The sequence below is a fragment of the Herbaspirillum sp. Sphag64 genome (assembly GCF_014192645.1).
GTDB lineage: Bacteria > Pseudomonadota > Gammaproteobacteria > Burkholderiales > Burkholderiaceae_D > Herbaspirillum.
This window is the reverse complement of the sequence record NZ_JACHYE010000006.1, coordinates 1-57095: the sequence shown is the minus strand read 5'-3', so window position 1 is coordinate 57095 and position 57095 is coordinate 1. Positions and strand designations below refer to the sequence as shown.

Below are 57095 nucleotides of genomic sequence, written 5' to 3'. Positions count from 1 at the left end.
ACGGCGTGTCGACGACCTGGATATAGGCCACCATCTCGTCATGAATATTGCATCCCAATACCACGATCCCTGGCTTGTCAAACACGATCGGATTGCTGGGCACTCCGGCATAAAGCTTGAGCTCGAAGGTCTTAGGCGGTGAAAAGGAATATACCTGATGACGTACCTTATCGTGGTTGGGGAACGCAATCGCCGTACCTGTCTGAACTACCGTAACAAGAGGGTAAAAATGAATATTCTTTTGCTCGACTTCAGTCGGCTTCTGATTGCGCGGAACACTTTGACCGCCGACCGGCACTGCATAGACCACCGCGTTGGGCGCCGGCGCACCGGCGGCATCGAGCACTTGCACCGTTACCGAAGCAGCAGCGGCCTCACTACAAAAGGCCGTGCTTAGCAAACAAAGCGAGATCGCCTGCAACCACTGCAGCGCACGTCGTCGAATAGAAAAAATCAATGGAAAGATCATGGCAGCAAGGGAATGGACATGGCCAACTGGCCGTGCTCATTATGCAATTAAATTCGATCTTTGCGCAGTCAAATAGCCAATTACGGCTGGAACAATTTCTGATCTCACGCTTGCAGCGTTCAATCCAGGGGGCGCTACCAGCACCACTGCATTGATCAATGCCTTGAGCATACGCTGCACGACAAAGGCGGCCACATCGATATCCGGCGTCGTCAGACTGGCCTCATGCTTGCTCAGCACGGCCCGGATCGCCTCGAAGAAGCGCTGTCGTACTGGCATGGATATGGGTAAGTGAAAGCCAGGAAACTCTTCCTCGAGAATGCGATTCAACTCTGGCTCAACCAGATGAGCAGCCACCAACGCCTCAATCAAGGCTTCAAAGTCGCTGCGCAAACAACCGGAGGCATCCATTTTTGCCACAACATCTTCAAATAGTCCGAGCATGCGCCCGACATGACGCTCCCTTAGGGCAATAATCAAGGCATCCTTGTTCGGAAAATACTGATACAAAGAACCGACGCTGATTCCAGCGGCTTCAGCTACCAGGTTGGTATTCGTTTTGGCATAACCACGCTCGACCAGGACACGCGCCACCGCATCGAGAATGGTGTCCACCATGGCTTTGGAACGCGCCTGACGGGGCGCTTTACGAGGCTGCAATTTCATATTGAGGTCCGGGATAAGTCGTGTTTTTTGCAACGTGAGCTAATGTTCGTATATGCGAGTATAATCCAAAAAAATGAGTTTTTACTCGCCAGTACAGTACCGCACCACCAAGCACCTGCGCCCGGATTAGCCCGGGCGCGTTGCGTTGGTGCCGCGTCCTTGATGCCGATACAATTTTGTTTTGAATCGAACGTCATCGACTTTCTGCGTACTGGTAGACGCTCATGACAGTTCGTTTCAGCAAGAAGATCCTACCGAGGAGAAAAAAAGATGAAATCCCCCTCATCGCCAATGTTGCAGGTCATGCGACTGCGAGCGGTTGCCTGTTGCGCAATGATGATTGGCGTGCTCGGGCTCTCCGGCTGTGCCAGCTTTGATGGCATTCAAAGTGCACAGCATCTGAATCAACCAGATGACTACGCCACCCAACGCAGCCTTGCCCAAGGGACCGGCAGTGGCCAATGGCCGGACAGTAACTGGGTCGAGCAATTTGGCGATCCACAACTCAGCGCCTTGATCGCCGAGGCGTTGGCGAACAACCCGACGCTGGCGCAAGCCAAGGCTCGTCTGGATCAAGCCAGTGCGCTGGCCGAAAGCAAAGGCGCGCCGCTGTTACCAACAGTCAATGCCGAAGCCGGACTGACACGTAATCTGTTCCCTGCGACCACGATCTACCCTGCTCCCTACGGCGGCAGCTGGTACAACGAAAAGAGTGCCTTCCTGCAACTCAATTACGAACTTGACCTGTGGGGCAAGAACCACGCCGCGCTGGAGCAAGCCGTTTCGCAAGCCAAGGCTGCCGCTGCCAACGCGCAGGAAACAAGACTGGTACTGACCACCTCGATCGCCTCTGCTTACAACCAGCTGGCTACCCAGTATGCGTTGCATTCAGTACTGGAACGGACCCTGGCGCAACGCGAGTCGTTGCAAAAATTGACGGCTCAACGGGTGCACAGTGGTCTTGACACGCAAATCGAGCGCAGCCAGTCGCAAGGCAGCGTTGCTGATGCCCGCGCCCAACTGTTGCAAAGCGAAGGTCAGATCATCGTGACCCGCCAGCAGATCGGCACCTTACTCGGAAAGGGTCCAGATCGCGGATTGCAGATCGACGCCCCCCACCTGAACCTGCTCGCGACACCGAGTTTGCCTGCACAGCTGCCGCTGAACCTGCTGGGCCGTCGTCCTGATATCGTTGCCGCGCGCTGGCAAGTGGAAGCCGCCAACAAGGATATCGATGCTTCCAAGGCGCGCTTCTACCCAGACATTAATCTGTCGGCATCCGCCGGTTTCGACTCGCTGCTCAACGCCAACCCGTTCACGGCCGCCAGTAAGAGCATCAGCTTTGGCCCGGCCATCAGCCTGCCAATCTTTGAAGGTGGCGCGCTACGCGCCAATCTCAAAGGTGCTTATGCGTCCTACGATCTGGCAGTCGCGACCTACAATCAGACGCTCAATCAGGCGTTTGGCGATGTCGCCCAACAGCTCACCGGGATTCGCTCGATTGAGCAGCAGTTGCCGATCCGTCGTGATGCACTGGCCTCAACACAACGCGCCTACGATCTGGCCAAAGAGCGTTACCGTATCGGACTGACCACCCAACTGACCGTGCTCAATGCCGAGACCGCACTCCTGAACGAGCAGCAACAGCTGATCAACCTGGAAGCCAGCCGTCGCAACCAGCAAATCGGCTTGTTCAAAGCGCTCGGCGGTGGTTTTGATGCCGAGCAGCTAGGCCTGGCAGTTGCAGACCAAAAAACACAGGCCGCACAACCGCATTAACGCGGACGTTAACTTGAAACTGTTGTGAACCGTAGGGCGTGACCAGCTAGGTTGGCGCCCCAAGACAAAACAAAGCAATCTACGGAGTAATTCATGAGTGAAGCCCTTCCACAAAATGGCAACGGCAATGGCAACGGCGAACGTAATCGCAAGCTGCTGCTACTGACCCTGGCACTGTTCATCGTTGCCGTCGCGTGTATCCTGTACTGGTTCCTGTACGCCCGTTTTTATGAAGAAACCGATGACGCCTACGTCGCCGGCAATGTGATCCAGATCTCGTCTCAGGTCGGCGGTACCGTCAATGGCATCAAGGCCGACGATACCCAGATCGTCAAGGCAGGCCAGCCGCTGGTCACGCTCGATGCAGCCGATACCAAGATCGCTCTGGCCCAGGCTGAGGCAGCACTGGCACAAGCGGTTCGTCAGACCCATCAACTGTTCTTGAACAACGATACGCTGGACGCCAACGTCGCCGCGGCCGACATCAACCTGGCGCGTGCCCGTGACGATCTGCAACGCCGTCAGGCTGGCATCTCCTCCGGCGCAGTGTCGCAGGAAGACCTGGCGCATGCTCAGGACGCCGTCAAGAATGCCAGCAACAGTCTGGATCAGGCGCGTGCAGCATTGGCCGCCAATCATGCGCTGACCGATCACACCAGTGTGACCGAGCATCCGAATGTTCTGGCCGCAGCAACCCAGGTCCGTAACGCCTACCTTAACTACGCCCGTGTGAATATCGTGGCGCCGGTCTCCGGCTATGTATCCAAGCGCTCGGTACAGTTAGGCCAGCGTATCGCTGCAGGTAGTCCGCTGATGGCAATTGTCCCTCTGGAGCAGATCTGGATTGACGCCAACTTCAAAGAAGGCCAGCTCAAGCACATCCGTATCGGCCAACCGGTTGAAGTGATCGCCGACGTGTACGGCTCTGACGTTAAGTACAAAGGTACCGTAATCGGTTTCTCGGCCGGCACCGGTGGTGCGTTCTCGCTGCTGCCAGCCCAGAATGCTACCGGCAACTGGATCAAGGTAGTGCAGCGTGTACCAGTACGCGTGGCACTGGATCCTGAAGAAGTCAAGGCACATCCGCTGCGTATTGGCATGTCGACCACAGCCAACGTCAATATCCGTGGCGATGGGGCAGCACTTGACAGTGTGGCGACCAATTACCAGACCGATGTCTACAGCGACCTTGGCAAGCAGGCTGACGACATTGTTGCGCGTATCATCAGCGACAATGCCAGCGGCGCGCCACTGCCCGTCAAGAAGAATAAAGCCATCGTTATTCCCCATACCTGATACCTGAACGGACCTTCTTCATCCATGGCGAGCAGTCCTCAAACCTATACTCCACCGCCGCCGCTGAAAGGCGCGCAGCTGGTGCTGGGCACCTTGTCAGTATCGCTGGCGGTGTTCATGAACGTCCTCGATTCATCGATTGCCAACGTGGCGATTCCGACCATCTCTGGCAATCTGGGCGTGTCGATCGATGAAGGCACCTGGGTCATCACCTCCTTTGCCGCCGCCAACGCGATTTCGATCCCGTTGACCGGCTGGCTGACCCAACGCTTCGGCCAGGTACGCCTGTTCATCACCTCGGTGCTTCTGTTCGTAATCGCTTCGTGGTTGTGCGGTCTGGCACCGACACTGCCGATCCTGCTGGCGGCGCGGGTCATGCAAGGCCTGGTAGCAGGCCCGATGGTGCCGTTATCACAGTCGCTGCTGCTGGGGGCCTATCCCAAATCCAAAGCATCCTTTGCACTAGCGCTCTGGGGCATGACCGCTGTGGTAGCGCCGGTGGCCGGCCCGGCACTGGGTGGCTGGATTACCGATGCGTATACCTGGCCCTGGATTTTTTACATCAATGTGCCGGTTGGCTTGATCGCGGCGGGTCTCACACTGTCGATTTATCGTACCCGTGAATCCCCCACCCACAAGCTGCCCATCGACACCATTGGTCTGGCCTTGCTGGTGACCTGGGTCGCCGCGTTCCAGATCATGCTCGACAAGGGTAAGGATCTGGACTGGTTTGCCTCGCCCCTGATTCTGACGTTAGGTCTGGTGGCGTTGGTGGCATTTGCCTACTTCATCATCTGGGAGCTCACTACCGATCATCCGGTGATTGATTTGCGGCTGTTCGGCAGACGTAATTTTGCCGGCGGCACCATCGCTATCTCGATTGGTTATGGCGTGTTCTTCGGCAATCTGGTCTTGCTGCCGCAGTGGCTGCAACAGTATCTCGGCTACCGCTCGATCGATTCAGGTCTGTCGACGGCACCAATCGGTATCTTCGCCGTGATTCTGATGCCCTTCATCGGCAAGTTCCTGCCGCGTGTAGATGCACGGCGGGTTGCCACGGCGTCCTTCATCCTGTTCGCGATCGTGTTTTTCCTGCGTTCCCGTTACACCCTGGAGGTTGATCAATGGACGGTCATCATGCCAACCCTGATGCAAGGTATTCCGATGGCGATGTTCTTCGTGCCGCTGACCGTGCTGCTGCTGTCGGGCTTGCCGCCGGAGCGCATTCCTGCTGCGGCCGGCTTGTCGAGCTTTGTACGGGTGTTCTGTGGTGCGATCGGTACCTCGGTGGCAACCACGGCGTGGAACAACCGCACCATCGTGCACCACGCCCAGTTGACTGAACACGCCACGCCCTACAGTCCCGCATTGCAGCAAATGTATTCAACCATGCAAGGCACGCTGGGCATGACACAACAACAGGCAACCGGACTGATTGAGCGCAACCTCAATGCGCAGGCTGCCATGATCGGCATCAATGATATTTTCTGGATCTCCGGGGTAATTTTCCTGGTCATTATTCCCCTGATCTGGATCATCAAGCCAGTCAGGGGTGGTGCCGGCGCTGCCGAAGCCGCAGCAGCCCACTGAGTCGTACCAATCAACATCGCTTCAAAGCGCTCATTCCGGTTCCGGAAGAGCGCTTTTTTCTTTTTGGCGCCTTTTTTCATTGCTTGCTGCACGCATCGCCGAATGCATGTACATTTCCAACTTCATGCGGTGAGCGCATAAGTAAATTCTTAATATGTTGCACATCAGCAAACGACTAGCCCTAAAATAAGCGGCTGAATTCAATTATTCCAAGGAGTGTCCAATGGCATTGTCGATCAAGAAAACCCTGCTCAGTCTGGCCTTTACCGGCCTTGCTGCCACCGCAATACTGCCAATGACGGCTGTTTCCGCAGTTGCCGCCGATCTCAAGATCGGTCTGTTCGCCGACATTTCCACTCTGGATCCGCACTTCAACAACATCGCACCGAATATTTCGTTGTCTTCGCATCTGTTTGACGCGCTGGTCAATGTGGATCCAACCGGCAAGCTGATTCCCGGTCTGGCCACTTCCTGGAAGGCAATTGATCCGACCACCTGGGAGTTCAAGCTGCGCCACGGCGTCAAGTTCAGCGATGGCAGTGATTTCACTGCAGAAGACGTAGTCTTCTCGCTGGACCGCCCGGCTACACTGACCAATAGCCCTGGCCCGTTCACCAGCTACACCAAGCAGATCATTGCCAAAGAAATCGTTGATCCCTACACCGTGCGCCTGAAGACCGCAACACCATATGGCCCACTGGCACTGGACGTGAGCACCATCTTCATCGTCTCCAAGAAAGCTGCACAAAACGCCACCACCGAAGACTTCAACAGCGGTAAGGCTGTGGTCGGTACCGGTCCCTTCAAGTTCTCCAGCTTCAAACGCGGCGAGAGCGTTGAGCTGGTCCGCAATGACAATTACTGGGGTCCCAAGGCGGAATGGGACAAGGTCACCTTCCGTATCCTGACCTCGGACGGCGCACGTGTTGCCGCTTTGTTGGCCGGCGAAGTCGATGCTATCGACAGCCTGCCACCAGCCGATGTCCCCAAGCTCAAGACCAATCCAAAGTTCAACGTGGTCCAACGTACCTCGTGGCGCACACTGTTCTGGACGCTTGACCAGTCACGCGACAAGACCCCGGACATCACCGACAAGTCTGGCAAACCGCTTGACAAGAACCCGCTCAAGGATATCCGCGTACGTCAGGCTATCTCCAAAGCGATCAACCGTCAGGCTTTGACTGAGCGCACACTGGAAGGCCTCGGTACACCGGCGTCGAACATTGTTGCGCCTGGTATTCTCGGTTACGCCGACAATCTGAAGGTAGAAAAGTATGATCCGGAAGGTGCCAAGAAGCTGCTGGCTGCTGCCGGTTATCCGAATGGCTTCACACTGACATTACATGGTCCTAACAACCGTTACATCAATGATGAACGCGTGGTACAGACCGTCGCGCAATTCCTGAGCCGCGTTGGCATCCAGACCAAGGTTGAAACGCTGCCGTTGTCGGTCTACTTCGGCAAGGCACGTGCAGGTGAATACAGCGTGGCGCTGCTCGGCTGGGGCACATTAGCAGGCGACTTCGGTCTGCGTACACTGGTTGGCACACCTGACGCCAGCACCGGCTGGGGCTCGTGGAACTGGGGCAAGTACAGCAACCCGGCAGTCGACAAGCTGGTACAGGCTTCGCTGGCTTCCGTGGACGAGAAACAACGTCAGGATAACGCACAGCAAGCGGCTACCGTGGCGCTGCAGGATTACGCTGTGATCCCGCTGTATCACCAATATGCAACATGGGCTGTGCGCAAGGGTCTGAAGTACACCCCGCGCATTGACGAATTCACTTTCGCACACCAGTTCCATCCGCAATAAATCATTCCTGCCACGGCAGGTTAAAAGGTCCGTTCGCAGTTGCGACGGGCCTTTTTTTATTTTAGCGCTCTGATAAAGTAAGCAACCAGACATCCCCTCAACCAAACGTAACCACTATGACGACACTCTTGCGCTTTACTGCAGCTTCACTGTTGTGCCTGTCAACGACACTGGCCGCAACGCTATCTGCATCAGCCCAATCTACCCTGCCTCCGGGAGACACGGTTGAATTACCACTGCTGTCCGGATGGTTTGAAGGCAAGCTGGTGCGCTACGTCACTACGGATGCCTCAGACAAACAGGCCGCCGCTGACATGGGTGCCAACTATGTGCCTCGACTGGCCAATGCCCTGAACCGGCAACCGCAACCAGGCCAGCCCGGCTCGGTTGAACGAATCTACAAGATACTTAATTTTGCACAGGGAAGCGTGCTGCCGTCGCTGCCGTCGCCTGTCGGCGAAGACAACGCCAACATCAACTACTCGCCGCTATGGCAGGTTTATGCAGTGAGCTGGAATGCAGGAAAACAACCGCACTTGCTCAAGTCAGAAGAAGAAGTATTGGCCGCCGAAGAAGCCGGTGACGTACAAATTGACAAGACCCGTATCGTCGTCAATTGCCCGGTGGTGTTTACGGCTGCCGATGGCACGCTGCCCAACGTCAAGTTACATCTGGCTAATCCGGGCGCGGCAGCGAAATAAAGTTATCCCCGCTTGAGCGGCGCGTCGAGCCGCTCAATCTGGTACAGCTGCGGAAACAAGCGCATCCACAAGCCGATCACCAGCAAGGTGCCAATACCGCCGATCAGCACCGCTGGCACCGTGCCAAAGAGTGCCGCCGTGATGCCGGATTCAAACTCACCCAACTGGTTAGAGGTGCCGATAAACACAGAATTGACGGCGCTGACCCGACCACGCATCGCGTCCGGAGTTTCCAGCTGCACAAAGCTGGAACGCACGACCACACTGATCATGTCCGACGCGCCCAAAATTGCCAGCGCCGGCAGCGACAAAAACATGGTGCGCGACAGTCCAAACACAATCGTCGCCGCCCCGAAGATGGCGACCGCAATGAACATCGTGCGCCCCACTCGCCCTTTCAACGGATGGTGCGCCAGAAACAACGCCACCGACAATGCCCCCACCGCCGGTGCCGACCGAAGAAAGCCAAGACCGATTGAATTCGTATGCAAAATATCGTGTGCATAGACCGGCAACAACGCCGTTGCGCCACCTAGCAGCACCGCAAACAGATCTAGTGAAATCGCACCGAACATCGCCGGCTTGCTCCAGATGTAAGCCAGCCCCGCAAACACCGAGCGCAAAGTCGCCGGCTCGGATTGGCGCACTGGCTGATCCTGCGCTGCAGGTATCCAGGCCAATACCAAACTACACAACAAAAACAAGGCACAGCTACTCAGATACACCGTGGCCGGGCCAGCGACATACAAGAAGCCACCCAGTGCAGGACCAACAATAATCGCGACCTGCGTCGCCGATGCCGAGCCCGCCACTGCGCGCGGCAAGATCGTCGGCGGCACCAGGGTTGGCAACAACGCACTGAGCGTCGGCTTGCTGAACGCACGGCCAGCACCAATCAAAAATACCACGACAAAAATCACCTCTTTGCTGAGCCAGCCGCCAAGGCTTCCCGCCGCCAGAATCCCTGCCGCCAGCGCCTCGACGGCGACACTGATACGTGCCACCCGCCGGCGATCATAACGATCAGCAACGTGGCCGACCACAAACACCAGAAACAAAGATGGAATAAATTGCACCAGCCCGACAATCCCCAGATCAAAAGCACTGTGGGTCAATTGATACACCTGCCAGCCAACAGCGACGATCTGCATCTGCAATGCAATCGTTGAAGCAACACTGGCCAGCCAGAACAGTCGGAACGAAGGATGTTTTAACAGCGTTTTCGGTGCAATTGTTGCGGTCATTGTCTACAAAAATGGAGAAACTGCTGTCGCAGAAGAAAAGCGAGAACGGGACTGAAGAACAGAACAGCAGATGCTGCAGTAGTGCTCAGCGAGAAATAGCGTGCAGCGTTATACTACTGCACCAGACAACATCGCTGCAAGCCGCATGTAGTCTAGCTTTCAGATTATTTGTAACAACAAAGGATCACGCCATGCAATACCGTCCATTAGGCCGCACCAACATCAACGTCAGCGTTATCACACTCGGTACCATGACCTGGGGTGAACAAAATACCGAGGCCGAAGCACACTCCCAACTGGACCTCGCCGTTGAGCGCGGCATCAACCTGATCGATGTCGCCGAAATGTATCCGGTGCCACCCAAGCCCGAGACGCAAGGTCTGAGCGAACGCTACCTTGGCACCTGGCTCAAGAAGTCCGGCAAGCGTGATCAGTTGCTGATCGCCACCAAAGCCACCGGCCCCGCACGCAAACCACACAACCCGCGTCATATCCGCGGCGGCATCAATCATTTTGATCGCAAAGGTCTCAGCGATGCGCTGCATGGCAGCCTCGACCGACTGCAACTGGATTACGTTGACCTGTACCAATTGCACTGGCCAGACCGCAGCGTGAACAGCTTCGGCCAGCTCAACTACAACCACATCGACAATGAAGAAACGGTCGCTATTGAAGAAACATTGCGCGTCCTCTCCGAGTTCGTCAAAGCCGGCAAGATCCGCCATATTGGCTTATCCAACGAAACCTCCTGGGGCGTTGCGCAATTTTTGCGTGCAGCAGAAAAATTCGACCTGGAACGCGTCGTCACCATTCAGAATCCCTACAATCTGCTGAACCGTCTGTTTGAAATCAATCTGGCCGAATTTGCCCATCGCGAACAGGTTGGTCTGCTGGCCTATTCACCGTTGGCGTTCGGCGTGCTGTCCGGTAAATATCTGAACGGCGCACGGCCAGTCGCTGGCCGTCTAACATTGTTTGATCGCTTCGTCCGCTACAGCAATCCGCAAGTCGAAGCAGCCACCGCAGCCTATGTTGCACTGGCGCGCAAGTATCAGATTGATCCGGCACAACTGGCACTGGCCTATGTCAACAGCCGCCCGTTCGTCACCTCCAACATCATCGGCGCTACCACACTGGAACAGTTGCGCAGCAACATCGACAGCGTGTCCGTCGAGATTACACCAGAGATCATCGACGGCATCGAAGCAATCCACAAGACGCAGCCCAACCCGGCGCCCTGATCCGCTGTCGATAATAAAAACGTCCAGTCTCACTCCTGAAACTGGACGTTCTTTATCGTCATAATAGCTTACTGAAACGTCACTGAAATATCATCGACCCTGCAATCGCCAGCAGCGCCAGACAAAACAGTAACCGCAAGCGCCGCTCCGGCAAATGATGTGCCAAGGCCACGCCCCAGGAAATACTGATCACACCACCGGCTGCCATCGGCACCCCAACCACCCAGTCGACATGGCCTGCACTAGCATAGGTCCACAATGCCACCAATGTTCCCGGTGTCACCATGGCCAACCCCAAACCTTGCGCTGCCGTCTGTGTGACACCAAACAGGCTCACCAATGCTGGCACCGCCACCACTGCACCGCCGACGCTAAAGAGCCCTGCGCACAGGCCAGCGCCAAGCCCGACTAACGCAATATATCTTTCCGATACCAGCGCAGCAGAACGCGTAACAGAGGTCTTGCCGAGCAGCGTCCATAGGTAATACAGCGCCAATATCAGCATGAACAGCGCGAACGAGAACCGCAATGACTGCGCCCCCATCGCCGTCGCAAAGCGCGCCGCCACATAGGTCGTCAATACGGCCGGGATTGCCATCTTGAGCGCAAGCGCAATGGCAATCTGGTTGCGCTGCTGATACCGCCAAAAACCGATCATCACATTCGGCACGATCATCACCAGCGCAGTGCCCTGCGCCATCTGCTGATCCATCCCATACAGCAGGCCCAAGACCGGAATCGCTATCAAACCACCACCAATACCGAACAAGCCCCCCAGCACGCCCAGCAAACCGCCCAACAGGAAGTTGACGACAAATTCGAATAAAAGAGAATGCATCATGGTGTAAATTAGCTCAGTATCAAGATCAGTATCGGTGTCTGACAATACACCTCAACAACAACAATCTGCCCGGCCGGACAGATCGAACAAGGAGAACATTGTGAGTAGTGGTGCCGTCGTATTTTTGCTGGAAGCCGCCGTGGTTGCCATGGTGGCACTTGCCATCTACCTGATCCGAAGAAAATAGTGCTGTAAAACACAGCCCTGGCATGCCCACATGCGGCAGCCGGCAGTGTAGCAGCGCACTGCGGCGCGCAACAAGTTGCGATGTCGCCTGCATGAGAAATCCACAATCGCACTAAAGTGTTGAGTCAAATGCACAGTCATGTATAATGCCGGGCTTACGCTGGAAGGTTGGCAGAGCGGTTGAATGCACCAGTCTTGAAAACTGGCGAGGGCGTAAGCCCTTCGTGAGTTCGAATCTCACACCTTCCGCCATATGAACAAAGAGCCTTGAAGTCATTGAGATTTCAGGGCTTTTTTGTTTTTGGCGTGTCAAATCAATTTCACATCCGACTTCGAATGAAATGAATCAGGATATTGATTTTGGGAGAGGGGCACCATGAAAAAAATCCCCCGTCAACTATAATGAATCGGTTATCTCTCCCATCCCACCCACGTCAGGAATTTCTCATGAAGCTATTGTTTCGCGCAGTTGCTCTTGCTGCATTAGTCAATTTTGCTTTCGCCAGCCATGCCTGGGCACATGCCCATTTGAAATCGGCATCGCCAGCTGATCAATCCATCGTTGCCGCGCCAACTGAACTCGATCTTGAGTTTACGGAGGGATTGAATGAGGCGTTCAGTGGTGCCAAGCTGATCGGGCCTGACAAACAGGAAATCACACTGACCGGGAGCATGCTCAAGGATGCCGGAAAAGTATGGATGGCAACAGTGCCAGTGAAGTTGGCGGCGGGTGTCTATACGGTGCAATGGCATGCTCTGGCCGTCGATGGACACAAGACCAATGGCAGCTACAGCTTTACCGTCAAGCCTTGAATTCAGTTGACCTGGCGTTGCTGGGTTGCCGCTTTGTCTTTGATACCGCAGCGCTGTTCCTTTGGGGTGCTTCGGCATTTCTGTGCTTCCTGGTCCCCCCTGATCTGAAACAACCGATCAGGCAACAACTCACTCCACTCTGGACGCTGGCATGGCTCGGCATTGGTTTGGGTGTCGCTGCCTATCTTCCTTTGCAGACAGCACGCATTGGCGACGGCTGGCACGATGCGCTCAACGTTAATGTGCTCTACAGCGTCGCCACCGGTACCAGTGTCGGTGCGGCCTGGTGTTCCCAGGTGCTGTGTCTGGTAATGCTGGGACTGTTACGCATTCGCGCTCACGCATGGCGCCTGCACATTGATGTACTCACGAGTGCCTTGTTACTGCTGAGTCTGACGATGACCGGTCATGCGGTCATGGACGATGGCTGGCTACGTATCGCGCATCAGTGCAATGACGCATTGCATTTGTTAAGCTGCGGCGGCTGGGCCGGTGCATTGGTCGTTGTGCTGGCATTACTGCCGCGTATCACCAAAGCAGATTCATCGGCATCAGCACAACTGGCACTGCGTCGCTTTTCCAATGCCGGACATATTGCTGTGTTACTGGTGCTGGTCAGCGGCAGTGTCAGTACCTTTCTCATCGTTGGTAGCTGGCCGTTCAATTGGGCACTTGCTTACCAGCGTCTGCTGTGCATCAAAATAACGCTGGTTTTGCTGATGACTACGCTTGCCATCGTCAACCGCTACCTGCTTGTGCCACGCATGCAAGGTTCTGCTTGTGCACCACGCCTGTTCGTGTGGGCAACATTTGCAGAGATTGGACTGGCCTTGATCGTCATGCTGCAGGTTGCCTGCTTCGGTATGCTTGAGCCCGTGTAGGGATGATAGAAAAACGCGCATCATGCTCTCTCTCATTTAGTCCTGTTCCGGCACAACCTTGTTACGCGCACAAAAATGACCAGCCTTGTCGCCATTGCCGCTTGCGCAGCTGAAGTGCTTATACTATTCAAAGAATCCTGAACTTACGAAAAATTGTTTATGTCAACGCTTATTGAGTCTTTCGTCGCACATTTTGGCGAAATGGGTAGTCGCTGGGGTATTAATCGCACTGTGGGGCAAATTTATGCACTGCTATTCATCTCCGAGCAACCCTTGGATGCAGAAACCATTAGTGAAACGCTCTCGATCTCAAGGTCCAATGTCAGCATGAGTCTGAAAGAGCTTGAGAGCTGGCAGATTGTCCGTCTGGTCAGAGTGCCGGGCGAGCGCCGCGAGTATTACACTTCACTAGGCAGTGTCTGGGATATTTTCCAAGCCATCGCGGCGGAGCGCCGACGGCGCGAAATTGAACCTACGCTGTCGATGTTACGTCACTCCCTGATCACGGCCCCCGCCAGCGACGCCGAGATGTACGCGCAGAAGCGCATTCGTGAGATGCATGAATTGGCTGAACTGGCCAACAACTGGTTTGACGAATTACAAAGGTTATCGCCAGAGTCATTGATGCAGTTGATGCGCCTCGGGCGAAAAGTCAACAAGCTTCTGCTCATCAAAGATCGGGCGTTAGCAACGCTCACCGGTAAAGACGAATAACGTGGTTTGCATTAAACACTATCGATGACATGATTGTATTGCCTGTCATCGATAGTGCATCATGCGCCTCGCCTCATTGCATCCCGAGCGCATGCATCAACCAGCGCATTAATCCGGCAGCGACACCTAGTGCGGCAACACTGAAGAACCATATCAACACCATCCACCCAATGCGTTGCGACCACGTTCTGAGGCGTGACTGAGACCCGCTGTTCTTCTTAATGGTAGCCATCGCCGATTTTCACTTTCCCTCGGAATACGAAGTACGACCAGGCCGTATAGCCGAGAATGAATGGAATCATGAAGAGCGTGCCGACCAATGCAAAGCCCTGGCTTTGTGGTGGCGATGCTGCTACCCAGATCGAGATATGTGGTGGAATAATATTGGGCCAAATGCTGATCGCCAATCCGGTATAACCGATAAACACAATTCCTAAAGTTGACATAAACGATCCGTGATGAGGATTTTCACTACGAATGTTGTAACGCAGTCGCCAGATAAAAAATATCACCAGAACCGGCACAGGCACGAAGAAGTAAATATTTGGCGTACTAAACCAGCGACCAATCACACTCGGGTCAACCAGCGGCGTCCAGATGGTCACAACAATAATTGCTACCGCAAGCATCACCGTCAATGGTTTGGTCAGTCGTAACATACGCTCCTGCAACGCACCTTCCGTCTTGATGATCAGCCAGGTGCTGCCCAGCAAGGCATAGACAATCACCACGCCTAGTCCGCAAACGAGCGGGAACGGACGTATAAAATCCCAGGGGCTTCCGATGTATTCCAGACCCTGCATGGGGATGCCATCGATATAAGCCCCCAATGCAACGCCTTGAAAAAATGCCGCACAAATCGATCCGAGGATAAAAGCCTTATCCCAAAGGTGACGCTCATGGTCTCTCGCCTTAAACCGAAACTCAAAGGCGACACCGCGAAATATCAGGCCCAACAACATAAAGACCAACGGTAGATACAAGGCGGTCAGCAACACCGAATATGCCAGCGGGAACGCCGCCAACAAGCCTGCACCACCGAGCACCAGCCAGGTTTCATTACCATCCCAGACAGGGGCTACGGTATTCATCATGACATCGCGTTCATCACTGCTGATAACGAACGGAAACAGGATCCCGATACCGAGATCAAAGCCATCCATGACGATGTACATAAAGACGCCGAAAAAAATAATTACAGCCCAAATGACAGAAAGATCGATACCCATCTTGATTAACTCCAATGATCTGGGTTGTGAACAAATTCCAGGTTTTCATCCGTCGCGGACAAAGGTCGGCTAGCGGTGTGGCTTTGGCCAGGCCCACCGGAAGGATGTGGCTCTTCTTCATACGCCTGCGGGCCTTTGCGAATCAGGCGCAGCAAATAAGTAATACCAATCCCAAACACCGAAAAATAGACCGCAATGAACAAGCCCAGCGACAGCGCCAATGCAGTCGCCGGATGCGGCGAAACAGCATCGGCAGTGCGCAACAGACCATAGACAACCCACGGTTGACGTCCAATTTCTGTGGTGAACCAGCCGGCCAGAATCGCGATCAGGCCTGCCGGCCCCATCAACACGGTGGCACGTAACAACCATGTCGAGCGATACAGCGATCCACGATAGCGCGCCCACAACGCCCACAAGCCCAGGCCGATCATCGCCAAACCAAGACCGACCATAATGCGAAAACTAAAAAACAGGATCGTGGCATTGGGTCGGTCTTCTTTCGGGAACGACTTGAGGCCTGCAATCTGTCCGTCCAGACTATGCGTCAGAATCACGCTGCCAATGCGCGGAATCGCTATTTCGAAATGATTTTTTTCCTGTGCCATATCGGGAATCGCAAACACCAGAAGTGGCAATCCCTTCTCGGACGGATCATTGCTCCAGTGCCCCTCAAGTGCTGCGATCTTGGCCGGTTGGTATTTCAACGTATTGAGCCCATGGGCATCGCCAATCACAGCCTGGATCGGTGCCACAATGACCAGCATCCACAAGGCCATTGACAGCATTTTTCGTACTGCCGGGTTATCGTTCTTGCGCAGTAAATGCCATGCGCCACTGGCCGCGACAAGCAATGCCGTCGCCAGAAACGCGGCAACGCCCATATGCATGAGGCGGTAAGGAAAGGATGGATTGAAGATCACCGCCAGCCAATCGGTCGGCACGATCGTGCCATCGACGATGGCATAACCCTGAGGTGTTTGCATCCAGCTGTTGGAAGCCAGAATCCAGGTCGCTGAAATTAACGTGCCAAGGGCCACCATGCAGGTCGCAAAAAAATGTAGCCCACGGCCGACACGTCCCCAACCGAACAGCATCACACCAAGGAATCCTGCTTCCAGAAAAAAAGCGGTCAAGACTTCATACGTCAACAAGGGGCCGGTGACGCTGCCGGCGAACCTGGAAAAACCTCCCCAGTTAGTCCCAAACTCATAAGCCATCACCAGCCCTGAAACGACGCCCATGCCAAAATTGACGGAAAAAATCTTGATCCAGAAATGGTACAAGTCACGATAGACCTGCTTTCCCGTACGCAGCCAACGAAACTCCAGCACAGCGAGATAACTCGCCAGGCCGATCGTAATCGCTGGAAAAATAATATGAAATGACACCGTAAATCCAAATTGGATACGTGCCAATTCCATCGCGGTAAAGCCAAACATAATATGCCCCGAAAGAAACGAATGAACCTGTCATTGTTTAAGAAGTGCGCGAACGACCACTCTCCTGCAGCATGCTGGCTGCATAAGAACAGTGTTGTTGCACAAGATTGATACAGTGACGTACCCCAAAAGATCTAGCCGAAAATGGCTTTAACCTTAGGGCATGTTGAAGCCAGCAATGGCGGCGCACGCGTCAGGGGGCGCGCCCAAAACTCACTGGAACGGAGCGATGGCGTCACCCCGACCACGCTCGCCATCCACACTGCCAACGGTACCAAGGTGCTCAAGCATGCCGCTTGAGGTGGCTCCGATAGCTCTCCCGAGGTCAGACAAAATAGACAATGTGGCGTGTGCGGCAGAAATCCGGTCGATGTCTTCTCGGGTTGCAGTCCCTTGAACGCGCTGAGGTTGCCGATGTCTGAGGCGCAAATATCCTGTAATCCTGTGATACCGCGTGGCATTACCATTTGCGCGGTGCCGGGCAACAAACTTCCAATCACCAGGCAATGCAACAGGAGGATTGCAGTCCAGCGGTACAAAGGGCGACGGCAAAAGCGCATGGCGATGAACAAGATGCATGTTTTAGGCGCAGTCGGCGTTGAATCAATGCTGTTGTCGCTACTTAACGACAGTAACTCTCACCAGCAGTATCGACTTGCAACCTCAAAATACACATCTAAATTTTTTGAATATTCAGAATATACTGAATATTACAGACTTTTTGACCAACCTGCTTGTAATCAGTATGGTATTTTGATAGCGCTCATGGGACGTCGTTTGCTACGACAGTGGCACGCTTGATCAGACTAAAGGTAAAAACAGTCGATAAAATGCGCAAAAGAAAAGAAGCGAGATCGACCGAGCGCGATCTCGCCAAAGAACTACTATGAAATCGAATGAGACAGGTTCAGAGTGTGGAGCGCCGCTCATCAGCCATTTGAAAAATACAATCTCCACGCTTGACCATCGCGATGGCCCGCTTGCAGATCACTTCACCATCGGCATCAAAATAGACCGTCTGTGGCGCACGACCAGGGTTATCCGGGAAATGAATCAGCGCCGCGGCCTGCCCTTTTGTCACTGTCGCACCAAGCTCGACCAATGGCTCATGCACACCGTTATCCATGGCATAGACATAGTGTTTGATTCGGTCTATGCGCATCAGCCTAGCCTGCGCAGGCGGACCCGATGGCACCAGAGCGCCGCTGAGCAGCTTGATGAAACCGAGTAAATTCAGCAGTCCCTGCATCCCCTCTCTGATCAATGCCGTACTGACGACACCGCCGCCACCGAGCTCCGTCAAAAAGCAAATCGCGTTCTGACGGCGCGCAGCAGCCGTAACATTCACAGGATTGGGTTGATACAGAAAAGCCCGCGGCAAACCAAATGCTTTAAGCAGGTCGGTCACATGTTTTTCTTCCTCGGCATCACGAGGCTCCAGACCCATCATATTTGCACCATCATAGATCAATGAAGTACCGCCCGAATGGAGATCAATCATATAGTCGGCACGCGCCAACAATTCGTGTTCTATGTAGTGCGCGATGATTTGGGTCGGTGTGCCACTCGGGTCGCCCGGATACAGCCGGTTGAGATTGCCTTCATCCAGTGGCGAGGTGCGCATACCTGCTTCGGCAGCTGGCGCATTAGTCATCGGCAGCAAGATCAATTGCCCCGAGACCATCTCAGGATCAAGTTCTCTGATCAGATGCGAAACGATGATCTGTCCTTCATATTCATCGCCATGAGAACCTGCGCTCACAATCACCACCGGCCCTTCACCGCGTTTGATTGATGCGACCGGAATCGGTATCCAACCATAGGCAGATCGGTGTACCGAATAGGGTAGTCGAAGGTAGCCGATATGCTTTCCATCAGCGTCGAGATCAATATCAGGTTTGATGGGATTATTTGCCATAGTCTTTAAAACAGTCTGGATTGAGTATTAATTGATTCCATTTATCAGAGGCACCGTCAGTTCTTGACGGCTTTCTGCATATTTCCAGTCATGTCATAGTCCGATCCTACGTACTGGTGGGCGAGCTTTTGGATTGTCCCGTCGGTGATCATGTCGCCAATGGCTTTGTCCATCGCATTTTTCAAGGCCGTTGAATTCTTGGGCAATATCGCCGCACCGAGCGAATACAGCAAAGGCTCACCAACGGTATTTATCGGCAACTTGTTCACTGTTTTCATTTTGTAGCCATTGAAGTAAGACTCGATGATCGCATCCAACCGGCCGCTGATCAGATCGTTAAATTCGAATCCACCACCTTCATATCCGCGTACCTCTGAGTCAGGCAAATTGGCTCGTGCCCATAATTCATTAGAGGTCCCGGTACTGACGCCAACGCTCTTGCCTCTCAAACTGGATTTGTCGTGTATCTCTCTATTTTTCTCGTTGACCCAGATACGAAAATCCTGAACGGTGTAAGGAGCGGAGAAATCAACAACCTTCTCCCGCTCTGGCGTACGGGCCATACTATTGACCACCACGTCATATTTCTGGGCACGAATACCTTCAACGAAATTTTTGAACTTATCGGCAACGAACTCAACCTTGGCAATGCCGATACGGCGAAAAATTTCACGGGCAACAGCAACATCATAACCATCTGGTTGATTCTTCTCATCCAGGTAACTCCACGGTGGACTAGCCTGTGTATTGGCAACGTAGACTACGCCGCGCTGTTGCAAACGGCTCAGGGAATCATCGCCGCTGGCGTGAGCTTGCTGCAGCACAAGCGCCAGACACAGCGCAAGCGCGATCCGCAACATTAAGAAAAAATGTTTCAACATGGAAATTTATCCTCTGGTTTCAAGAATTACGGTTGTTGCAGCGCCTTGTGGATATCGCCTACCATATCGAAATTAGATCCAACCCACCTCCGCGCAAGGCGATCAAGCGTACCGTCTGCGATCATGTCGTTAATCGCTTTACTGACAGCTTCCTTGAGAGCGCGTTGCCCCTTGACCATCGCTGGTGCGGACAACTGATAAGTCAGCGGTTGACCAACTTCTTTAATCGACAATTTATTGAAGGTCGCGTACTTCATCCCGCTGAAGTGCGAGCTGATGACTGCATCGATACGACCATTGCCAAGATCACTGAAGACCAGACCACCATTATCGTAAGTACGAATATCTGATTGCCTCAAATTGGCACGGGCCCAGATTTCGTTACTGGTACCAGTGGTGACGGCCACTTTCTTGTTCTTGAGATCAGCTTGCTGTTTGATATCGCTGTTTGAGGACAATACAAAGATACGAAAATCCTCGACGCCATAAGGTGTAGCGAAATCGACCTCCTTGGTACGTTCTGGCGTCGGTGTCAAATCGTTCATGACCAGATCATATTTGCCGACTTTCAGTCCTTCGACGAAATTCTTGAACGAGTCAGCGACAAAGACCACCTTCGCCACGCCGATGCGACGTACCACTTCCTTGGCGACTTCAACGTCGTAACCACCAGGCTGCAGTTGATCATCGAGCAAACTCCAAGGAGGACTACTTTGAGTGTTGGCAATACGAATTACTCCCGCGGCACGAGCATGGGCGAGAATATCTGCCGGAATATCCTGAGCTGAAACTAGCCTGCTGGTACAGGCAAGAATCAGCATGGTGGCACATACAATATAGAAATGGCGCAGCTTCATGAAACGCTCCCTGATTTTCCGAATAAAGAAATAATGAGAGTCATTTTGCTGACACCGAGGCATTGCTACAATCAGCGCAGCTTACTTACTTGATAAGCATAACTTATAGAAAATTCTGAAAAATATTTTAAAAGTGATAAAAATTGATGACTTTTTTGCACTGCCGCACCAAAATAAGGATCACCTGAAAAAGCGTTCTGCGGACCTTAAACCGCCGACCACAAACAACATCAGCACCTCTCACAAAGTAACGGCTTTTGCCTTAAGTAAAAATTTGCACATGTTTTGTGCGCAGCGCACAAAGTTGAACGCGGTTTGCGCTCAGGCAATACCGGGGCGTTGATGCAACAGCTGGCGCAATGCGTTCAGATCGGATTCCATCTGGATACGCATCACCCGCAGCATTTCCTTGGCATTTTCGGACAAGGGAATTCCCGGCCTGAACACCAGTAGCGCCGTAAAACTCACCGGAATCTGCATTGGCTTGAGTTTGAGTCCACGCGTAACGTAATCCAGAGCAAGGATCGGGTGTGCCATACCCATACCGACACCACGCAACGCAAATTCACAGACCGAGTTGGAATAAGGCGTCTCAAGAACGGGATGCAGTACCTTCCCCTCCAGAATCAATGCCTGCTCCAGCCTGCGCCGACTGGCATCTTCGGGATTAAGGGCGACGAAGGCATGCTCTAGCAAATCATCCGAGGTAATGAGTGATTTGCCAGCTAATGGGTGTTTGTCATGCATCACGATCACGCCCGGCACGCTCATGAATTGAGAATGCTCAAGTCCAGCCACTGACAACTCATCAGCCATGAGTCCGAAATCCAGCTGCCCGGCACTCACTTGCTGCAACACTTCACGCGAGCTCATGATCTGGAATGACATCTGAACACGTCGCCTCTCCAGGCCAAAAGCCGCTACAGAACGGGGCATGAAGCCATTTCCCAGCGCCGGAAAAGAAGCAATGGCCAAGCGCCCAAGGCCATACGAGCGCAGACTGCGAATCCGATGCTCAATCATCTCGAAACCAGCAAAACAGCGGTCAACTTCCTCAATCAGCGCCAACGCCTCTTGGGTTGGTACCAGGCGTCCACGGGTACGCTCGAACAAGCGTAGTTCCGAAGTCGTTTCCAGCTTACGGATCGACTGACTGACGGCAGGCTGCGACACATTCAGCAAGGCTGCCGCTTTGCTGGTCGTTCCAGCCCGCATCACTGCGCGAAACACCTGAATATCCCGCATGTCCATATATAAGTACCACTTATAGAGTTAATCACTGGCGCTGTTGAGCAACCATAGTACTTGGCTGATACTCAAGCCGTCCTTTTATACATTAACAAATTATTCGTATGAACACGAACCCAGAATATCCAGAACCATTCAGCAGCCTGTCGCCCTCCGTGATGCGCGCCTCGACCGTTGTATTTGACTCGCTCGACGATTTCGTCAAACGCAAGAAACGTCAACCCGACGGTTTCAGCTATGGCGTGACCGGCACGCCGACCGCACGTCTGCTGGAACAACGTATAGCAGCGCTCGAAGGTGCGCGTCATTGCGTGATTGCCCCCTCGGGCGCTGCAGCACTGATGACAACAGTCATGGCATTTGTCCGCGGTGGCGACCATTTACTGATATCCGCGGCATGCTATGGCTCGCTCAAGACCTTCGCTGATAAATGGCTAGCCCATATGCAAGTGGAGGTGGAGTTCTATCATCCAGCCATGGGTGCAGAGATCGCATCTCTGATGAAGCCGAACACCCGCATGATCTGCATGGAGTCTCCAGGTACCGTCACAATGGAGATGCAAGACATTCCGGCGATTGTTGCAGTTGCAAAAAAACATGGCGTATTGACCATGATCGATAACACGTGGGCTAGTCCGTTGGGTTTCCGGCCCATTGAGCATGGTGTCGATTTTAGTATCGAAGCGGCAACCAAATTCTTTGGCGGACATTCCGACTTGCTCATGGGTAGTATCAGTTTGAATGAGTTTAGTCATTACGAAGTATTACGCGAAACACAAAGTATTTTAGGGCAACAAGTGAGCCCTGATGATTGCTTTCTGGTGCTGCGCGGTTTAGAAACACTGAAATTGCGAGTTCAGGCACAAAGTACCTCCACCATTCAGGTTGCTCGCCATCTGGCCAAGCATCCGCTGGTTGATCGCGTGTTGTACCCTCCCCTGGAATCCGATCCAGGGCATGCTCTGTGGAAACGTGATTTCGCCAGCAATGGCTGCCTGTTCTCCGTCATCCTCAAGCCAGCGGCAGAAACAGCGTTCCATGGTTTCTTCGATTCATTGACACAGTTTGTGATTGGGGCTAGTTGGGGCGGCGTACATAGCCTGGCTGCCTATTATCCGGCAACGTTACAGGCAAATCGTGTATTCCCTGCAACCGATCAGCCGGTGGTTCGCCTGTCGATCGGTCTGGAGGACACGGATCGATTGATTGCCGATCTCGATCAAGCCTTGCTGGCATACGCCAACCCAACTGTGGGTCACTGAAGAAAATTTAACAGTGTGCCGTGATCATCATGCTGACCGGCATACCAGGAGGAGAGGATGTTTGACTTATTTCTAAGGGCGTTACCGTTGCTGCAAAAGGCCGTCCTGATTACATTGGGACTTGGTATCAGTGCATTTTTTCTCGGCTCCATACTCGGCATGCTGATCGCGCTGGCGCGCATCTCCGCATGGCGCCCCTTGCGCTGGCTGGCATTTTCGTACGTCTCGATTTTCCGCGGCACCCCGTTACTGATTCAGATCCTGCTGATCTACTTCGGCTTGCCCAATTACGGCATTACACTGGATCCGATACCCGCTGCCTTACTGGCGTTGACGCTGTTTTCGGCTGCTTATCTGAGTGAAAATTTCCGGTCAGGAATCAATGCAGTCGATAAAGGACAATGGGAAGCTGCCTGGTCGATGGGTTTGGGATATCGCAAAACCCTGTTTCGTATTATCTTGCCACAGGCTCTACGCGTTGCAATTGCGCCCCTGGGTAGCCGTCTGATTGCCCTGATGAAGGATACGTCTCTGGCATCGACTGTGACAGTTGTCGAACTCACCCGCGTTGCCGATCAGATGGGAGCCACAACCTTCCGCTACATGGACATGTTCATCATTGTCGGGACCATTTACTGGCTCATTAATCAAATACTGACCATCCTCCAAACCTGGCTGGAAGAAAAACTGTCGAGGCGCTACCAATGAACAATTCATCTCCCTGTACTGTCCGCGTACGCGGTTTAGCGAAAGCGTTTGGCCCCAACAAGGTACTAAAACATGTCGATCTAACAGTCGGTAAAGGCGAAGTTGTAGTCATCATGGGCCCTTCAGGCTCTGGAAAGACCACCTTTATCCGCTCACTCAATTTCCTTGAAATGCCAGATCAGGGGAGCATAGAGATTTGTGGAATTGAGCTCGATGAACCCTTGACGCTCCGCCCCGGTGAAGTGCGTAAGAAAATATTTCAGATTCGCCAGAAAACGGCCATGGTATTTCAGTCATTCAATCTATTTCCACATAGAACAGCATTACAGAACGTCATCGAGGGATTGATTTCCGTGAAGGGTTTTGACAAAGAAAAAGCCCAACAACGTGGCATGCTCCTGTTGCAAAAAGTGGGGCTATCGGAGAAAGCCGATGCCTATCCAGGCAAGCTTTCCGGTGGTCAGAAGCAGCGCGTGGCGATTGCCAGGGCACTGGCGATGGAACCAGAGGTGATTCTGTTCGATGAACCGACCTCTGCGCTGGATCCGGAGCTACGTGATGAGGTGTTGGGTGTGATGCGAGACTTAGCCAAAGAAGGCATAACAATGCTGGTCGTCACGCACGAAACCCGTTTCGCACGGGATGTTGCTGATCGCATTGTTTTTATGGAAGGCGGACACGTAATAGAAGACACCACGCCGTCTCATTTCTTTGGTCCTACGGTAAGTGAACGCTGCAAACAATTTCTCGGACGGATCCACGAATAACACAGCTATATTCTTCAGCAACTAAAAAGCCGGTGATACTGATTGAATCGATAAACATCATTAATATCTTTTCAATCAGCCGAAGGCAGGCTTGCTATTTCTCTAGTGTTGACCAGTATAATAGTGCGGCTGAAGCTGGGAAGCCGGTGTAATTCCGGCGCGGTCGCGCCACTGTGATTGGTTCAACGATAACCAAAAGTCAGACCTGAGCTTCATGACATTCCCTTCCATCCACTATTGGGGCGCGTAACCCCTGGAGAAATGCATCATGAACTTGACTTTCCTTAGCCCCCCCTTGAATCGATTCCAATGCATGTCGCCGCTGGCGATACCACTTTGGCGATGCACCTCGCCAGTCGCCTCCCTATTCAAGATTTATCGTTGACTTAATTTTCAACGCTTTCGGCAGCAATTCAATTTCTTTTTCTCCACACTGCATACCAAAGTCGGTCGATTCTGGTCATTTTTTTGCGTCTATTGATTTGCACCTGTTGATTCAGGTCGAGGTCATGTCAGAAAAGGAATACGCTCGTGCCATTCACCCGGCACAGAGAAAAGAATGCACACGCCAATACGGCACTCAACAATAATTATCGGGAATCGCCATGTCGCGTTTAATGAAAGCCTTGTTTAATGATGCCTCCTCTGATGTCAGAGGGAAGATTATCGGCATGTATCTGCTATTACTGATATTCAATCTGGGCGCCTGGATTGTAGCGTTCATCACCTTCCGCCAGCATCCTTTGCTGATGGGAACCGCATTTCTTGCCTACAGTTTTGGTCTGCGCCATGCGGTCGATGCAGATCATATTGCCGCGATCGACAATGTGACACGCAAGCTGATGCAAGACGGAAAAAAGCCCGTCTCCGTGGGTTTCATGTTTTCGCTGGGACACTCAACGGTCGTGATCCTCGCCTGCCTGGCCATTGCCGCAACAACGCTGGCAATGAAAGGCCGGATGGATTCGTTTCATGAGATCGGCGGAACAATCAGCACGATCGTGTCTGCGCTCTTCCTGCTGGTGATCGCGGTCATCAATCTGGTTGTTCTGATTTCTGTCTACAAAACCTTCCGCCGTGCGCGCAAGGGTGAGCCCTACGTGGAAGAAGATCTCGATCTGCTGCTTGCTAATCGTGGATTTTTAGCACGCATTTTTCGTCCGATGTTTAACATCATCACCCGCAGCTGGCATATGTATCCACTGGGTATCCTGTTTGGTCTGGGATTTGACACATCGACCGAAATCGCGCTGCTGGGCATCTCGGCAACCCAAGCCTCCAATGGCTTGTCGGTATGGGCCATCATGATCTTCCCACTATTGTTCACTGCCGGGATGTCACTGATTGATACGACCGATAGCATCCTCATGCTAGGCGCTTACGGCTGGGCTTTTGTCAAACCAATCCGCAAGCTCTACTACAACATGACGATTACCTTTGTTTCAGTATTAGTCGCCGTGGCGATCGGTGGTATTGAAGTATTGGGACTGCTCGCCGACAAACTGCAACTGGAAGGACCATTTTGGAATGCCGTGAGCAGTCTCAATGGTAATTTTGGCGTGATCGGTTATTTCATCATCGGTCTGTTTATTCTGAGCTGGCTCATTTCGCTGGCGATCTACAAATGGCGAGGCTATGACGATATGGAACTGACATTGGCTTCAGGCCGCAAGTCAATGTGAAATAGCAAGGGACTGTCTGTCACACATAGATGGCCTTTGACATCTATTGCGCGTTTCTGAACTCCATCAGCAAATTGCTGAATAGCGAAAGTAAAAATGAAGTCGATGAAAGTTTTTCGTCGACTTTATTTTTAGCATGGCGTATGAAGAATTATAAAATCATCATAAAAAAAAGAGGATATATGCGTAGTAAATCATTGGTAACAGCATTTTTCCTGGCAATCGGAAGCGATACCATATGGGCTCAGGAAACAGTGGCGTCGAAAGATGACACAGTAAACCAGGTATCGGAATCCACCGTGGCCGCATTGCCGACAGTGACGATGCAGGGGCATTACGATAACGGGGTCGGCACCTCCGATGCCTCCTCGCAGGGCACTATCAATGGCGAGTTATTACGCGACGTCCCGCTCTTGCGCCCGGGCGAAGTGCTGGAGACCGTACCGGGGCTGGTCGTCACCCAACACTCCGGCGATGGCAAGGCAAATCAGTATTTCCTGCGCGGCTACAACCTTGATCATGGCACCGATTTCGCCACTAGCGTCGACGGTGTGCCGGTCAATATGCCAACGAATGCACATGGACAGGGATATAGCGATTTGAATTTTCTGATCCCTGAACTGGTCGACCACATTGATTATCGCAAGGGTCCCTACTTTGCCGATACCGGCGACTTTTCTTCAGCAGGCTCTGCCGATGTACGCTACGTCAACAGTCTTGACCATGATCTCTTCAGTTTTACCGGAGGTACATACGGTTATCAACGCGCTCTGATGGCTGGCTCGATCAACCTCAACCCACAGTACAAAGACCAGACAGGAGGTACAGGATTGATTCCAAGCGGTCCTGTTTTACTCGGTGCGCTTGAGATTATCAAGGAAAATGGTCCCTGGACCACACCTGAAAAGTTTGAAAAAACCAACGCCTTACTTCGTCTAAGTGACGGTAGTAAAGCACATGGTTGGTCCATCGAGGGTATTTACTACAAAGCCCAATGGAACTCGACTGATCAGATACCTTTGGAATTAATACAGTCCGGTCAGCTAGGCCGTTACTCTGCACTTGATACCACTGACGGCGGTAACAGTGGCCGCGCCATTATCTCTGGCGAATGGCATAGCCATGATGAGGATGGTTACACCAGGATATCCGCCTACGCGGAACATTACCGCTTACAGCTTTGGTCGAATTTCACTTTTTATGAACTACGTCCGACTACCGGTGATCAGTTCGAACAGAAAGAGAATCGCAATATCGTTGGTGCGCAATACGTCAAAGGCTGGAATCATCAATTGTTAGGTCGTGAATCCGTGACCGAGGCCGGACTGCAGGTAAGACATGACAATATCAATGTTGGCTTGTACAACACCGAAGCGAGAGTGCCATTCCAGACAGTCTCGAATGATCAGGTTGCTGAAACCATGACCAGTCTCTATCTGCAAAATTCCACCAGCTGGAACGACTGGTTCAGAACTCTGGTTGGTCTCCGTGGAGACAATGTTGATATGAACATGACCTCGTATAGCTTAGCCGCCAATTCCGGTACCGCCTCAGGCAAGAAATTATCACCCAAGCTATCGATGATTTTTGGTCCGTGGGCAAAGACTGAATTCTTCATCAACGCTGGCAAGGGCTTCCATAGCAATGACGCCCGCGGTGTCATCAACCAGATTGATCCGACCACAGGTGCAGCTGCCTCCGCGGTGCCCGCCTTGGTAGGCAGTTGGGGCAAGGAGATCGGCGTGCGTACCGAGGTTATCGACGGTTTGCAAAGCTCACTTGCACTGTGGAGCCTCAACAGTGATTCCGAGATTGTCTATTCCGCTGACTCTGCCATCGGCAGTACCTCCGCAAATGGCGCCAGCAAGCGACATGGCGTCGAATGGAACAATCACTGGGTCGTCAACCCATGGCTCATGCTGGATGCAGACCTTGCATGGACCCACGCACGTTATGCCAACATGAATGAGAACGGTGATACAGGCAACATGATTCCCAATGCAGTGAGCAAGGTCGGCATGTTCAAGGCGACTGTCCACCAGGGATCATGGGCAGCCGGATGGGAGACAAGATACATCGGTGCCTATCCGCTCTCCCAGGATGGCAGCCTGATGGCACCATCGGCAATTATCAGCAATCTGAAGCTACAGCGGGATCTGACACCACAAATGTCACTTTCTCTGGATGTGCTGAATATATTCAATCGCCAATATTACGACATTGCCTATGAACAGGATTATCAAGTAACAGCGAGCAGCGTGACGGTTCCAAACGGCATTACGGTCCATCCAGGCGAGCCACGTGAATTACGATTGACGTTATCTTATCGATATTGATATTGGCATTGATTTTTAGCTCGACCGCTACAGAACTTTGCCCAGTCTCAATGGGCTGGTTCCGTAGCAACGTCTCTCGTCAGGTTGGCAACAGTCCGAGTTTGGATTTACCGACCTTAGCCCGAAAGATTTTGGACGACATGGATGCCATGGGTAAATCAAAGATATCTTCAAGCCAGTCACGCAAAAACAGTTCAGCGATTTTTTTTGCGCGTTCACCATAGCGTGCCGTGTCATCACGTAATCGGTCCAGGCTAATGTCTGTCGTAGTGGCCACCTCCAGCGCGCGAGCAATTAACCACTGCTCCAGCATCTTCGGATTGAATTCGGGATGAAATTGCAGCGCCAGGCAATGCGATCCCCACGCAAATGCCTGATTGGTGTATTTATCGCTTCCTGCCAGATGTCGCGCTCCTACGGGCAAATCAAACGTATCACCATGCCAGTGCAATACGGGCGTTTGCGTCTCGATCATTTGATTGAGCGCAGGCAGGCTACTGCTATCAACACCTTTTGATAGCGGCGCCCAACCGATTTCTTTGGCCTCACCCGGATAGACCCTGGCATGCAGCGCAGCAGCTATTAACTGGGCCCCCAAGCCAATGCCCAGTGTGGGCAGATCATCTACGATTCTGGCGCGCAGCCAGGTAATTTCTGCCGTCAAAAACGGATATTTGTCCGCCTCATAGGCAGAAATCGGGCCGCCTAATACAATGACCAAGTCGTTATTGAGCGGCGACACATCAAAAAACGAATCGACGCCAACGTCAAAATACTGAATACGGCATCCCTGCCGCTCCAGAATCGGCAAGATTCCACCCAAGCCCTCAAAGGCGACATGGCGCAGTACCAGCACGCTTTTCATAAATGCCCACAGTTAATGATGAGATAACAGACTGCGAAACCGCTGGTAGACAGCCTTTATTCAGCAGTTTCGTTATATCTTATCGTATACATCGAAATTTGTAGACACGCACTTGGGCGAGACCCGCGTCGCTTACACTACTGCGTCCTGCTCGCTCACCGCCACGCGCACGGTCAAGGCACTCAAAGCGATGGCGTTGATCATCTGATCTACGGTGGTGCAGCAATCTTTCAATACCGTGACCTCATATTTCTCGGCTGTCTTGGAAATCGCCGTGTGGGTCACGCAGTTCTGCGTCATCATGCCGCAAATCAGCAAGGCTTCCACGCCCAAAGTTTGCAAGGTCTCCTCCAGCGTGGTCTTGTGGAAGCTGTCGGCAAATGACTTCACCACCACCGGCGCCTGCGGTGCCGCTGCCAGAATCCGCGGATGTAAGGCAACGCCCTCACTACCGGCATTGAAAAAAGGTGAAGGTCCTTTGGCGCTATCGGCAACATGCTGTACCAGAATAACGGGAATCTGCTGGGCATGCGCTTTGGCAATCGCCTGTTCGATGTTGTGCAAGGTACCTTCGGCGTTGAACAAGGGATAGTTACCTTTAGGAAAATAATCATTCTGGATATCGATGACGATCAGGGCGCTTTTCTTGCTGGACATGGAAGTCTCCTTGGTGAACGGTGAGTCTTGAGTGCTGGATTGATGGGACAGATTATTGCGTGCGGAGGTCTGCAAAACGAGTGGCCCAATGGTCAAATAGCGATAGAATTGGGCCAACCAGAATAATAACCAGGCAAACATTGGCCCATTCCTATGCATACTCCCCTTGTCGCTGTGGTGGCATTCAACCAGATCAGCCCGTTTCATCTTGCGGTACCTTGTGCGGTCTTTGGCGATACGCATCCCGACAGTCCTCGCTTCCAGCTCAGAGTATGCGGTGCCGAGCCTGGTCCATTGCGGACCACGGCCGGATTCGATGTCGCCGTCATGCACGATCTGTCCACGTTGGCACATGCTGACACCATCATCATCCCCAGTTGGCGCAACCCTGACGAACGTGCGCCGGAGCCACTCCTTGCGGCGCTCGTGGCGGCACAACGACGAGGCGCACAGGTCGTCGGACTTTGCCTTGGTGCTTATGTCCTGGCGCAAGCAGGCCTGCTCGAAGGACACCGTGCGACCACGCATTGGGCGTTTGCGGATGACTTTGCGGCACGCTTCCCAGAAGTCCTGCTGGATGCAGATGTGCTGTACGTCGAAGAAGACAATCTGATTACCTCCGCCGGCACAGCAGCCGGTATCGATTGTTGCCTGCATCTGATACGGCAACGTCATGGTGCGGAGTCTGCCAGCCTGATTGCGCGGCGGCTAGTTGTACCACCGCACCGGCAAGGTGGTCAGGCACAGTTTGTGGAACAGCCGATCAGCTACACAGCGCGGGGTTCGCGGCTGGCGGAATTGATTGATGCGGTACGTGCCAGTCTGCATGTGCCCCATACGCTCGACACCATGGCCACACAGGTCATGATGAGCCGCCGTACCTTTACCCGCCAGTTCCGGCAAACGACTGGCATCAGCGCTGGCGAGTGGCTACTCAATGAGCGACTGGCGCTGAGCCAGCGATTGCTGGAAGGTAGCGACCAGCCGATTGAACGGATTGCAGAACTGGCTGGCTTTGGCACGGCGAGCTCGCTACGCAGCCTGTTCAAGCGCGCGTTTGGGGTCACGCCGAGCGCCTGGCGGCAATCGTTCAAGGGCTGACGTTCGGAAGCATCCGCGCCTATCCACTCAGCACACCCCTGCCTGCGCGAGATAGGCCCCCAATCTCTCCCGATGTTGATCATTGAACATGGCGCCGATATAGCCGTCTGGTCGTACCAGCACCCAATTGCCCGGAGCCAGTGCGTAGATATCGCGGAACGCACCGTCACGGTCACGCAAGCCACCATCCGATACGTCAATGCGCAGCACCTTCAGCTTGGCACTCGGACCAACAGTGGCGCACTCCGGGCCAACACGGATCAAGGTCCAATGGACACCCCGGAACGCATCGAAGAGCCGGATTGCCTGTCCTGCTGCATCGTACAACAACGCGTCCGGAGCCCGATCACCGGCCTGTAGCTGGTCAGCATGTTCGTCAGACTGCGCAATGGCCTGCCAGCTCAATGGGCTTTCTGGATAGCCGAGATCAAGCTGATGCACATTGCGTCCGCGCCGCATATCACCGCGCTTGGCAGCATCCAGCAATGTGGTGGAGAGACCGAGCATATCCGCAGCAATCGGCCGACGCTCGGCTTCGTAACTGTCGAGTAAGGTAGCCGGCGCGCCATGCATCACTGCGGCCAGCTTCCAGCCCAGATTGTAGGCATCCTGAACACTGGTATTGAGCCCCTGACCACCGGTCGGTGGATGAATATGGGCCGCATCGCCAGCCAGGAATACATTTCCCACCCGATATCGCTCAGCCAGGCGGGCATTCATGACATACGCCGAGGCCCAGGAAACCGCATGCACGGCAATATCAGTGCGCCCGGTGCGCTTGCAGATCATCTCGTTCAAGCCGGCAGCGCTCAGGTCCACATCGCCCTCCATCGGCACCGGTGCCTGCAGCTGGAACAGTTCCGTACCGAACAACGGGCACAACGATAACTGGCTCTCCATCGACTCAAGGTGAAAGCGATACCAGGCATCGCGACTGAGCCCGGTCAGCACGACATCGGCAACAACCGCACGTACCGCCAAGGTCTTGCCAATGAAGGCGATCCCCAGTGCCGCACGCACTGTGCTGCGCCCACCATCGGTGCCAACCAGATAGCGAGCACGTACAGTTTCTGTTCCCTCGCTACTGTTGAGTTGCACCACCACACCCTGCTCGTCCTGCTCAAATGCCAGTAACGCATGACCAAATTCAACACGATGACCGAGTTCAAGCAATCGCTCGCGCATCACGCGCTCAGTCAGGAATTGCGGTATCAGCAAGGGATTGCCATACGGCTCACCAGGAATCACCTGACTTTGGTTGATACCATCCGTCTCGGTATAGCTGTTGTCATCGGCATAGATCCGCTGCACTGGATACGCCTCTCCAATCGTCAGTAATCGGTCAACGATCCCGATATCCTCAAAAATCTCCAGCGAGCGTGGCTGGATTCCCTTGCCACGCGAGCCGTGAAACGGACTCTCCATCTTCTCGATCAGACGAAACGCCACTCCCCGTCTTGCCAGCTCAATTGCCAGGGTCAAACCTGCTGCACCCGCACCGCAAATCAATACGTCCAGTTTTTCTGTCATAATCACCTCCAATTAATATGTGCAAAATGCACTCAACTAAAGAGGATGGTATGCCATTGAATAAAAATGTGCAAGATGCACATAAATCAGAGCAACTCAAACTGTTGCATCGCTCCCTCATCAGTATCGTCAGCGTCATGAATCGCCCACAGGTCGATGAGAGACTCGTCCGTGAAGCAGGTATCAAGCTGGATCCGGCACTATTCCCACTCCTGGTTACCGTCGAGAAACTGGGGCCGATCGGCATTGTCGAACTTGCAGACCGCCTTGGCCGCGACTACACCACGGTCAGTCGCCAGGTCAGCAAACTGGAACAGCAGGGGCTGGTCAGTCGGCAGGAAGGCAGCACTGATCGACGGGTACGGGAAGCGGTACTCACTGCACTAGGCAAGACCATGACAAGTGCCATTGACATCGCACGGGAGCGGATCGCCCGTGGCATTTTTGAAAAATGGGAAGATCAGGATCTGGCGCAACTGGTGCATCTGATGCAGCGGTTTGCCGACGAGCTGGAGGGGTTTTCAGCCAATACTTTGCAAGGTTCCGAAGATCGTCCAGAACAAAGCTAGCCATGAGATCAGCGCAAGAAAGCAAAATACGACAGCGCTGGAGCGGGTGAAGGGAATCGAACCCTCGTCGTAAGCTTGGGAAGCTTCTGCTCTACCATTGAGCTACACCCGCGTTGGATCGGGATTATACCGGGTTGTGCACGGTTCATTCCAGTGCGAAAACATGCTGGTGGCGATACTGGGATAGCCTGTTCTACTGCGATTGATATCCGACCGCTAATTAGCCTCGGCGCTGATTACGGTTGTATTGTTGCCTTCAACCGCCAGCCTGGCAAAGGACTGGCTTACGATGTAAAAACAAGGATCATCGGCTACACTGGCGGGCGTTGATTTGTCTGCCATTGTTTCATTTCAGCTTTCATTTGCCCCTATCAAGCTTCTAGTCTCATGGATCCCCTCACTGCCAGCGTCGCTCTCTCGGTCACGCAGCTATGCATCTCAGCGATCATGGCGGGGACCTACTTTGCCGCACCGGTCGAACGCTGCACCCGATTTTGGGCCATGTCTGGCCTCTTGACCGGTATGGGCATGACGATTGCGCTGCTCAACGCCAGCCGTCCGGCCAAGACCTTGCTGGCATTGGGCAACATCGGCTTATTTGCAGGTTGTGTGGTGGTGTGGATGGGTCTGAAGATCTTTTTCGGAAAGCCTGCCACGCGCTGGGGCTACCTCCTGATTGCCTTGTTTTCATTTCTGTTTGTCGTGATGCTGGCCAACGATGCCGACTTTACTGCCCGCTCCTATCTGGTCAGTGCCAGTCTGATACTGGTGTTCGTGCTATGTCTGCAAACGCTGCTGACGTCTGTTGCTGAAGCGTCCCCGGCCAAGCGCAGTTTTGGTCGCGGCATGGCGATTTCCGGTTTATTGCTGCTGACCGGTGCGCATATCGTGCGTATCGCTACGTCGATGCAGGCCCCGGAGTTGTTCAGACCGGAGACGATCTCTCATTTTGGCGCCGTGGTGGTCTATCTGGTGCCGCTGGCAGGAACCTTGCTGTTTTTTTCTGCCTTGTTACTGCTCTATTTCGAACGTATCAAGGACAATCTGCTGCTATCGCTGGCCGCCAAACAGGAAGCACTGGAAACGCAGATACGTTTCGTTGATATGTTTTCTCATGAATATCGTACGCCGCTGGCCGTCATTCGGACCAATCTGGACATCCTGGAAAGTAAGGACCAATCCAGTGGCGAACGGCTTGCCCCCAATCTCACCAAGATGCGCCGCGCTGTATTACGTCTGGTGGAAGTAGCAGAAACGGCACTTTCAGTAGGACCAACTCCGGGCAATGAAGTCGAATTGCGGCGCGAGAATATCGTTGCGCCGGATTTTGTGCGTGCGATCATCGAGGAAGCCTCTCTGCTCTGGAGTGAGCGGGATCCGCAGCTGCGGCTGGTGCACGCGGATGCGGTTGTGTTCAGTGGCGATCGTCGTCTGCTAAAGACGGCATTGCTGAATTTACTCGATAATGCGATCAAATACGGGCCAAGACAAGGCAGCGTGATGGTGGAGTTGAGCGTCGCTGATGGTCTCCTCATACTCACCGTCAATGATGAGGGGCCTGGGATTCCGGAGCAGGAGCTGACACTGGTTTTCGGGAAATATTTTCGTGGCAGCCGTACCGGCTTTATCGGCGGCAGCGGCGTGGGATTGTACCTGGTGCAACGCATCGTCAGTCAGCATGGCGGTAGCATCTGCTTGAGTAATCGCCCCACTGGCGGTACCACAGCAACAATCACATTACCGTTTTCAGACAGGAGAGACTAAGGGTGGAAGCGTCTGGCATTGGTGTGTTACTGGTTGAGGATGACGAGGATTTGCGCGACAGCGTGGTCGAATGGCTGGAACTGGCTGGCATGCGTGTCAAGGCCGCAGATAGTGCCGCCGGGTTTTACCAGCTACTGCCCAACGGCGACTATCAGGTAGCGGTAATCGACGTCGGTCTACCCGATCAATCTGGCTATGTATTGGCGCAATACATCCGCGCCAATACCGATCTGGCAGTCATCATGCTGACCGCCCGCAGCGCCGTCGAGGACAAGATCAAGGGATATGACAGTGGCGCTGACCTGTATCTGGTCAAACCTGTGGATTGCCGCGAGTTGTCAGCAGCAATTCTCAGCATTGCCCAGCGGGTACGAAAACCTGCGGCGGAGACTCTCGCCACAGAAACGCCGGTTACTGAAGCACCTGCAACTGAGCGACTCTGGACGATCTCTGCCGCGCATTGGCAACTCCATGTTGCTGGTGACGAAAAGATATCGCTGAGCGCGAAAGAACTGAAGTTTCTCGAATTGCTGGCCGCCACGCCTGGACAACCGGTGCTACGAACGACTGTGTTGACCGAACTATACCAACGGCATGACTACTATACCGGTCGCTCGCTGGATTCACTGGTGCGCCGTTTGCGTGCCAAGGTAGCGTCCCAGACCGGCATCACCATCCCGATCCGGACCGTACATGCGGTCGGATATAGTTTCGTCGGCGCTATAGCAGTTAGTTGATTTGTTATCACGCCGAATGACCTGCAGGCCAATCTGCAGGCAAGGCAGCACCTCGCGCCGGACAAACAGAAACGTCACATTTCGTCGTATTTGGCAGCATTTGGTCGCTTGCGACCGGCGAAGTGCTTATCTATTCTATGACGTCAAAGTTTCCTAAAAATCAACGATGCCTGTGCTCAGTCCCGATCTAGTGCTCGGCCGAGTTGATCAGCCTGGGTTTTGCGAGGAAGGTCAGTGAAGCATATCGATCTGGTATGCCTGAATCGCCAGGAAATCACGATATTCAATCGTCAATCCTTGTCGGAAAATCTATGAGCATCTCCGAGTCAAAATATGAGCAAGCCCTCATTCGCAATCGTATTGCCGATGCGGAAACGACGGCACTCAGACTGATGCTTGATCTGATCGTTACCGCCGCCAGAGATGAGGATGGATTTGATATGAAGTTGACGCCCGATGAAGCTGCGCGGGTAAAACATATCGTCCAGCGCCTGGATACCGCTGCAGCCGACGCGCTTCAACTTTTGGGCCGACATGAATAGGCAGCAGTTGCAGCGATCCGCGGCAAGATCAACATTTGAAGGAAACCCGAAGTGTACGCATTGAACTTGAATCATTGAGAGGTATTTGATGCACAAACTGACAGATCCACTCTCTGCAGAAATCCAACAGCCAGTGACGGTCCTGCATTGCAACGCCATCAATACATCGATCAACGGTACCGAGTATCTTCTGGAAAGTCGGGTCCTGCAGCTCGATGCGGCAACCCATCGCTCAGAATATCGGGTCTTGCGGGGTCAGGTCATTATCAAAGACTGGGCAGAAGGTAATGTAGGACAGTATTTTCAGACCTGATCATGATCGCTGCTCACAGATCCAGAACGATCCCGGCTGACATCGACGCTGAGTCCATTACCTGCGGCTGCGTAGAGCATAACAATACTTCTCCCGGCGCGGCTTGCACTGAACAATTGCGCGTGTAAGCAACTTCTCCCGCAACGAGTCTAACGGAACAGGCACCACATCCTCCGGCGCGGCAACCAGATGCTGCCGGCAGACCGGCTGCCTCGGCCAGCTCAAGCAAGCTTTGATGGCCTCCATCCCATTGCGCGGTCACACCTGAACGCACAAAGTTGACAGGTATCGGCACGGCGCCGAGTGCTGCTGGTGCTGCAAGCGTTTTTACCGTCGCTAGTCCGAAAGCTTCGAAGCGGATGCGCTCCGGCGCGATATTCAGCTTGCGTAAGCCATCATAAAGATCCTGCATGAAACTGGCAGGTCCACACAGGTAGAAATCATAATCATCAAAGGGCAGAACCGTTCGCAGAAAATCAAACTCCAGCCGCCCTGCACTGCGCTGGTAACGAACGACATCGCCCTCGCCCAGATCACTGACCTGCAGTTGGTCGACCGCGCTGTAACGCACATGTGCATGCAGGTTGCGGTGTCTTGCTGCCAATGCTTTGACGTGCTCGGCAAAGGCTTGCTCGCGCGGATGACGGGCGGCATGAATAAAGTAAATCGGATGCAGATGGCGGGTTCGTCCTTCGTTGACCAACAGGCTGTTCAGTATCGCCATCATAGGCGTCACACCGACCCCGGCTGAGAGTAACACTAGCGGACGCTGGCTTGTTGCATCGAAGACAAAATCACCTGCCGGCTGCATAGCCTCCAGTTGGTCGCCAACCTGCACATGATCGTGTAACCAGCTCGACACCAAACCATCGCGCTTGACACTGATCCGGTAATGCGGCGCATACGAAGCATCCGAGAGTGTATAGGTGCGCACCACGGGTGCATCCCTCCCCGGCAGGCTGATCCTTATTGGCAGAAACTGGCCTGGCTCAAACGGCGCCAGTCCCAGCCCATCCGTTGCCTTCAAGGTGAATGAGCGGATGGTGGCACTTTCATCCTTTACCGCACTGACCCGGAAGCGACGCCAGCCTTGATGTCGATGCTGCTGCAGTATCTGTTGCGCAGCTTCCCAGGTGCCGGTACCAGCCAGCACCGGCGACTGCTGTGGCGGACTCCAGCACCATGGCAAGGCTGCAACATTGCGATGCACCTTACGGACCTTAAAACGCAGTAGCCGCTCAGCACCAGCGAAGGCCCTGAGCTCCGGTCCATCCCAGATGACTTCCGCCGTAACCGCCAGCTGTAGCGTATCGCCGCTGTCAAAATCAATGAACAGCAGCCCGGCAGCAGGTTCAGCGAGTAGATTGCCAATCGTGTTGAAGTAGAAATTGCCGATGAAATCCGGCACCGTCACCGTGCCTGCATCATCGACATGCACAAAACCCGGCCGGCCGCCACGATGCGACAGGTCAACCCCTCGTCCGTTGCCAGCGTCTGCCTGAAGATTGCTGGTAGCGATGAAGAAGGTATCGGCACTTGCAAGCAATGCGCGATCAGCATCGTTGAGCTGGTCGGCAATGATGACCTGTGATGCGCCACCAGCGTGCCTGGGGTATTCATGATGTTGGCGGCTCTGGATATATTGCGGGCAATTGCCAAAGCTTTGTTTGACTGCAACGCTGAATCCACCTGTGCTGGCACCTTCAATCACGCCATTGACGCGATTGCGCCGGCGCGTGGCGGGTTCCAGCCCCAATGCGCCAATGTACTTGCCACGTGTCAGTTGCCCTGCCAATGCATCGCCAGCAGCGACCGTAGCATTGACCTGCAAGGTAGTGCTATCCGGTGTCTGTAAAAAGCCGGGAGAACCGGATAACACGGTGGCCCACGGCTGGCCGCTGGCGTCGTTTGCGCCAAGGAAGAAAAACGGTAGTTGTGCAAAAAAGCGCCGATGCTGCTCCGGCATGTGGTCGCGCACATTATTGCGACCAACTGCCTCCAGCTGTTGCCGTACACCGACGCGCTCCTGCGCAGCCAGCTCCTGAGGATGGAATGGAGAAGCGAGCGCCATGATTATGCTGCCGGGCGTGCTGAAGCCGGCATGGCGACAAAACCGGGCAAAGCGCTTACACGATCAAGCCAGGCGCGGATGTGGGGATATGGCGCCAATGAGATGCCGCCTTCCGGCACATGTTCAATGTAGCTGAAAGCAGCGACGTCGGCGATGCTGACCTGATCCCCAAGAGCGAACTTCTTTTCGCTTAACTCCAGCTCCATCGCTGCCAGCACGCGCAGGGAAATCGCCGCTGCAGTATCGTAGTCGAGCGACTTTCCAAACAGCTTCACTAAACGCACCGCACAAGGGCCATACGCGATCTTGCCCGAGGCATTCGAGAGCCAGCGCTGCACCGTCGCTGCAGCGACAGGGTCGCGCGGCAACCAGCGACCACTCCTGTCATAGCGGCTGGCAAGATAGACCAGAATGGCACTCGAGTCGGTCAGCACGACATCGCCATCGCGTAGTACCGGCACTTCGCCAAAGGGACTCATGGCGAGAAATGCGGCGCTATGGTTCTCGCCGCTGGCGAGATTGACATTGATGAACTCAAACGGCAGTCCAAGCAGATTCAGGAACAGTTGCACCCGGTGCGTGTGGCCGGAGAGCACGACACCATAAAGTTGTATGGCGGAGGAGGAAGATTGCGCGTTCATGGATGAATCCCGTTCAGTTAAAAACCATCATGTTGGAGTGAGGAGAGTTACACCAGTATAGAAACGCAAAATCGGCTTGATAAGACGCCTTAGCAGACTTTCACTCTCCACTTAAAGTGGAGAGTTGAGGAATTATTTTGATCTGAAGGATAAAATATACCGGTAGCATTCCACGTCTGAAACAAGGAACAACACCATGGTCGACCTGCAATCCATCAATCTCAATCGTCTGCTGATATTCAATGCCGTCATCGAGAGCGGTTCGTTGACCGCTGCCGGACAACGGCTGGGACTCGCCAACACCATGGTCAGTCGCCATATGCAGTTGCTTGAAGCCGAGATCGGTGTGAGCCTGCTGACCCGCTCAACGCGCCGCCTGAGTCTGACCGATGCCGGACGTGCGTTTTACGCCGCGAGCAGCCAGATTGCCCTCAGCACCGAGCAAGCGGTGCAAGCCGCGCGTGATGGACTGGATGCACCACGCGGTACCTTGCGGGTGGCCGCCGCCATCGACTATGGCGCGATGGTAGTCGCGCCGCAGCTGGCAGCATTGCGCCGCCGCTATCCCGCCTTGGCGGTGGAGCTGATCTGCGCCGACCATCGGGTAGATCTGATTGCCGAGCGTATTGATGTCGCTGTGCGTATTGGCAAGCTGGCTGACTCCAGCCTGCGTGCTGTTGCCATCGATGATTACCACAAATCTCTGGTAGCCAGTCCTGATTTCATCGCCAGGGTTGGTATGCCGAAGAGCCTCGTGCAATTGGCCTTGCTGCCCTATATCGCGCTGACCGTCTTGCCGCAGCCAATGACATTGACGCTGCAAAATGCGCAGCGTAGCAAGCGTGTGATCAAGATGCGCAATCCAGTCTTTTCCGCCAACACGGCGCCCGCATGTCGCGCTGCCGTGTTGGCTGGCGAAGGTGTGGCATTCCTGACAGACTTCGCTACCGCTGCCGACATTGCTACCGGCACGTTAATCCGCGTCCTGCCGGAGTGGACCTCACCTCGCGGTCAGATTCACGCGGTCTTTGCCGATGGTGCACAGCGGGAGCAAAAGTTAAGGGTGTTTCTGGAAGCGTTCAGGCGCTACCAAGACAAGACTAATTAGTGAGATCGGCGCTGCTCTTGTGAGCGGCGCCCCCTCATTTTCCAGGAATCGCCCATCCACCACGTCTTCGATTCAGCATTGACTACTGGAAAGTTTCAGGACGATGGTGGATCTGTTTTTCTGGAGATACCTTTTTAAATTTCGCTACCTCGTACCATAATCTATGCAGCCGAGAGGCCAACGTGCGCCCCGCCCGTTTCAACCTCCGTCCTATTGTGGCTCCACGACTGCTTGATGCGCATCACGCTTCCAACTCAAGTGCGTCATCTTAAAACCGACAGGATATTTCAATCCATAGCCTAGCATCCGGTCGAGACCGATATGTGCCGCCCAAATCAGGGATAGTGAGTAGAGCAATGGCGTTGCCAGCACAAAACCCGACAGCGCAAGAAAGGCAGGCACAAGATGAGTATGCCCAAGGTTATAAAGCTGCGCCCCAAGACGCGGATTGACGAGATACCCCAAGATGCTGAGATCGGGCAACAGGAAAAGCAGCGTAAATAGCGGCCAGCTACCACCCAAATAGTGGTAAGCCGATACCGCAAGTAACAACTCAAGCAATGCTTCGGCTCTTAACACTATAGAAATTGATTCGGGAACAATATTGTCGCTACGATCGACGGCAACTTGTGTGCTTGAGGCCGCGAGTGAGCTTGAGGATGGACTGGTCATGATGGGCTCCTTGATTAATAGCGCCAGTATTGCCGGTCCATGGGATAAATGGAATTAGTTAAGATCCTTCTTCCGTTGTACGATTATGTATGAACCCAAATACCCTTGACTGGGCGCTCTGGCGCTCGTTTTTAGTGATTCTGCGCGAAGGTAGCCTGGCGGGAGCCGCGCGGGCGCTGGAACTCACACATCCGACCGTGCGGCGTCATCTTGACGAACTCGAAACACAACTCGGTACCACGCTCTTTGTGAGGTCTCCATCTGGACTGATCGCAACCGAATTGGCGTTGAGCCTGCGCGATGCCGCGCAGAGCATGGAATCCGCTGCCGCACTCCTAGTGCGCACTGCATCGGGCGACGCGGGCCACATCGCTGGTACCGTGCGTATCAGCGCAAGTGAAATCGTGGGCGCGGAGCTTCTGCCCCCTATTCTGTGTACCCTGAAAGAGAAAAATCCCGGCTTGTCCTTTGAACTGAACCTCAGTAATCGCATTGAGGATGTACTACGCAACGATGCCGATATCGCTGTGCGGATGATCCGGCCAACCCAGGATGGCCTCTTGGCGCGCAAAGTCGGGCAGATACCCATTGGCTTATATGCACACCAATCCTGGATTGTGCGATATGAGGAGCCGATCACGCTGACGGAACTGATCACATCAGGCCATTTGATTGGCTACGACAAGAATCCGGCAATCATGAACGCATTGCGAGAATCGGGGCAGCAAGTGACTGTAGCCGATTTCGGCTTTCGCTCCGATAGCGACCTGGCTCAGCTTGCGGCGCTGCGAGCCGGATTGGGCGTAGGATTCTGCCAGCGGATCATTGCTGCTCGTGACCCACAACTGCGACCGATCCTGCCTGATCTGACCTACAACCTGGAGGTCTGGTTGGTGACACATCCTATGCTGCGCAGCCAACGCCGCGTTCGGGTGACGCTGGATGGCCTGGCGAGTGGCTTGCGCTTCACGACGCAAACCTAAGTATCACCAAACTGCAGATCAGGCTCCACTAGATCGACTGAGTTGTAGACGAATAAACCACGTCGGCATCAGCTCTTGTTAATCTCAAGCGGTCGCATGGCCTTGATCTTATTGATCTCAATCGGCTTGTCAGACTCAGGCGCCATCGATACCAGCAGATCCACCATCGCACGAGATTCTCCTGCGCCCAAGGCGAGTAACTCCCGGAAGGACTTAATCCTCGTTATCAACCAAAGTGCGCTCGCAATTATCCATGCGGGAGATTGATTAATACGGACTTTCGAAGAAGGATAGATGTCGTAACCTAGTCCCTTGATCAGTCGATAGCATTCATGCACACCATGCGCGATTTTCATCGATTCGCGCCAGGTTGCGCCTCCGCTTCTTCGTACGCCAGCGTAGGCCGAACTTTCAAAAGCGATACAGATCGGTGCGTGACTACGCAGCCAAGACGACATGTTCGGTTCAAACGACGCTGGTATGCCTGCCCCATTAAATACGTCCACCCAGGTTTGCTTGCCTAATTTTGATTTTTGACCACTGGCACCAATGCGTGCATTGACCTGACCATCCTTGTCAATAAACGACTGAATGAATGGAATTCCAAATGTACATCTGTCAGCGCCAAGCCTCTCTTGAATGCGTTCCGGATCAAAATTATTGCAGACAAACAACAGTGATTTCGCTTTGCTTTTTAACAAGGCAGGCAATACCGCTTCAATCTGCTGGGCAAGCACCGTGACGATGATGAGGTCGTAACTGATTTCTTCATTCTTCAGCAATCAGGAAACCTCCAGGTTGCGGCGTCCGAAGTTCACCCATGAGTCGCTCGAGATACCACCGTAGCGATGACTTATCCTCTTCCCGATGAAAATGAACGAGTGGCGGAAGCATTTTCAACAGCATATTGGCTTGCAGCCCCTGGAAGGCAAAGTAGGCGCCCAGGCCACTGCAATCGCCACCGCCATTGACGACCATGAAATTTCCTTCCTCGACCGCAGAAATGAGAGGAATCACACTAATCGATTCCGCCTCCAGCGTGCTGTAAAAGCGAAAGGCCTGACCGCGAGGGAGCAGTACACAGTCGCCAGTATCGATACGCAAAGGATGGACCAAGCCTGCCATCTCAAGCCAGCACGTGCCGTGTACAAGTGCATAACAGCGAATTCCTTCGTAGGCAGGAAAATCGATCGACCATTCCCGGCCTGCATCCAGGCCGCGTATGCCGTAGCTCTGCGGCTTCAACAATGACATTACACTCGACAACGCATCCATTCACTGGCCTCAAATAATTGCCTTCTAAGATATCAGAAAGATATCCAATATGGACGTATTTGAAGACGCATGAAACGCGTTCAGAGAGGCAACAACTTTGGATCAGGGATGCACTCTGCGGCTATCGCCATCCTCCGATGGGTGAAACAAGGGTATAAAACTGAGACAAGTGCGAAGCTGACACCTGGTAAGCTACGCATCACGCCTGCATACTGTCCGAGGCAAACGCATCTCTGAAATTAAAGCGTAACAGGCTCTGTCGCGGGGTTTCAAAACATGTGCCGGATCCCCAACTGAAATCCAAATTCTGACGCACCAGCTTGTGGACTCAAGGCTTGGGATGTTGTCAGGCTGGCACCAGTCATCTTGTAAGCGGCACCATTTTCGTTGACCAGGCGCGACACCACAGAGTACATACGAGTGCGCTTGGACAAATCATAGTTGAGGATCAAGCCAAACTGCTTGGCATTCCTATCCAGACTGGAACTATCCTGGATGTAGCCGCCGCCGCCGCCAACACTCAAGGCTGGTGTCAGTCGGTAGTCTAGCGATAGCCCATAGACATTGTGATAATTGCCAGCCACGTTACCGACAACGCTGCCGCTAGGGTCATACTTGCCTGCCGGATTGGTCAGTGCATTTCCTGTGGTGGTAGAAATGACGTCATTGGTGCGGAAGAAGGCAAGATAGACTTTACCGTTGCCGTAATCGTAATTTCCTCCGGCCATCAATTGCGTGACACTTACCGTATTGGTGGCGTTATTCGCCCGAAGATAAGCGGTAGCGAAAGATATTGGTCCCTGTTGTGTTTGCGAACCTAGTTGATAGACAGCATTTCCGACGCTGGTGCCCGCTCTTTCCCCTGGAGAATAGTGAAGCTCGACGGTGGTGTTTGAAAACTTTGGCGTGACATAGCTGATATCGTTGTCAACACGTGCGAGCCAGTTGGCGAAGTTATTGAATGCGGAACCATACGTGGCCGCGCCAAAGGCATCCATATTGCCAGCATAGTTGAACATCGGAGTGTTCTGGCGGCCCACGCGAACCTCCCCAAAGCCGCCGCCCAAGCCGACCCATGCCTGCCTGTCAAACAAGCGATAAGAATTCTGTAATGCACCGGTACTGGGATCAAAGCCGCTCTCCAGGTTGAAGGCTGCAAAGTATCCTTGACCCAGATCTTCTTTGCCCTTGAAACCGATGCGACTGGTCATCTCACCATTGTTGCCAACCAGGGACAAATTTGTTTTCTGCCCGCCAATGGTAGTGCTCTGGTAGCCAGCGAAGACATCCAGTACACCGTAGATGGTGACGGATGAATTCTCGGCCCACGCCGCCTGCGTGGCAGTCAATGCCAGCACCACCGAAATCCATCTGAGATTACAAGTCTTATCCATTAATTCGCTCCTCCGATTTTCATGCTTTTTTATGGGCGACAGAATAGAAAGGCTGCATCAGCAAACCCTCTGTTCGTGTCGATATTTTCTGGAAATGGCTTTTCCAGACTGGGGACTGGCCTAAGGGGCTACTTCCTCATAGGCACCGCCATCCATGCGGCGGTTGATGGCTATGGCGATGATCGCCAGGGTCGCGGGTACGATTCCCATCAAGAAAATGTGTGCCACATCAAGCTGCAAGGACAACATCAGGCTCCCGGCCAAGGGACCGCAGATTGAACCGATCCGACCAATGCCGATCGCAAAACCGACTCCGGTGCCGCGCATATGGGTCGGATAAATTTCGGTTGCCATCGCATTCAGGCCTGCTTGCACACCTTGGATCGCAATCCCCATCAAGGTACTAATGGCGAGGACGACCACATAAGATGTGCTCCAGGCAGACAGTGCGAACGCCAGCGCTGCATAGATGAGGAGCTCCGCAATCAAAGTTTTGCGTACGCCAAAGTAGTTCATCAGCCAGCCTTGCAGCACGCTGCCCAGCACACCACCGGCGCTGAACAGGGAGACTGCGGCGATACCCACCGCAACCGGGTGATTCGCGCTAAACAACACCGCAGGCATCCAACTCACAATGAAATACAGCACCACCAGATTCATGAAGTAAGGAATCCACAACAACAACGTGTCGCGCCAGCGGCCTCCGGTAAACAGTTCTCTGATGGGAACCCCAGTTGTCTTCGATGAAGGCACCTCAAAGTTCTGTTGGCTTGGCAAATCCGGCGCCAGGCGTTGAATCAATTTGACGAATCTCCGGCTCGTACTGCCTTTCAGGATGAGGAAGCGGGCTGATTCGGGCATAAAGGCGGCGGCCGCCAATGCTAGTGCCAGCGGCAGGATACCGCCTACGATAAACACCGAATGCCAGCCATGTACTGGCAGCAGCAACGATGTCGTGATACCGCCGAGCACGGCACCCAAAGGCATACCACACATCAGGGTGGTCACGATGATACGAGCGTATCGTTTCGGCGAATACTCCGAGGCCAGCGCCAACGCATTGGGCAGTGCACCACCCAGTCCCACGCCCGTCATAAAACGACATAGAAGTAGCTGGTCATAGGTGCCCGCATAAGAAGTGACGAGCGATAACGCACCAAAGAGTATGGTCGAGATGATGACCATGGTCTTGCGACCGAGTCTATCGGCCAGTGGGCCTAATACCATCGCACCGATCAGCATGCCTACCAGTCCCGCACTGAAGATAGGGCCAAACCTTGAAATGTGAAAAACCAGTTCCTTGGAGATGGCCGGTGCCAGCATACCGATGGTCTGCGTATCGAAACCATCCAGCACGGCGATCAGGATACAGATCGCGATCGCCCGCCACTGTAGCCAGCTGACCGGTCGCTGGTCAATGACGTCCTTGAGATAGAGCTGTGAAGTAGCTTGCATTTGTCTCTTTCATTTTTTTGATGTTACCAATTTTGTTCTGGCAACGACGCGGGCCAGATAGCCGCTGATCCGTCATTGAATTACCGCGTGCTTGTACCAGCACTTTGCAGGGATTAGGTGTGGTTACCGCTGTCGCTGCTGAAGTTGTCATTACTGCTCCAGCATTGCTTGATTGCGCCAGCATTACACTGCTTTTTTTTGAATGAAGGTGCCAAGACAATCTCCTGATTTACATTATTTTTTAGTGGGTGCGCCATCGATCAGGGATGGAGCAACTCAAGCAGTTTCAGGAAGTCTAGAAGTTTGACTTTTATTAAACAATCCTTTAATAAGGATACAGGCCATCAATTATTTTGATAAATACAATGGATAACCTAGACCTCAAACAATTGCGGATTTTTATTGAAATCTTCAAGACGGAAAGTATCTCCCAGGCGGCCATCAATCTGGATATTGGTCAGCCCGCGGTGAGCATGGCCTTGGCAAAATTGCGGGATCATTTTGCTGACCCATTGTTTGTGAGGACCTCCAAAGGGATGCAACCAACACCGCTTGCGGAAGAAATTATCAGCCCCATGCGCTTGGCATTCACCACGATCACCGCCACGCTGAATCACCGCTCCAACTTTGACCCAATGGTGTCGGATAGGCTGTTTGGTTTGTGCATTACAGATATCGGCCAGCGCGTCATCATGCCGCGCCTGTTGGAATACTGCAAAAAACACGCCCCCTCGATTCGCATCGACTTGAGTTACGTGTCTGAACATACGGTCAGAGACCTTGAATCTGGCACGATTGACCTGGCACAGGGATACATTGCGGGCCTCGATGCCGGGTTTTATCAGCAAGCACTGTTCACCGACCGCTTTGTCTGCATGCTGCGCCAGGGCCACCCTCGTATAGAAAATGGAAGACTGACGATGGCTGATTTCGAACGCGAATCGCACTTGGTCATTTCTACACAAGGGTCAGGACATCATATTGTCGACAAGAAAATCGAAGAAATGGGTATCCAGCGCAAGGTCGGTCTGCGTATTCCCAATTACCTGGGTGTGATCTCAAGCATCGTCGACTCCGATTATCTGGCGATCGTCCCAGAACGCTTCGGCAAAATTGTTGCTGTCAATACCCCGGTGCAACTGATCTCGTTGCCATTCAAGCTCGATAGCTTCCGCGTGATGCAGCACTGGCATGGCCGTTACGCCAATGATCCCGGCGTCATCTGGTTAAGAAAGGTCATGACCACGCTATTCAGCGAGCATTGATGAAGCAACACGATCAACGCCATTATCAAAATAATTTATTCACCTATCTCAATTACCTAGTTTTCACTGATAGTTGCGACGAGTAAGATCGGCTCCTCAAAACAAAGGAGGCATGATGAAATTCGCAAGTTATCGCCATCAAGGCAAGGAAAGCTTTGGCATCGTCCAAGGAGACAGACTCTTCGATCTTGGCCATCTGGGTCTGGGAGACTCCCTGCTGCAATTCCTGGCGCTGGGGCATTACACCAAGGCACCGTCATTGACAGACGCAACAGGCCTAACGCTTGAGGAAATCGAATTTCTGCCGGTCATTCCGGCACCAGGCAAGATTCTCTGCGTGGGGATCAATTATCTGTCGCATGTGAAGGAGACTGGTCGCGACGTGCCCAAGTTTCCTATGTTCTTCACCCGCTTCGGCGATTCTCAAACGGCACACGGCCAAGCCATTATCCGTCCCAACGCCTCCGAAAAGCTCGATTTTGAAGGAGAACTGGCAGTGATCATTGGCAAGAAGGCGCGCCACGTCAAAGCTGCTGATGCGCTGTCCTATGTCGCCGGCTATTCCTGCTACAACGATGGTAGCGTGCGCGACTGGCAACGACACACCATCCAGTTCACACCAGGAAAAAACTTCCCGTCAACCGGCGGCTTTGGTCCTTGGCTGGTCACCACTGACGAAGTTGGCGATCCGTCGCAGTTGACCCTGACTACGCGCTTGAACGGCAGTATTGTCCAGCAAGCGCGTACTGACGACCTGATCTTCCCGGTCGAACAACTGATTGAATATTGCAGCACCTTTACCGAGCTCAATCCTGGTGACGTGATCATCACAGGCACCACCGGCGGTGTTGGTGCGTTTCGCGAGCCACCGCTCTGGATGCAGCCCGGCGACGTCGTCGAAGTCGAGATCTCCAGCATCGGCACCTTGGTCAACCGGATCGAACAAGAATCCTGAGCGCAAGCCACGCTGAATTTTTTCCCTATAGCCGCAGTCCCACTGACCCTTGCGGAGCGGGTTCAATGGCATCCCTGAGGTGTATTGAGCCGACCCATTTGAAAGAATCAATCATGCATAAGGATATGCAAACCACAGATGTCTTGATCGTGGGCGCGGGGCCCACCGGACTAACCCTTGCCAATATCCTTGGCAAGCACGGCATCAAGACCACGATCGTGGACCGGAAATTGTCGACAGTAGCCGAGCCGAGAGCGGTATCGATCGATGATGAATCGCTTCGGACCATGCAATATATCAGCCTCGATCAGGAAGTACTGCGCGACGTGGTAACTGGTTATGGCGTGCATTACTTCACGCATCCCGGCGGTCGCTGTTTTGGCAAGGTGGAGCCGACATTAAGTGAATATGGCTTTCCTCGTCGCAATGCTTTTCGCCAACCAATATTCGAAGCCACATTGAATCAAGGGCTACAGCGTTTCTCCTGTGTCAGTAGACGCTTCGGCCATACACTGCAATCATTCACGAATACAGGAACTGGCGTCATCGCCAATTTTCTAGCCCCGGATGATAGCAAGGTATGTATCTCGGCCCGCTATCTGATTGGCTGCGATGGCGGACGCAGCAATGTGCGTGAGATTCTCAATATTGCCCTGAAGGGATCAACCTTCAAGTCACGCTGGCTGGTTATCGACACTGAGAACGATGACGACAGTTTTTGGCAGACGCGGGTCTATTGTGATGCCACAAGGCCTATCGTCGAGGTTCCTGGCCCGCATCGTACCCGCCGCTTCGAGATCTTGATCCACCCCGACGAGGATGCGGAGCAGATGATGCAGCCGCAACAAATCGAGAAATTCCTGCGACCATTCCGAGGCGACAAGGCCACTCTCATCGTCAGGAAAGTGGTCTATACCTTTCACGCACGCATGGCGGAACGCTGGCGTGTAAAGAATGTTTTTCTGGCTGGCGATGCTGCGCACCTGACGCCACCTTACGCTGGCCAGGGCATGAATAGTGGCGTGCGCGATGCACACAACCTGGGATGGAAACTAGCCTATGTCATCAAGGGCATCTTGCCGGAGACAGCGCTCGACTCATACGAAACAGAACGACGAGAGCACGCTTGGTCATTGATCAAGCTGGCACTTTATATGGGTGAAGTAATGGCGCCACGCACACGCCTGCATGCCTGGCTGATCCAGTATTTTTTTAGATTGGCCGCCTATGTGCCACCGGTGCGCGACTATTTCTTGCAGATGCGCTTCAAGCCCAAGCCGCGCTATCAACAGGGTCTGCTAGTCAATACCAAGACCTCGCCACAGGCCGCACTGGTTGGCACCATGTTGCCGCAACCTTTGATGAATACGGGTAACGGCGTGCTCGAACGATTTGATGACATTGTCGGGACCGGCTTTTCCCTGGTGGCGTACGGAGCCGATGCCAGCGAGCGACTGGCAGGTCTGTCAGAAGATTTATGGAATGATCTGAAGGTGACGCGCGTCGCAATGCTTCCGATTGGCACCGCCTTGCCCAGCCAGCAAGAGCGACCACCTGGACTCAGCGTGGGAGCAATCAACGATGTTGATAGCAATGCTCGCTTCTCTCAGTTGGGCGAATACATCGTATTGGTCCGCCCCGACCGCTACGTTGCCGGGACCTTCAGAGGTCAGGAAGAGCAGCTTTTTGCCGCTGCCTTTGCTACAACCCTCGGCGCATCAGCGCCCCTGCTAAGCGGCTCCAGCAAATCTCCAATCACTGTACAGCAAGGAACAGAGGTACAACCAATATGACAAGCATGCAGATCGATCATCCAGCGCAACTTTATTATTTACACATCAGCAGTGAGAATCCAGAACGGCTGGCCGCGTTTTATCGTGAGCAGATGTCGCTTGATGAAAAAGTCATCGCTGGGCAACACGTTCTGCGGGGCGGCAGCCGCGCAGTCATCGTGAGCAAGGGCAGCTCGGGAGAGTTGCTGTTTCCTGCTTATGCGCTGCAATCAGCTGAAGCTCTGGCGCGGCTACGCACTAGACTAAACGTCAAGGGCATTAGCATGACGCCATTGTCCACTCCACTGTATGCCGAGGGTGCCTTTACCATCGAAGACCCGCAAGGAAGAAAGACCGCCTACGGTATTTGCGCGAATCACAGGGTCAGTGATCCTGAGCCGGCGCGACTGCAGCACGTCGTCTTCCAGACCACCGAACTAGAGGCAGTGGTGCGATTCTATGTCGATAAAATCGGATTCAGCATCTCCGACGAAGTGATCGACGAAGAAACCGGCCAGTTGGCTGTTGCCTTCCTGCGCTCCGATGACGAGCATCACTCGCTGGCCTTCTTCCGCGGTTCACGCAATGAATGGGATCATCATTGCTACGAAACCAACGAGTGGAATGATATTCGCGATTGGGGTGACAAATTTGCCAAGCAGCACATGCAGATTTTCTTTGGCCCTGGACGACACGGTCCCGGAAATAATTTGTTCTTTATGGTGACTGACCCGGATGGCAACCGGCTTGAAATCTCGGCCGAGATCGAACGCATTGCCGCCGATGCGTCGCCCGGCGTGTGGCCGCACAATGAATACACACTCAATTCCTGGGGGCGTGCCTGGATGCGCACATAAGTCTTATGTCGCAATGCGCCAGAGATCTTGGTGATTGTTTTGCACACTGATTTAGAAGCTCAGTGTGCAAAACATCTGCGCCACGAGCACGTGGAAATCGACACGCAAGCTTATGTCAATTTAAAAACACCAACCGCACTCACCAGACTCTCGCTTTGTATCTGCATCGATTTCGAGACCGCGGCGGCCTCTTCAACCAATGCGGCATTTTGTTGGATTACCTCAACCATTTGGGTGATTGCCAAGTTGAACTGCTCAATGTCATCGCTTTGCTCATGGCTGGCGACTGCAATTTCTTTCAACATGGCACTGACTTTTTGAATGCTCGACATCACGTCATCCATCGTTTTTCCGGCCTGATTGATCAGTTGAGAACCGGCACCGACCTCTTGTACCGAGCTGTCAATCAGGACTTTGATCTCCTTCGCCGCCGTTGCCGAGCATTGCGTCAAACTGTGCACCTCAGACGCCACCAAGGCAAAGCTACGGCCTTGCTCGCCAGCATGCGCAGCTTCCACTGCGGCGTTCAACGCCAGAATAGTGGTCTGGAACGCCCGGCGTCAGGTTTCGAATTTCAGGATCATTGCTATAGAGAAGAGCCGCTTTCGCTATGTCGATAGCGCCTTGATGATGCGGGATCATCATTGTCATGAAATCGTGTTCGGATTGGCCATTCATGGTCTAGCGTCGCAACCAGTTTCAACCGATGACAAAGCAATGACAGATTTGTCATTGAGCGGACCATCCATCTTTTCTCTAAAATAGTGATGACCAACGTCACTCCAGGCTTGCGCCATCATCATGACCAGCAGCAACAAAACCTTTAAAGGCAACAAGCAAAATCTCCCGCGCAAGATCTATGTCGTCTGCGCGCGAGAGATGGTGTGGCGACATGCCTGGCGCAATAACTGGGATGCGGTCAAGTATTGCTCAAACGCCTGTCGCCGCAATGCTTCGCATCGTAGGGTGGACGATACCGGATCGGGCCATCCATGAGCTATCGCGTTGTCTGGTTCAAACGTGATCTACGGCTACACGATCACGCTGCCCTGCACTACGCGGCTGAACGCGGCCCGGTGCTGTGCCTGTATGTGTTCGAGCCGGAACTGTGGCAGCAGCCCGATATGGCGCTTCAGCATTTTCAGTTCATCCGGGAGTCGCTGCGTGACCTGTATCGCGGTGCGCGCAGCCACGGCATTACGCTACAGGTCGTACACGGCGATGTCGTCGAGATTCTGCAGCAGCTGCATCGGCAAGCGCCGTTTGTGGAACTGGTCTCGCATGAGGAAACCGGTAATGGCTGGACCTTCGAGCGTGACAAGCAGGTAGCGCGCTGGTGCCGCAGCGCGGGTGTTGTCTGGCAAGAATTTGCCCAGTTTGGTGTCGTGCGGCGCTTGCGCAACCGCGATGCATGGCAGCGCCATTGGCAACAACACATGCATGCAGCAAGACTCCCTTTACCAGCGGTGCAGAGCCTTACATTGCCATGGACACCAGCACCCTTGCCCGAGGGCACCACATTCGGTTTGAATGTGCAGGATCCGGCGCATCGACAACGCGGTGGACGTAGTCTGGGCCTGCAGGTGCTACAGGATTTTTTGCAGCAACGCAGTCGCCAGTATCGTGGTGGAATCTCCTCGCCGTTATTGGCACCGACAGCCTGTTCACGCTTATCGCCGTATCTGAGCTATGGCTGTCTGAGCATGCGCGAGGTGCTGCAAGAGACTGAAATTTTCCGCGCCAGTCTGCCAGAAACTGCGACTCGCCACCGTCAAGGCTTGACGGGGTTCGTCAGTCGCCTGCACTGGCATTGTCACTTTATTCAGAAGCTCGAAAGTGAGCCTGCCATCGAGTGGCACAACATGCATCGCGGTTACGATGGTTTGCGCGAAACGGAATGGCAACAACAGCATTTCGATGCGCTGGTCAATGGCCGCACCGGCTGGCCACTGGTCGATGCCTGTGTCGCCATGCTCAATGACACCGGCTGGATCAACTTCCGTATGCGCGCCATGCTGGTCTCGGTGGCTAGTTATCCGCTCTGGCTACACTGGCGTCCGGTCGGCGAGTGGCTGGCACGCCAGTTTCTGGATTACGAACCGGGCATTCACTGGAGTCAGATGCAGATGCAGGCCGGCACCACTGGCATCAATACCACCCGTGTCTACAACCCGATCAAACAGGCTCAGGACCACGATCCGCAAGGGCACTTCGTGCGTCAATGGCTGCCCTATATGCGGAAAGTCCCCGATGTCTGGTTATTTGAACCTTGGCGCATGCCGGAGTCGTTGCAGACCAGCTGTGGCTTGCAAGACAAAGCAATGCCGATCGCGCCGGTCGAACTGGAAACAGCAACCCGACTGGCCAAGCAACGGGTACATGCGCTACGACGTCAACCAGAGGTCAAGGCAGGCAAACAGGCCATTGTGGACAAGCATGGCTCGCGCGCGCACCGTACCGGTACCAACAAGGGAAGCAAGTCGATCAATACAACAGCGCAACAGGGAAGTTTCGACTTCTGAACACGTAGAACGCTGAGACTCTGCTAGACTCATCAGCACATCGCGTGTGGACAATCAAACCAACAAACAACCGGAGACCCCGCACGAACCTGACCGGCTCAGTCCGTCTGATGAGGTCCGGCACGCAGGCGGGTCGCCATTACCGATCATCAACAATGAGCACATTCCACTTTGAGTCCGTTCCCTCACTGCTGAGAGAGTTTGGCGCCTGCCAGCGTCTGGGTAGCATCCTGCGCGAGCGTTTTGACAAACAACGGCTAAGTCTGGTGACGGATGCCTTTCTGTTCCAGAGCGGCCTGCTGCAACCCGCGCTTGACAGTCTTGCCGCCGCTGGCTGGAAGGTCTGCGTGATCAGCGAGGTGGTCGCCGATCCACCAGAGGAAGTCGTCCTGGCAGCAACCGAAAAATCGCGACAATTTGCTGCTGAAGTGATCGTCGGTCTGGGTGGGGGCTCTTCCATGGATGTGGCCAAATTGATTGCTGTGCTCTCCAGCGGCGAACAAGCGCTGTCGACCATGTATGGCATCAACAACATCAAGACGGCAAGACTGCCGCTGGTGCAGATCCCGACCACTGCTGGTACCGGTTCCGAGGTCACGCCGATCTCTATCGTAACCACCGGCGCCACCACCAAGGCTGGCGTCGTATCGCCCCAACTCTATGCCGATCTCACTATCCTCGACACCGAGCTCACCATGGGGCTGCCACCGCGGATTACAGCCGCCACCGGGATTGATGCGATGGTCCATGCGATTGAAGCCTATACCAGCCGCGTGAAGAAAAATCCCTACTCCGACATGCTGGCCCGCGAAGCCCTGCGACTACTCTCAGGCAACCTGCTGCGCGCCTGCCGCGACGGCAGCAACCGTGATGCCCGCGAAGCCATGCTATTAGGTGCCACGCTGGCCGGTCAGGCTTTTGCCAATGCGCCGGTCGCTGCGGTGCATGCACTGGCCTACCCGATTGGCGGCCTGTTTCATATCGCACATGGCTTATCGAATGCGCTGGTGTTGCCACATGTCCTGCGCTTTAATCTGCCGGTTACCAGTGCGCTGTATGCCGAATTGGCTGACATCGTGGTGCCAGCCTCCGGGCGCAGTGTGGAGGCTGGCGCACAGGCGCTGCTGGAGTGGGCGACGACGCTGGCAACGCAGACCGGAATCGAGTCGCGTCTGCGAGACGTCGGCATCACACAGGCCGATCTGCCGCAACTTGCTTCAGAGGCCATGCTGCAGACCCGGTTGCTGGGCAATAATCCGCGCCCACTGACTCAGGAAGATGCATTAGCGATTTATCAGGCGGCGTATTGACCCGTCGCCTGTTGTTGGTGTTCGCTGGAACCCGGCATCACAAGTGTCTGGGAACAGCGAATGTCGAGTATTGTTGAGTGTTGTTGACTATTGCAATGATGTGAAATCAGACCAAGAAAACAGGGAGACCAGATGAAACACCGCACAATCGCTGCCGCTATTCTCGCGGCTGTCGCCAGCATGGGAGCAGACTTGCAGGCATCGGCACAAAGCACCAGTGACACCGTCAGAATCGGCATGATTACCGACCTCTCCGGCGTCTACATCGACATCGACGGCCAGGGCGGCGCCGAAGCCGTCAAGATGGCCATTGCCGACTTTGGCGGCACCGTCAATGGCAAGAAAATCGAATTCGTCCTCGCCGATCATCAAAACAAGGCAGACATTGCCGCCTCCAAGGCCCGCGAATGGTTCGACCAGCAAGGCGTGAACATGCTCATCGGCGGCACCAACTCAGCGACCAACCTGTCGATGGCCAAAGTCGCCGCCGAGAAAAAGCGGGTCTACTTTGCCATCGGCGGTGCCACCGCACGCCTGACCAACGAAGACTGCTCTCCCTATACCGTGCATTACGCCTATGACACGGTCGCACTGGCCAAAGGGACTGGCTCGGCGATCGTCAAAAATGGCGGTAAGACCTGGTACTTCCTGACTGCCGACTACGCCTTCGGGCACTCGCTGGAGTCCGATACCAGCAACGTGGTCAAGGCCGCCGGTGGTACCGTCGTCGGCACGATCCGGCATCCGCTGGGTGCATCGGACTTCTCCTCCTTCATGCTGCAGGCACAAAGCTCAAAAGCCCAAATTCTGGGACTAGCGAACGCCGGTGGGGATACCGTCAACGCCATCAAGGCGGCCAACGAATTTGGTATTACCAAAACCATGAAACTGGCTGGTTTGCTCATGTTCATCAATGATGTCCATGCACTCACGCTGAATCTGACACAGGGCATGTATCTGACCGATGGCTGGTATTGGGATTTGAATGAGGATACCCGTGCCTGGTCAAAGCGGTATTTTGCCAAGATGAAACGTGAACCTTCGATGCTGCAGGCTGCCGATTATTCGGCCACGATTCAATATCTCAATGCGGTTAAAGCAGTCGGTAGCGACGATCCGGACAAGGTCATGGCCCAGTTGCGAAAGACTAAAATCAATGACTTCTTCGCCAAGGGTGGTTATATCCGCCCTGACGGTCGCATGGTCCATGACATGTATTTGATGGAAGTAAAGAAACCAGCCGACTCGAAATATCCCTGGGATTATTACCGGCTGGTACAGACTATCCCGGGGGAGCTGGCCTACACCACCAAGGCCGAGTCAAAGTGCGCTCTCTGGAAATAAGCCCCCATATTGGTTAACTGGTTTGCCGTATGAAACCTGTCTATTTTCGTAGCCAAACTCGCGCCGCTTTTACCCGAGCGGCGTTTTTATTGTTTGTTTATATTGCGTGAATAACGTTCTTTATAAAGTTCGCTGCCGTGCCACTCTTGAACGATGATAGTCAACAAATACCCCTTCAAATTCGATCGATATTGAGCTCAATCAAATCTGATTTTAAATCAAAAATTCTTTTAATTATCTTTTAGGAAATAATGTGGAAACAATAAAAAACAAAAAAACCATTGAAATTAATTATTTTTTTGTGTAACGTCCGGTCTATCAATTCACTCCGAGGATGACATGGCAAACGAACTTGAAAAGCTGCTGGCTCAGCAAAAAGATGTTGAAGCAAAGATTGAAGAACTGAAAAGAAAAGAACGTGAACCAGTAATTGCCGAAATTCGGCAAAAAATTGCACAATTCGGCATTACTGCCAAAGAGCTGGGATTCGCTGGCAAGACTGCTAAAGTCATCGCGTTCAAGCCAGTCAAATCCGTGGCACCGATCTATGCCAATGAAGAAGGTAAAACCTGGAGTGGCCGTGGCAAACCACCTCTGTGGATCGCCGGCCCAGATGGCAAAGCAAGCGAGAAGCTGAAGAAGAAATACCTGATTGCCAAATAATCTGCAGTACTATCATCCGATAGTACTTCTCTGCTTATCTGGAAATTATCTGGAAATAAAAAACCCCTGCAATGAACTGACCCCATAAAGTTGGACGGTTTAATTGCTAGGCAGCCAAAGGCTGAGTTCTGTATTGCACAGGACTCAGCCCTTTTAATTTGGTCTT

Annotated in this window: 55 protein-coding genes, 2 tRNA genes, 2 pseudogenes and 1 riboswitch (1 of these 60 running past the window's edge); of the genes and pseudogenes, 35 read left to right on the top strand and 24 right to left on the bottom strand. The window is 53.6% G+C overall.

Going from position 1 to position 57095, the window contains the following annotated elements:
* On the bottom strand, nucleotides 1-457 hold the 5' portion of the coding sequence (locus FHW66_RS11620; RefSeq protein ID WP_370543450.1) for a methylamine utilization protein. 188 nt of this gene lie to the left of the window's left edge; the window shows 457 of its 645 coding nt (coding positions 1-457); its start codon is at nucleotides 455-457; its stop codon lies off the left edge, out of view.
* Between the two features lie 51 nt (nucleotides 458-508).
* Complete coding sequence (locus tag FHW66_RS11615) at nucleotides 509-1135, bottom strand: TetR/AcrR family transcriptional regulator (RefSeq protein ID WP_183379969.1); 627 nt, start codon at nucleotides 1133-1135, stop codon at nucleotides 509-511.
* Nucleotides 1136-1405: 270 nt separating this feature from the next.
* Between FHW66_RS11615 and FHW66_RS11610 the strand changes: the two genes are divergently transcribed.
* From FHW66_RS11610 to FHW66_RS11590, 5 genes are all read left to right on the top strand, one after another.
* Nucleotides 1406-2914 (top strand): efflux transporter outer membrane subunit, encoded by a 1509-nt coding sequence (locus FHW66_RS11610; protein ID WP_183379968.1) that lies wholly within the window; start codon nucleotides 1406-1408, stop codon nucleotides 2912-2914.
* 93 nt (nucleotides 2915-3007) lie between these two features.
* Nucleotides 3008-4210 (top strand): HlyD family efflux transporter periplasmic adaptor subunit, encoded by a 1203-nt coding sequence (locus FHW66_RS11605; RefSeq protein ID WP_183379967.1) that lies wholly within the window; start codon nucleotides 3008-3010, stop codon nucleotides 4208-4210.
* Between the two features lie 24 nt (nucleotides 4211-4234).
* Nucleotides 4235-5800, top strand: coding sequence for a DHA2 family efflux MFS transporter permease subunit (locus FHW66_RS11600; protein WP_183379966.1), 1566 nt, complete (start codon nucleotides 4235-4237; stop codon nucleotides 5798-5800).
* 223 nt (nucleotides 5801-6023) lie between these two features.
* A complete protein-coding gene (locus tag FHW66_RS11595) occupies nucleotides 6024-7613 on the top strand; it encodes an ABC transporter substrate-binding protein (protein ID WP_183379965.1) in 1590 nt (529 codons plus the stop codon).
* Between the two features lie 116 nt (nucleotides 7614-7729).
* A complete protein-coding gene (locus FHW66_RS11590) occupies nucleotides 7730-8314 on the top strand; it encodes a hypothetical protein (protein WP_183379964.1) in 585 nt (194 codons plus the stop codon).
* Nucleotides 8315-8316: 2 nt separating this feature from the next.
* On the opposite strand, the gene FHW66_RS11585 is transcribed toward FHW66_RS11590, so the two are convergent.
* Nucleotides 8317-9558 (bottom strand): MFS transporter, encoded by a 1242-nt coding sequence (locus FHW66_RS11585; protein ID WP_183379963.1) that lies wholly within the window; start codon nucleotides 9556-9558, stop codon nucleotides 8317-8319.
* 191 nt (nucleotides 9559-9749) lie between these two features.
* Here FHW66_RS11585 and FHW66_RS11580 point away from each other — a divergent pair, with 191 nt between their 5' ends.
* The gene (locus tag FHW66_RS11580; RefSeq protein WP_183379962.1) at nucleotides 9750-10799 is read left to right on the top strand and encodes an NADP(H)-dependent aldo-keto reductase; all 1050 of its coding nucleotides are present in this window, start codon (nucleotides 9750-9752) and stop codon (nucleotides 10797-10799) included.
* Nucleotides 10800-10878: 79 nt separating this feature from the next.
* Here the strand turns inward: FHW66_RS11580 and FHW66_RS11575 are convergent, their stop codons facing one another.
* Nucleotides 10879-11640, bottom strand: a complete 762-nt coding sequence (locus FHW66_RS11575; RefSeq protein ID WP_183379961.1) for a sulfite exporter TauE/SafE family protein — start codon at nucleotides 11638-11640, stop codon at nucleotides 10879-10881.
* A gap of 34 nt (nucleotides 11641-11674) precedes the next feature.
* Here FHW66_RS11575 and FHW66_RS11570 point away from each other — a divergent pair, with 34 nt between their 5' ends.
* From FHW66_RS11570 to FHW66_RS11550, 5 genes are all read left to right on the top strand, one after another.
* Complete coding sequence (locus FHW66_RS11570) at nucleotides 11675-11827, top strand: hypothetical protein (protein ID WP_183379960.1); 153 nt, start codon at nucleotides 11675-11677, stop codon at nucleotides 11825-11827.
* Between the two features lie 161 nt (nucleotides 11828-11988).
* Nucleotides 11989-12078: transfer RNA gene (locus tag FHW66_RS11565), tRNA-Ser, on the top strand.
* A 195-nt stretch (nucleotides 12079-12273) separates the two neighbouring features.
* Nucleotides 12274-12639 carry a copper homeostasis periplasmic binding protein CopC gene (gene copC, locus FHW66_RS11560; RefSeq protein ID WP_183379959.1) on the top strand — a complete coding sequence of 122 codons (366 nt, stop codon included), beginning with the start codon at nucleotides 12274-12276 and terminating at the stop codon, nucleotides 12637-12639.
* A complete protein-coding gene (copD, locus tag FHW66_RS11555) occupies nucleotides 12636-13520 on the top strand; it encodes a copper homeostasis membrane protein CopD (RefSeq protein ID WP_183379958.1) in 885 nt (294 codons plus the stop codon). Before copC ends, copD begins: the two co-directional genes overlap by 4 nt.
* A 159-nt stretch (nucleotides 13521-13679) precedes the next feature.
* Complete coding sequence (locus FHW66_RS11550) at nucleotides 13680-14234, top strand: GbsR/MarR family transcriptional regulator (protein WP_183379957.1); 555 nt, start codon at nucleotides 13680-13682, stop codon at nucleotides 14232-14234.
* A 73-nt stretch (nucleotides 14235-14307) separates the two neighbouring features.
* Here the strand turns inward: FHW66_RS11550 and FHW66_RS11545 are convergent, their stop codons facing one another.
* Genes FHW66_RS11545 through FHW66_RS11535 form a run of 3 tightly spaced genes read right to left on the bottom strand, consistent with a single transcriptional unit; the run spans nucleotide 14308 to nucleotide 16905 of the window.
* Nucleotides 14308-14466 carry a DUF2474 domain-containing protein gene (locus tag FHW66_RS11545; RefSeq protein ID WP_183379956.1) on the bottom strand — a complete coding sequence of 53 codons (159 nt, stop codon included), beginning with the start codon at nucleotides 14464-14466 and terminating at the stop codon, nucleotides 14308-14310.
* The gene (cydB, locus tag FHW66_RS11540) at nucleotides 14453-15463 is read right to left on the bottom strand and encodes a cytochrome d ubiquinol oxidase subunit II (RefSeq protein ID WP_183379955.1); all 1011 of its coding nucleotides are present in this window, start codon (nucleotides 15461-15463) and stop codon (nucleotides 14453-14455) included. Before cydB ends, FHW66_RS11545 begins: the two co-directional genes overlap by 14 nt.
* A 5-nt stretch (nucleotides 15464-15468) precedes the next feature.
* Complete coding sequence (locus FHW66_RS11535) at nucleotides 15469-16905, bottom strand: cytochrome ubiquinol oxidase subunit I (protein ID WP_183379954.1); 1437 nt, start codon at nucleotides 16903-16905, stop codon at nucleotides 15469-15471.
* A gap of 144 nt (nucleotides 16906-17049) precedes the next feature.
* Here FHW66_RS11535 and FHW66_RS11530 point away from each other — a divergent pair, with 144 nt between their 5' ends.
* Both FHW66_RS11530 and FHW66_RS11525 read left to right on the top strand, forming a co-directional pair.
* Nucleotides 17050-17205: a hypothetical protein gene (locus FHW66_RS11530; RefSeq protein WP_183379953.1), complete on the top strand. Its 156-nt coding sequence runs from the start codon at nucleotides 17050-17052 to the stop codon at nucleotides 17203-17205.
* A 258-nt stretch (nucleotides 17206-17463) separates the two neighbouring features.
* Nucleotides 17464-17706, top strand: a complete 243-nt coding sequence (locus FHW66_RS11525; RefSeq protein WP_183379952.1) for a hypothetical protein — start codon at nucleotides 17464-17466, stop codon at nucleotides 17704-17706.
* A 106-nt stretch (nucleotides 17707-17812) separates the two neighbouring features.
* Here FHW66_RS11525 and FHW66_RS11520 read toward each other — a convergent pair whose 3' ends face one another.
* From FHW66_RS11520 to FHW66_RS11505, 4 genes are all read right to left on the bottom strand, one after another.
* Nucleotides 17813-18823 (bottom strand): succinylglutamate desuccinylase/aspartoacylase family protein, encoded by a 1011-nt coding sequence (locus FHW66_RS11520; protein ID WP_183379951.1) that lies wholly within the window; start codon nucleotides 18821-18823, stop codon nucleotides 17813-17815.
* A gap of 56 nt (nucleotides 18824-18879) precedes the next feature.
* Nucleotides 18880-19704 (bottom strand): transporter substrate-binding domain-containing protein, encoded by an 825-nt coding sequence (locus tag FHW66_RS11515; RefSeq protein WP_183379950.1) that lies wholly within the window; start codon nucleotides 19702-19704, stop codon nucleotides 18880-18882.
* Nucleotides 19705-19730: 26 nt separating this feature from the next.
* Complete coding sequence (locus tag FHW66_RS11510; protein ID WP_183379949.1) at nucleotides 19731-20561, bottom strand: transporter substrate-binding domain-containing protein; 831 nt, start codon at nucleotides 20559-20561, stop codon at nucleotides 19731-19733.
* A 321-nt stretch (nucleotides 20562-20882) separates the two neighbouring features.
* Nucleotides 20883-21812, bottom strand: coding sequence for a LysR substrate-binding domain-containing protein (locus FHW66_RS11505; RefSeq protein ID WP_183379948.1), 930 nt, complete (start codon nucleotides 21810-21812; stop codon nucleotides 20883-20885).
* A gap of 101 nt (nucleotides 21813-21913) precedes the next feature.
* On the opposite strand from FHW66_RS11505, the gene metC reads away from it, so the two are divergent.
* From metC to FHW66_RS11480, 5 genes are all read left to right on the top strand, one after another.
* On the top strand, nucleotides 21914-23071 hold the full coding sequence (gene metC, locus FHW66_RS11500) for a cystathionine beta-lyase (protein WP_183379947.1): 1158 nt from the start codon (nucleotides 21914-21916) through the stop codon (nucleotides 23069-23071).
* Between the two features lie 57 nt (nucleotides 23072-23128).
* A complete protein-coding gene (locus FHW66_RS11495; RefSeq protein ID WP_183379946.1) occupies nucleotides 23129-23779 on the top strand; it encodes an amino acid ABC transporter permease in 651 nt (216 codons plus the stop codon).
* A complete protein-coding gene (locus tag FHW66_RS11490) occupies nucleotides 23776-24546 on the top strand; it encodes an amino acid ABC transporter ATP-binding protein (protein ID WP_183379945.1) in 771 nt (256 codons plus the stop codon). The genes FHW66_RS11495 and FHW66_RS11490 overlap by 4 nt, the downstream gene beginning before the upstream one ends.
* A gap of 71 nt (nucleotides 24547-24617) precedes the next feature.
* A riboswitch (cobalamin riboswitch) is annotated at nucleotides 24618-24775 on the top strand.
* Between the two features lie 376 nt (nucleotides 24776-25151).
* The gene (locus tag FHW66_RS11485) at nucleotides 25152-26228 is read left to right on the top strand and encodes a HoxN/HupN/NixA family nickel/cobalt transporter (protein WP_183379944.1); all 1077 of its coding nucleotides are present in this window, start codon (nucleotides 25152-25154) and stop codon (nucleotides 26226-26228) included.
* Nucleotides 26229-26410: 182 nt separating this feature from the next.
* Nucleotides 26411-28564: a TonB-dependent receptor gene (locus FHW66_RS11480; protein WP_183379943.1), complete on the top strand. Its 2154-nt coding sequence runs from the start codon at nucleotides 26411-26413 to the stop codon at nucleotides 28562-28564.
* 79 nt (nucleotides 28565-28643) lie between these two features.
* Here FHW66_RS11480 and FHW66_RS11475 read toward each other — a convergent pair whose 3' ends face one another.
* Both FHW66_RS11475 and FHW66_RS11470 read right to left on the bottom strand, forming a co-directional pair.
* Entirely contained in the window at nucleotides 28644-29429 is a 786-nt protein-coding gene (locus FHW66_RS11475) for a glutamine amidotransferase (RefSeq protein ID WP_183379942.1), read from the bottom strand.
* A gap of 132 nt (nucleotides 29430-29561) precedes the next feature.
* Nucleotides 29562-30086: a cysteine hydrolase family protein gene (locus tag FHW66_RS11470; protein WP_183379941.1), complete on the bottom strand. Its 525-nt coding sequence runs from the start codon at nucleotides 30084-30086 to the stop codon at nucleotides 29562-29564.
* A 153-nt stretch (nucleotides 30087-30239) separates the two neighbouring features.
* On the opposite strand from FHW66_RS11470, the gene FHW66_RS11465 reads away from it, so the two are divergent.
* Nucleotides 30240-31187, top strand: a complete 948-nt coding sequence (locus FHW66_RS11465; RefSeq protein ID WP_183379940.1) for a helix-turn-helix domain-containing protein — start codon at nucleotides 30240-30242, stop codon at nucleotides 31185-31187.
* A 27-nt stretch (nucleotides 31188-31214) separates the two neighbouring features.
* Here the strand turns inward: FHW66_RS11465 and FHW66_RS11460 are convergent, their stop codons facing one another.
* A complete protein-coding gene (locus tag FHW66_RS11460) occupies nucleotides 31215-32717 on the bottom strand; it encodes an FAD-dependent oxidoreductase (protein ID WP_183379939.1) in 1503 nt (500 codons plus the stop codon).
* A 50-nt stretch (nucleotides 32718-32767) separates the two neighbouring features.
* Here FHW66_RS11460 and FHW66_RS11455 point away from each other — a divergent pair, with 50 nt between their 5' ends.
* A complete protein-coding gene (locus FHW66_RS11455) occupies nucleotides 32768-33286 on the top strand; it encodes a MarR family winged helix-turn-helix transcriptional regulator (RefSeq protein ID WP_183379938.1) in 519 nt (172 codons plus the stop codon).
* Nucleotides 33287-33324: 38 nt separating this feature from the next.
* Here FHW66_RS11455 and FHW66_RS11450 read toward each other — a convergent pair.
* Nucleotides 33325-33398 (bottom strand) — tRNA-Gly (locus FHW66_RS11450).
* Nucleotides 33399-33673: 275 nt separating this feature from the next.
* On the opposite strand from FHW66_RS11450, the gene FHW66_RS11445 reads away from it, so the two are divergent.
* From FHW66_RS11445 to FHW66_RS11430, 4 genes are all read left to right on the top strand, one after another.
* Nucleotides 33674-35050, top strand: a complete 1377-nt coding sequence (locus FHW66_RS11445) for a sensor histidine kinase KdpD (RefSeq protein ID WP_183379937.1) — start codon at nucleotides 33674-33676, stop codon at nucleotides 35048-35050.
* A gap of 2 nt (nucleotides 35051-35052) precedes the next feature.
* The gene (locus FHW66_RS11440) at nucleotides 35053-35787 is read left to right on the top strand and encodes a response regulator transcription factor (RefSeq protein ID WP_183379936.1); all 735 of its coding nucleotides are present in this window, start codon (nucleotides 35053-35055) and stop codon (nucleotides 35785-35787) included.
* 254 nt (nucleotides 35788-36041) lie between these two features.
* On the top strand, nucleotides 36042-36329 hold the full coding sequence (locus FHW66_RS11435) for a hypothetical protein (protein WP_183379935.1): 288 nt from the start codon (nucleotides 36042-36044) through the stop codon (nucleotides 36327-36329).
* A gap of 88 nt (nucleotides 36330-36417) precedes the next feature.
* Entirely contained in the window at nucleotides 36418-36642 is a 225-nt protein-coding gene (locus FHW66_RS11430) for a hypothetical protein (protein ID WP_183379934.1), read from the top strand.
* A gap of 13 nt (nucleotides 36643-36655) precedes the next feature.
* On the opposite strand, the gene FHW66_RS11425 is transcribed toward FHW66_RS11430, so the two are convergent.
* Nucleotides 36656-38713, bottom strand: coding sequence for a pyridoxamine 5'-phosphate oxidase family protein (locus tag FHW66_RS11425; protein WP_183379933.1), 2058 nt, complete (start codon nucleotides 38711-38713; stop codon nucleotides 36656-36658).
* A 2-nt stretch (nucleotides 38714-38715) separates the two neighbouring features.
* A complete protein-coding gene (locus FHW66_RS11420) occupies nucleotides 38716-39354 on the bottom strand; it encodes a glutathione S-transferase family protein (RefSeq protein WP_183379932.1) in 639 nt (212 codons plus the stop codon).
* Nucleotides 39355-39550: 196 nt separating this feature from the next.
* Here FHW66_RS11420 and FHW66_RS11415 point away from each other — a divergent pair, with 196 nt between their 5' ends.
* Complete coding sequence (locus tag FHW66_RS11415; RefSeq protein WP_183379931.1) at nucleotides 39551-40462, top strand: LysR family transcriptional regulator; 912 nt, start codon at nucleotides 39551-39553, stop codon at nucleotides 40460-40462.
* Nucleotides 40463-40672: 210 nt separating this feature from the next.
* Here the strand turns inward: FHW66_RS11415 and FHW66_RS11410 are convergent, their stop codons facing one another.
* Nucleotides 40673-41134, bottom strand: a complete 462-nt coding sequence (locus tag FHW66_RS11410) for a DUF4260 family protein (protein WP_183379930.1) — start codon at nucleotides 41132-41134, stop codon at nucleotides 40673-40675.
* Between the two features lie 89 nt (nucleotides 41135-41223).
* Between FHW66_RS11410 and FHW66_RS11405 the strand changes: the two genes are divergently transcribed.
* Entirely contained in the window at nucleotides 41224-42117 is an 894-nt protein-coding gene (locus FHW66_RS11405; RefSeq protein WP_183379929.1) for a LysR family transcriptional regulator, read from the top strand.
* A 68-nt stretch (nucleotides 42118-42185) separates the two neighbouring features.
* Here FHW66_RS11405 and FHW66_RS11400 read toward each other — a convergent pair whose 3' ends face one another.
* The 4 genes from FHW66_RS11400 to FHW66_RS11385 form a co-directional block, all read right to left on the bottom strand.
* Nucleotides 42186-42899: a ketopantoate reductase family protein gene (locus FHW66_RS11400; RefSeq protein ID WP_183379928.1), complete on the bottom strand. Its 714-nt coding sequence runs from the start codon at nucleotides 42897-42899 to the stop codon at nucleotides 42186-42188.
* Nucleotides 42886-43371, bottom strand: a complete 486-nt coding sequence (locus FHW66_RS11395) for a cupin domain-containing protein (protein WP_183379927.1) — start codon at nucleotides 43369-43371, stop codon at nucleotides 42886-42888. The genes FHW66_RS11400 and FHW66_RS11395 overlap by 14 nt, the downstream gene beginning before the upstream one ends.
* Nucleotides 43372-43661: 290 nt before the next feature.
* Nucleotides 43662-44786, bottom strand: a complete 1125-nt coding sequence (locus tag FHW66_RS11390) for a porin (protein ID WP_183379926.1) — start codon at nucleotides 44784-44786, stop codon at nucleotides 43662-43664.
* Between the two features lie 120 nt (nucleotides 44787-44906).
* A complete protein-coding gene (locus FHW66_RS11385; protein WP_183379925.1) occupies nucleotides 44907-46241 on the bottom strand; it encodes an MFS transporter in 1335 nt (444 codons plus the stop codon).
* Between the two features lie 365 nt (nucleotides 46242-46606).
* Here FHW66_RS11385 and FHW66_RS11380 point away from each other — a divergent pair, with 365 nt between their 5' ends.
* From FHW66_RS11380 to FHW66_RS11365, 4 genes are all read left to right on the top strand, one after another.
* Nucleotides 46607-47506: a LysR family transcriptional regulator gene (locus tag FHW66_RS11380; RefSeq protein ID WP_183379924.1), complete on the top strand. Its 900-nt coding sequence runs from the start codon at nucleotides 46607-46609 to the stop codon at nucleotides 47504-47506.
* Between the two features lie 115 nt (nucleotides 47507-47621).
* Nucleotides 47622-48461: a fumarylacetoacetate hydrolase family protein gene (locus FHW66_RS11375; RefSeq protein WP_183380109.1), complete on the top strand. Its 840-nt coding sequence runs from the start codon at nucleotides 47622-47624 to the stop codon at nucleotides 48459-48461.
* Between the two features lie 113 nt (nucleotides 48462-48574).
* Nucleotides 48575-50254: a bifunctional 3-(3-hydroxy-phenyl)propionate/3-hydroxycinnamic acid hydroxylase gene (locus FHW66_RS11370; protein WP_183379923.1), complete on the top strand. Its 1680-nt coding sequence runs from the start codon at nucleotides 48575-48577 to the stop codon at nucleotides 50252-50254.
* Nucleotides 50251-51090 (top strand): VOC family protein, encoded by an 840-nt coding sequence (locus FHW66_RS11365; RefSeq protein WP_183379922.1) that lies wholly within the window; start codon nucleotides 50251-50253, stop codon nucleotides 51088-51090. The genes FHW66_RS11370 and FHW66_RS11365 overlap by 4 nt, the downstream gene beginning before the upstream one ends.
* 110 nt (nucleotides 51091-51200) lie before the next feature.
* Here FHW66_RS11365 and FHW66_RS11360 read toward each other — a convergent pair.
* Together FHW66_RS11360 and FHW66_RS11355 are read right to left on the bottom strand one after the other, a co-directional pair.
* Nucleotides 51201-51644, bottom strand: a pseudogene (locus FHW66_RS11360) (methyl-accepting chemotaxis protein); the annotation flags it as partial.
* A pseudogene (locus tag FHW66_RS11355) lies at nucleotides 51640-51768 on the bottom strand (DUF305 domain-containing protein); the annotation flags it as partial. The pseudogenes FHW66_RS11360 and FHW66_RS11355, both read right to left, overlap by 5 nt.
* Before the next feature lie 123 nt (nucleotides 51769-51891).
* Between FHW66_RS11355 and FHW66_RS11350 the strand changes: the two are divergent.
* From FHW66_RS11350 to FHW66_RS11330, 5 genes are all read left to right on the top strand, one after another.
* Nucleotides 51892-52086: a DUF2256 domain-containing protein gene (locus FHW66_RS11350; protein ID WP_183379920.1), complete on the top strand. Its 195-nt coding sequence runs from the start codon at nucleotides 51892-51894 to the stop codon at nucleotides 52084-52086.
* Nucleotides 52083-53612 carry an FAD-binding domain-containing protein gene (locus FHW66_RS11345; protein WP_183379919.1) on the top strand — a complete coding sequence of 510 codons (1530 nt, stop codon included), beginning with the start codon at nucleotides 52083-52085 and terminating at the stop codon, nucleotides 53610-53612. The genes FHW66_RS11350 and FHW66_RS11345 overlap by 4 nt, the downstream gene beginning before the upstream one ends.
* Nucleotides 53613-53767: 155 nt before the next feature.
* Entirely contained in the window at nucleotides 53768-54922 is a 1155-nt protein-coding gene (locus FHW66_RS11340; protein ID WP_183379918.1) for an iron-containing alcohol dehydrogenase, read from the top strand.
* A gap of 132 nt (nucleotides 54923-55054) precedes the next feature.
* The gene (locus FHW66_RS11335; protein WP_183379917.1) at nucleotides 55055-56266 is read left to right on the top strand and encodes an ABC transporter substrate-binding protein; all 1212 of its coding nucleotides are present in this window, start codon (nucleotides 55055-55057) and stop codon (nucleotides 56264-56266) included.
* Nucleotides 56267-56605: 339 nt separating this feature from the next.
* Complete coding sequence (locus tag FHW66_RS11330; protein WP_183379916.1) at nucleotides 56606-56929, top strand: H-NS histone family protein; 324 nt, start codon at nucleotides 56606-56608, stop codon at nucleotides 56927-56929.
* Nucleotides 56930-57095 lie beyond the last annotated feature (166 nt).

Coding starts and splice junctions, on each gene's coding strand:
- FHW66_RS11615 (WP_183379969.1), bottom strand. CDS start 1,135: ATGAAATTGCAGCCTCGTAAAGCGCCCCGTCAGGCGCGTTCCAAAGCC.
- FHW66_RS11610 (WP_183379968.1), top strand. CDS start 1,406: ATGAAATCCCCCTCATCGCCAATGTTGCAGGTCATGCGACTGCGAGCG.
- FHW66_RS11605 (WP_183379967.1), top strand. CDS start 3,008: ATGAGTGAAGCCCTTCCACAAAATGGCAACGGCAATGGCAACGGCGAA.
- FHW66_RS11600 (WP_183379966.1), top strand. CDS start 4,235: ATGGCGAGCAGTCCTCAAACCTATACTCCACCGCCGCCGCTGAAAGGC.
- FHW66_RS11595 (WP_183379965.1), top strand. CDS start 6,024: ATGGCATTGTCGATCAAGAAAACCCTGCTCAGTCTGGCCTTTACCGGC.
- FHW66_RS11590 (WP_183379964.1), top strand. CDS start 7,730: ATGACGACACTCTTGCGCTTTACTGCAGCTTCACTGTTGTGCCTGTCA.
- FHW66_RS11585 (WP_183379963.1), bottom strand. CDS start 9,558: ATGACCGCAACAATTGCACCGAAAACGCTGTTAAAACATCCTTCGTTC.
- FHW66_RS11580 (WP_183379962.1), top strand. CDS start 9,750: ATGCAATACCGTCCATTAGGCCGCACCAACATCAACGTCAGCGTTATC.
- FHW66_RS11575 (WP_183379961.1), bottom strand. CDS start 11,640: ATGATGCATTCTCTTTTATTCGAATTTGTCGTCAACTTCCTGTTGGGC.
- copC (WP_183379959.1), top strand. CDS start 12,274: ATGAAGCTATTGTTTCGCGCAGTTGCTCTTGCTGCATTAGTCAATTTT.
- FHW66_RS11550 (WP_183379957.1), top strand. CDS start 13,680: ATGTCAACGCTTATTGAGTCTTTCGTCGCACATTTTGGCGAAATGGGT.
- FHW66_RS11545 (WP_183379956.1), bottom strand. CDS start 14,466: ATGGCTACCATTAAGAAGAACAGCGGGTCTCAGTCACGCCTCAGAACG.
- cydB (WP_183379955.1), bottom strand. CDS start 15,463: ATGGGTATCGATCTTTCTGTCATTTGGGCTGTAATTATTTTTTTCGGC.
- FHW66_RS11535 (WP_183379954.1), bottom strand. CDS start 16,905: ATGTTTGGCTTTACCGCGATGGAATTGGCACGTATCCAATTTGGATTT.
- FHW66_RS11530 (WP_183379953.1), top strand. CDS start 17,050: ATGGCTTTAACCTTAGGGCATGTTGAAGCCAGCAATGGCGGCGCACGC.
- FHW66_RS11525 (WP_183379952.1), top strand. CDS start 17,464: ATGGCGATGAACAAGATGCATGTTTTAGGCGCAGTCGGCGTTGAATCA.
- FHW66_RS11520 (WP_183379951.1), bottom strand. CDS start 18,823: ATGGCAAATAATCCCATCAAACCTGATATTGATCTCGACGCTGATGGA.
- FHW66_RS11515 (WP_183379950.1), bottom strand. CDS start 19,704: ATGTTGAAACATTTTTTCTTAATGTTGCGGATCGCGCTTGCGCTGTGT.
- FHW66_RS11510 (WP_183379949.1), bottom strand. CDS start 20,561: ATGAAGCTGCGCCATTTCTATATTGTATGTGCCACCATGCTGATTCTT.
- FHW66_RS11505 (WP_183379948.1), bottom strand. CDS start 21,812: ATGGACATGCGGGATATTCAGGTGTTTCGCGCAGTGATGCGGGCTGGA.
- metC (WP_183379947.1), top strand. CDS start 21,914: ATGAACACGAACCCAGAATATCCAGAACCATTCAGCAGCCTGTCGCCC.
- FHW66_RS11495 (WP_183379946.1), top strand. CDS start 23,129: ATGTTTGACTTATTTCTAAGGGCGTTACCGTTGCTGCAAAAGGCCGTC.
- FHW66_RS11490 (WP_183379945.1), top strand. CDS start 23,776: ATGAACAATTCATCTCCCTGTACTGTCCGCGTACGCGGTTTAGCGAAA.
- FHW66_RS11485 (WP_183379944.1), top strand. CDS start 25,152: ATGTCGCGTTTAATGAAAGCCTTGTTTAATGATGCCTCCTCTGATGTC.
- FHW66_RS11480 (WP_183379943.1), top strand. CDS start 26,411: ATGCGTAGTAAATCATTGGTAACAGCATTTTTCCTGGCAATCGGAAGC.
- FHW66_RS11475 (WP_183379942.1), bottom strand. CDS start 29,429: ATGAAAAGCGTGCTGGTACTGCGCCATGTCGCCTTTGAGGGCTTGGGT.
- FHW66_RS11470 (WP_183379941.1), bottom strand. CDS start 30,086: ATGTCCAGCAAGAAAAGCGCCCTGATCGTCATCGATATCCAGAATGAT.
- FHW66_RS11465 (WP_183379940.1), top strand. CDS start 30,240: ATGCATACTCCCCTTGTCGCTGTGGTGGCATTCAACCAGATCAGCCCG.
- FHW66_RS11460 (WP_183379939.1), bottom strand. CDS start 32,717: ATGACAGAAAAACTGGACGTATTGATTTGCGGTGCGGGTGCAGCAGGT.
- FHW66_RS11455 (WP_183379938.1), top strand. CDS start 32,768: ATGCCATTGAATAAAAATGTGCAAGATGCACATAAATCAGAGCAACTC.
- FHW66_RS11445 (WP_183379937.1), top strand. CDS start 33,674: ATGGATCCCCTCACTGCCAGCGTCGCTCTCTCGGTCACGCAGCTATGC.
- FHW66_RS11435 (WP_183379935.1), top strand. CDS start 36,042: ATGCCTGAATCGCCAGGAAATCACGATATTCAATCGTCAATCCTTGTC.
- FHW66_RS11430 (WP_183379934.1), top strand. CDS start 36,418: ATGCACAAACTGACAGATCCACTCTCTGCAGAAATCCAACAGCCAGTG.
- FHW66_RS11425 (WP_183379933.1), bottom strand. CDS start 38,713: ATGGCGCTCGCTTCTCCATTCCATCCTCAGGAGCTGGCTGCGCAGGAG.
- FHW66_RS11420 (WP_183379932.1), bottom strand. CDS start 39,354: ATGAACGCGCAATCTTCCTCCTCCGCCATACAACTTTATGGTGTCGTG.
- FHW66_RS11415 (WP_183379931.1), top strand. CDS start 39,551: ATGGTCGACCTGCAATCCATCAATCTCAATCGTCTGCTGATATTCAAT.
- FHW66_RS11410 (WP_183379930.1), bottom strand. CDS start 41,134: ATGACCAGTCCATCCTCAAGCTCACTCGCGGCCTCAAGCACACAAGTT.
- FHW66_RS11405 (WP_183379929.1), top strand. CDS start 41,224: ATGAACCCAAATACCCTTGACTGGGCGCTCTGGCGCTCGTTTTTAGTG.
- FHW66_RS11395 (WP_183379927.1), bottom strand. CDS start 43,371: ATGTCATTGTTGAAGCCGCAGAGCTACGGCATACGCGGCCTGGATGCA.
- FHW66_RS11390 (WP_183379926.1), bottom strand. CDS start 44,786: ATGGATAAGACTTGTAATCTCAGATGGATTTCGGTGGTGCTGGCATTG.
- FHW66_RS11385 (WP_183379925.1), bottom strand. CDS start 46,241: ATGCAAGCTACTTCACAGCTCTATCTCAAGGACGTCATTGACCAGCGA.
- FHW66_RS11380 (WP_183379924.1), top strand. CDS start 46,607: ATGGATAACCTAGACCTCAAACAATTGCGGATTTTTATTGAAATCTTC.
- FHW66_RS11375 (WP_183380109.1), top strand. CDS start 47,622: ATGAAATTCGCAAGTTATCGCCATCAAGGCAAGGAAAGCTTTGGCATC.
- FHW66_RS11370 (WP_183379923.1), top strand. CDS start 48,575: ATGCATAAGGATATGCAAACCACAGATGTCTTGATCGTGGGCGCGGGG.
- FHW66_RS11365 (WP_183379922.1), top strand. CDS start 50,251: ATGACAAGCATGCAGATCGATCATCCAGCGCAACTTTATTATTTACAC.
- FHW66_RS11350 (WP_183379920.1), top strand. CDS start 51,892: ATGACCAGCAGCAACAAAACCTTTAAAGGCAACAAGCAAAATCTCCCG.
- FHW66_RS11345 (WP_183379919.1), top strand. CDS start 52,083: ATGAGCTATCGCGTTGTCTGGTTCAAACGTGATCTACGGCTACACGAT.
- FHW66_RS11340 (WP_183379918.1), top strand. CDS start 53,768: ATGAGCACATTCCACTTTGAGTCCGTTCCCTCACTGCTGAGAGAGTTT.
- FHW66_RS11335 (WP_183379917.1), top strand. CDS start 55,055: ATGAAACACCGCACAATCGCTGCCGCTATTCTCGCGGCTGTCGCCAGC.
- FHW66_RS11330 (WP_183379916.1), top strand. CDS start 56,606: ATGGCAAACGAACTTGAAAAGCTGCTGGCTCAGCAAAAAGATGTTGAA.